The organism is Sphingobium sp. Cam5-1, assembly GCF_015693305.1.
Classification (GTDB): domain Bacteria; phylum Pseudomonadota; class Alphaproteobacteria; order Sphingomonadales; family Sphingomonadaceae; genus Sphingobium.
The window spans coordinates 1,130,066-1,185,714 of the sequence record NZ_CP065138.1 but is presented as its reverse complement, the minus strand read 5'-3'; the positions used below and the strand labels follow the sequence as shown (position 1 = coordinate 1,185,714).

55 protein-coding genes, 5 tRNA genes, 1 other RNA gene and 1 pseudogene (2 of these 62 running past the window's edge) are annotated in these 55,649 nt (G+C 61.1%); 27 read left to right on the top strand and 35 right to left on the bottom strand.

What is annotated here, in order from left to right:
• On the bottom strand, window positions 1–184 hold the 5' end (the start) of the coding sequence (locus tag IZV00_RS06015; RefSeq protein WP_196226226.1) for an RNA polymerase sigma factor. It extends 329 nt beyond the left edge of the window; the window shows 184 of its 513 coding nt (coding positions 1–184); it begins with the start codon at window positions 182–184; its stop codon lies off the left edge, out of view.
• A 145-nt stretch (window positions 185–329) separates the two neighbouring features.
• On the opposite strand from IZV00_RS06015, the gene IZV00_RS06010 reads away from it, so the two are divergent.
• The 3 genes from IZV00_RS06010 (at window position 330) to npdG (ending at window position 3,163) form a co-directional block, all read left to right on the top strand.
• Window positions 330–1,529, top strand: a complete 1,200-nt coding sequence (locus tag IZV00_RS06010) for a serine hydrolase domain-containing protein (RefSeq protein WP_196226225.1) — start codon at window positions 330–332, stop codon at window positions 1,527–1,529.
• A gap of 112 nt (window positions 1,530–1,641) precedes the next feature.
• Window positions 1,642–2,376, top strand: coding sequence for a TetR/AcrR family transcriptional regulator (locus tag IZV00_RS06005; RefSeq protein WP_230463316.1), 735 nt, complete (start codon window positions 1,642–1,644; stop codon window positions 2,374–2,376).
• Window positions 2,377–2,497: 121 nt separating this feature from the next.
• Entirely contained in the window at window positions 2,498–3,163 is a 666-nt protein-coding gene (gene npdG, locus IZV00_RS06000; protein ID WP_196226224.1) for an NADPH-dependent F420 reductase, read from the top strand.
• 44 nt (window positions 3,164–3,207) lie between these two features.
• On the opposite strand, the gene IZV00_RS05995 is transcribed toward npdG, so the two are convergent.
• Window positions 3,208–3,283: transfer RNA gene (locus tag IZV00_RS05995), tRNA-Lys, on the bottom strand.
• Between the two features lie 44 nt (window positions 3,284–3,327).
• Window positions 3,328–3,840, bottom strand: a complete 513-nt coding sequence (gene folK, locus IZV00_RS05990; RefSeq protein WP_196226223.1) for a 2-amino-4-hydroxy-6-hydroxymethyldihydropteridine diphosphokinase — start codon at window positions 3,838–3,840, stop codon at window positions 3,328–3,330.
• 23 nt (window positions 3,841–3,863) lie between these two features.
• Here folK and IZV00_RS05985 point away from each other — a divergent pair, with 23 nt between their 5' ends.
• On the top strand, window positions 3,864–4,514 hold the full coding sequence (locus IZV00_RS05985) for a uracil-DNA glycosylase (protein WP_196226222.1): 651 nt from the start codon (window positions 3,864–3,866) through the stop codon (window positions 4,512–4,514).
• A gap of 10 nt (window positions 4,515–4,524) precedes the next feature.
• Here the strand turns inward: IZV00_RS05985 and IZV00_RS05980 are convergent, their stop codons facing one another.
• From IZV00_RS05980 to rpsD, 7 genes are all read right to left on the bottom strand, one after another.
• Window positions 4,525–4,815 carry a putative quinol monooxygenase gene (locus IZV00_RS05980; protein WP_196226221.1) on the bottom strand — a complete coding sequence of 97 codons (291 nt, stop codon included), beginning with the start codon at window positions 4,813–4,815 and terminating at the stop codon, window positions 4,525–4,527.
• Window positions 4,816–4,829: 14 nt separating this feature from the next.
• A complete protein-coding gene (gene aguB, locus IZV00_RS05975) occupies window positions 4,830–5,678 on the bottom strand; it encodes an N-carbamoylputrescine amidase (RefSeq protein WP_196226220.1) in 849 nt (282 codons plus the stop codon).
• A 13-nt stretch (window positions 5,679–5,691) separates the two neighbouring features.
• Window positions 5,692–6,045: a DUF3147 family protein gene (locus tag IZV00_RS05970; RefSeq protein WP_443020065.1), complete on the bottom strand. Its 354-nt coding sequence runs from the start codon at window positions 6,043–6,045 to the stop codon at window positions 5,692–5,694.
• A complete protein-coding gene (locus tag IZV00_RS05965; RefSeq protein ID WP_196226219.1) occupies window positions 6,042–7,028 on the bottom strand; it encodes an agmatine deiminase family protein in 987 nt (328 codons plus the stop codon). Before IZV00_RS05965 ends, IZV00_RS05970 begins: the two co-directional genes overlap by 4 nt.
• Window positions 7,029–7,109: 81 nt before the next feature.
• Complete coding sequence (locus tag IZV00_RS05960; protein WP_196226218.1) at window positions 7,110–7,667, bottom strand: PilZ domain-containing protein; 558 nt, start codon at window positions 7,665–7,667, stop codon at window positions 7,110–7,112.
• Between the two features lie 175 nt (window positions 7,668–7,842).
• Window positions 7,843–9,498, bottom strand: a complete 1,656-nt coding sequence (locus IZV00_RS05955; protein WP_196226217.1) for a M28 family peptidase — start codon at window positions 9,496–9,498, stop codon at window positions 7,843–7,845.
• A 129-nt stretch (window positions 9,499–9,627) separates the two neighbouring features.
• Window positions 9,628–10,242: a 30S ribosomal protein S4 gene (gene rpsD, locus IZV00_RS05950; protein WP_097091626.1), complete on the bottom strand. Its 615-nt coding sequence runs from the start codon at window positions 10,240–10,242 to the stop codon at window positions 9,628–9,630.
• A gap of 231 nt (window positions 10,243–10,473) precedes the next feature.
• Here rpsD and IZV00_RS05945 point away from each other — a divergent pair, with 231 nt between their 5' ends.
• A complete protein-coding gene (locus IZV00_RS05945; RefSeq protein ID WP_196226527.1) occupies window positions 10,474–10,770 on the top strand; it encodes a chorismate mutase in 297 nt (98 codons plus the stop codon).
• Here the strand turns inward: IZV00_RS05945 and IZV00_RS05940 are convergent.
• The 4 genes and pseudogenes from IZV00_RS05940 to rpiB all read right to left on the bottom strand — a co-directional run.
• Window positions 10,767–11,567, bottom strand: a pseudogene (locus IZV00_RS05940) (RNA methyltransferase); the annotation flags it as partial. The gene IZV00_RS05945 and the pseudogene IZV00_RS05940 sit on opposite strands and share 4 nt — an antisense overlap.
• Before the next feature lie 23 nt (window positions 11,568–11,590).
• Window positions 11,591–12,052 (bottom strand): transcriptional regulator NrdR, encoded by a 462-nt coding sequence (gene nrdR / locus IZV00_RS05935; protein WP_196226215.1) that lies wholly within the window; start codon window positions 12,050–12,052, stop codon window positions 11,591–11,593.
• An 88-nt stretch (window positions 12,053–12,140) separates the two neighbouring features.
• Window positions 12,141–13,460, bottom strand: a complete 1,320-nt coding sequence (glyA, locus tag IZV00_RS05930) for a serine hydroxymethyltransferase (RefSeq protein ID WP_196226214.1) — start codon at window positions 13,458–13,460, stop codon at window positions 12,141–12,143.
• A gap of 12 nt (window positions 13,461–13,472) precedes the next feature.
• A complete protein-coding gene (rpiB, locus tag IZV00_RS05925) occupies window positions 13,473–13,910 on the bottom strand; it encodes a ribose 5-phosphate isomerase B (protein WP_196226213.1) in 438 nt (145 codons plus the stop codon).
• A gap of 103 nt (window positions 13,911–14,013) precedes the next feature.
• Here rpiB and IZV00_RS05920 point away from each other — a divergent pair, with 103 nt between their 5' ends.
• Entirely contained in the window at window positions 14,014–14,211 is a 198-nt protein-coding gene (locus IZV00_RS05920) for a hypothetical protein (RefSeq protein ID WP_196226212.1), read from the top strand.
• On the opposite strand, the gene IZV00_RS05915 is transcribed toward IZV00_RS05920, so the two are convergent.
• Together IZV00_RS05915 and IZV00_RS05910 are read right to left on the bottom strand one after the other, a co-directional pair.
• On the bottom strand, window positions 14,212–15,303 hold the full coding sequence (locus tag IZV00_RS05915) for an HPP family protein (protein WP_230463314.1): 1,092 nt from the start codon (window positions 15,301–15,303) through the stop codon (window positions 14,212–14,214).
• Between the two features lie 139 nt (window positions 15,304–15,442).
• On the bottom strand, window positions 15,443–16,099 hold the full coding sequence (locus tag IZV00_RS05910; RefSeq protein ID WP_196226211.1) for an alpha/beta hydrolase: 657 nt from the start codon (window positions 16,097–16,099) through the stop codon (window positions 15,443–15,445).
• Between the two features lie 146 nt (window positions 16,100–16,245).
• Here IZV00_RS05910 and IZV00_RS05905 point away from each other — a divergent pair, with 146 nt between their 5' ends.
• From IZV00_RS05905 to hisI, 11 genes are all read left to right on the top strand, one after another.
• The gene (locus IZV00_RS05905; protein ID WP_196226210.1) at window positions 16,246–17,283 is read left to right on the top strand and encodes a cysteine desulfurase family protein; all 1,038 of its coding nucleotides are present in this window, start codon (window positions 16,246–16,248) and stop codon (window positions 17,281–17,283) included.
• On the top strand, window positions 17,280–18,371 hold the full coding sequence (locus IZV00_RS05900) for a cysteine desulfurase family protein (RefSeq protein ID WP_196226525.1): 1,092 nt from the start codon (window positions 17,280–17,282) through the stop codon (window positions 18,369–18,371). Before IZV00_RS05905 ends, IZV00_RS05900 begins: the two co-directional genes overlap by 4 nt.
• Window positions 18,372–18,388: 17 nt before the next feature.
• The gene (locus IZV00_RS05895) at window positions 18,389–18,724 is read left to right on the top strand and encodes a 2Fe-2S iron-sulfur cluster-binding protein (protein ID WP_196226209.1); all 336 of its coding nucleotides are present in this window, start codon (window positions 18,389–18,391) and stop codon (window positions 18,722–18,724) included.
• 33 nt (window positions 18,725–18,757) lie between these two features.
• A complete protein-coding gene (blaSGM, locus tag IZV00_RS05890) occupies window positions 18,758–19,666 on the top strand; it encodes an SGM family class A beta-lactamase (protein ID WP_230463349.1) in 909 nt (302 codons plus the stop codon).
• 41 nt (window positions 19,667–19,707) lie between these two features.
• Window positions 19,708–19,805: signal recognition particle sRNA small type (gene ffs / locus IZV00_RS05885), an RNA gene on the top strand.
• 51 nt (window positions 19,806–19,856) lie between these two features.
• Window positions 19,857–21,461 (top strand): DNA polymerase III subunit gamma/tau, encoded by a 1,605-nt coding sequence (locus IZV00_RS05880; RefSeq protein ID WP_196226207.1) that lies wholly within the window; start codon window positions 19,857–19,859, stop codon window positions 21,459–21,461.
• Window positions 21,458–21,781, top strand: a complete 324-nt coding sequence (locus tag IZV00_RS05875; RefSeq protein ID WP_196226206.1) for a YbaB/EbfC family nucleoid-associated protein — start codon at window positions 21,458–21,460, stop codon at window positions 21,779–21,781. The genes IZV00_RS05880 and IZV00_RS05875 overlap by 4 nt, the downstream gene beginning before the upstream one ends.
• A gap of 121 nt (window positions 21,782–21,902) precedes the next feature.
• Window positions 21,903–24,299 carry an endopeptidase La gene (gene lon, locus IZV00_RS05870; protein WP_196226205.1) on the top strand — a complete coding sequence of 799 codons (2,397 nt, stop codon included), beginning with the start codon at window positions 21,903–21,905 and terminating at the stop codon, window positions 24,297–24,299.
• A gap of 182 nt (window positions 24,300–24,481) precedes the next feature.
• On the top strand, window positions 24,482–24,754 hold the full coding sequence (locus IZV00_RS05865) for an HU family DNA-binding protein (RefSeq protein ID WP_196226204.1): 273 nt from the start codon (window positions 24,482–24,484) through the stop codon (window positions 24,752–24,754).
• 259 nt (window positions 24,755–25,013) lie between these two features.
• Window positions 25,014–25,090 (top strand) — tRNA-His (locus IZV00_RS05860).
• Window positions 25,091–25,153: 63 nt separating this feature from the next.
• Window positions 25,154–25,525, top strand: a complete 372-nt coding sequence (gene hisI, locus IZV00_RS05855) for a phosphoribosyl-AMP cyclohydrolase (RefSeq protein ID WP_196226524.1) — start codon at window positions 25,154–25,156, stop codon at window positions 25,523–25,525.
• A gap of 523 nt (window positions 25,526–26,048) precedes the next feature.
• Here hisI and IZV00_RS05850 read toward each other — a convergent pair.
• On the bottom strand, window positions 26,049–26,726 hold the full coding sequence (locus IZV00_RS05850) for a L,D-transpeptidase family protein (RefSeq protein ID WP_196226203.1): 678 nt from the start codon (window positions 26,724–26,726) through the stop codon (window positions 26,049–26,051).
• Between the two features lie 30 nt (window positions 26,727–26,756).
• Window positions 26,757–29,024 (bottom strand): NADP-dependent malic enzyme, encoded by a 2,268-nt coding sequence (locus IZV00_RS05845; RefSeq protein WP_196226202.1) that lies wholly within the window; start codon window positions 29,022–29,024, stop codon window positions 26,757–26,759.
• Window positions 29,025–29,176: 152 nt separating this feature from the next.
• Here IZV00_RS05845 and alaS point away from each other — a divergent pair, with 152 nt between their 5' ends.
• Window positions 29,177–31,831, top strand: a complete 2,655-nt coding sequence (alaS, locus tag IZV00_RS05840) for an alanine--tRNA ligase (RefSeq protein ID WP_196226201.1) — start codon at window positions 29,177–29,179, stop codon at window positions 31,829–31,831.
• A 649-nt stretch (window positions 31,832–32,480) separates the two neighbouring features.
• Window positions 32,481–33,476 carry a hypothetical protein gene (locus tag IZV00_RS05835; protein WP_230463313.1) on the top strand — a complete coding sequence of 332 codons (996 nt, stop codon included), beginning with the start codon at window positions 32,481–32,483 and terminating at the stop codon, window positions 33,474–33,476.
• Here the strand turns inward: IZV00_RS05835 and IZV00_RS05830 are convergent.
• The 7 genes from IZV00_RS05830 to aroA form a co-directional block, all read right to left on the bottom strand.
• Entirely contained in the window at window positions 33,463–35,256 is a 1,794-nt protein-coding gene (locus IZV00_RS05830) for a cation:proton antiporter domain-containing protein (RefSeq protein WP_196226200.1), read from the bottom strand. The two genes, IZV00_RS05835 and IZV00_RS05830, sit on opposite strands and share 14 nt — an antisense overlap.
• A 73-nt stretch (window positions 35,257–35,329) precedes the next feature.
• Window positions 35,330–35,415, bottom strand: a tRNA-Leu gene (locus tag IZV00_RS05825).
• 51 nt (window positions 35,416–35,466) lie between these two features.
• On the bottom strand, window positions 35,467–35,754 hold the full coding sequence (locus tag IZV00_RS05820) for an integration host factor subunit beta (protein WP_196226199.1): 288 nt from the start codon (window positions 35,752–35,754) through the stop codon (window positions 35,467–35,469).
• A 161-nt stretch (window positions 35,755–35,915) separates the two neighbouring features.
• Window positions 35,916–37,628: a 30S ribosomal protein S1 gene (gene rpsA / locus IZV00_RS05815; protein WP_196226198.1), complete on the bottom strand. Its 1,713-nt coding sequence runs from the start codon at window positions 37,626–37,628 to the stop codon at window positions 35,916–35,918.
• A 172-nt stretch (window positions 37,629–37,800) separates the two neighbouring features.
• Window positions 37,801–38,436, bottom strand: coding sequence for a (d)CMP kinase (gene cmk / locus IZV00_RS05810; RefSeq protein WP_196226197.1), 636 nt, complete (start codon window positions 38,434–38,436; stop codon window positions 37,801–37,803).
• Window positions 38,433–38,684: a CBU_0592 family membrane protein gene (locus tag IZV00_RS05805; protein ID WP_196226196.1), complete on the bottom strand. Its 252-nt coding sequence runs from the start codon at window positions 38,682–38,684 to the stop codon at window positions 38,433–38,435. The genes cmk and IZV00_RS05805 overlap by 4 nt, the downstream gene beginning before the upstream one ends.
• The gene (gene aroA, locus IZV00_RS05800) at window positions 38,681–40,021 is read right to left on the bottom strand and encodes a 3-phosphoshikimate 1-carboxyvinyltransferase (protein WP_230463312.1); all 1,341 of its coding nucleotides are present in this window, start codon (window positions 40,019–40,021) and stop codon (window positions 38,681–38,683) included. The genes IZV00_RS05805 and aroA overlap by 4 nt, the downstream gene beginning before the upstream one ends.
• Window positions 40,022–40,170: 149 nt before the next feature.
• Here aroA and IZV00_RS05795 point away from each other — a divergent pair, with 149 nt between their 5' ends.
• From IZV00_RS05795 to IZV00_RS05785, 3 genes are all read left to right on the top strand, one after another.
• Window positions 40,171–40,506 (top strand): TIGR02300 family protein, encoded by a 336-nt coding sequence (locus tag IZV00_RS05795; protein ID WP_196226195.1) that lies wholly within the window; start codon window positions 40,171–40,173, stop codon window positions 40,504–40,506.
• Window positions 40,507–40,594: 88 nt separating this feature from the next.
• Window positions 40,595–40,670, top strand: a tRNA-Ala gene (locus tag IZV00_RS05790).
• 136 nt (window positions 40,671–40,806) lie between these two features.
• Window positions 40,807–40,882: transfer RNA gene (locus IZV00_RS05785), tRNA-Ala, on the top strand.
• Window positions 40,883–41,018: 136 nt separating this feature from the next.
• On the opposite strand, the gene IZV00_RS05780 is transcribed toward IZV00_RS05785, so the two are convergent.
• Window positions 41,019–43,295 carry an ATP-dependent helicase gene (locus IZV00_RS05780; RefSeq protein WP_196226194.1) on the bottom strand — a complete coding sequence of 759 codons (2,277 nt, stop codon included), beginning with the start codon at window positions 43,293–43,295 and terminating at the stop codon, window positions 41,019–41,021.
• Window positions 43,296–43,619: 324 nt separating this feature from the next.
• On the opposite strand from IZV00_RS05780, the gene IZV00_RS05775 reads away from it, so the two are divergent.
• A complete protein-coding gene (locus IZV00_RS05775; RefSeq protein WP_196226193.1) occupies window positions 43,620–44,033 on the top strand; it encodes a Fe-S oxidoreductase in 414 nt (137 codons plus the stop codon).
• On the opposite strand, the gene IZV00_RS05770 is transcribed toward IZV00_RS05775, so the two are convergent.
• A complete protein-coding gene (locus IZV00_RS05770; protein ID WP_196226521.1) occupies window positions 43,981–44,469 on the bottom strand; it encodes an Rrf2 family transcriptional regulator in 489 nt (162 codons plus the stop codon). The genes IZV00_RS05775 and IZV00_RS05770 overlap by 53 nt on opposite strands.
• 115 nt (window positions 44,470–44,584) lie before the next feature.
• On the opposite strand from IZV00_RS05770, the gene IZV00_RS05765 reads away from it, so the two are divergent.
• Window positions 44,585–45,034 (top strand): globin domain-containing protein, encoded by a 450-nt coding sequence (locus IZV00_RS05765; protein ID WP_196226192.1) that lies wholly within the window; start codon window positions 44,585–44,587, stop codon window positions 45,032–45,034.
• 52 nt (window positions 45,035–45,086) lie between these two features.
• Here IZV00_RS05765 and rsmD read toward each other — a convergent pair whose 3' ends face one another.
• Together rsmD and IZV00_RS05755 are read right to left on the bottom strand one after the other, a co-directional pair.
• On the bottom strand, window positions 45,087–45,635 hold the full coding sequence (gene rsmD / locus IZV00_RS05760) for a 16S rRNA (guanine(966)-N(2))-methyltransferase RsmD (protein WP_196226191.1): 549 nt from the start codon (window positions 45,633–45,635) through the stop codon (window positions 45,087–45,089).
• 59 nt (window positions 45,636–45,694) lie between these two features.
• Window positions 45,695–46,612 carry a pseudouridine synthase gene (locus IZV00_RS05755; RefSeq protein ID WP_196226190.1) on the bottom strand — a complete coding sequence of 306 codons (918 nt, stop codon included), beginning with the start codon at window positions 46,610–46,612 and terminating at the stop codon, window positions 45,695–45,697.
• A 161-nt stretch (window positions 46,613–46,773) separates the two neighbouring features.
• Here IZV00_RS05755 and IZV00_RS05750 point away from each other — a divergent pair, with 161 nt between their 5' ends.
• The 3 genes from IZV00_RS05750 to IZV00_RS05740 all read left to right on the top strand — a co-directional run bounded on the left by IZV00_RS05750 (window position 46,774) and on the right by IZV00_RS05740 (window position 50,353).
• Complete coding sequence (locus tag IZV00_RS05750) at window positions 46,774–47,232, top strand: response regulator (RefSeq protein WP_196226189.1); 459 nt, start codon at window positions 46,774–46,776, stop codon at window positions 47,230–47,232.
• A 120-nt stretch (window positions 47,233–47,352) separates the two neighbouring features.
• Complete coding sequence (locus IZV00_RS05745) at window positions 47,353–48,663, top strand: hypothetical protein (RefSeq protein WP_196226188.1); 1,311 nt, start codon at window positions 47,353–47,355, stop codon at window positions 48,661–48,663.
• Window positions 48,664–49,027: 364 nt separating this feature from the next.
• Window positions 49,028–50,353, top strand: a complete 1,326-nt coding sequence (locus IZV00_RS05740) for an AmpG family muropeptide MFS transporter (protein ID WP_196226187.1) — start codon at window positions 49,028–49,030, stop codon at window positions 50,351–50,353.
• On the opposite strand, the gene IZV00_RS05735 is transcribed toward IZV00_RS05740, so the two are convergent.
• From IZV00_RS05735 to IZV00_RS05710, 6 genes are all read right to left on the bottom strand, one after another.
• Window positions 50,338–50,778, bottom strand: a complete 441-nt coding sequence (locus IZV00_RS05735) for a DUF6628 family protein (RefSeq protein WP_196226186.1) — start codon at window positions 50,776–50,778, stop codon at window positions 50,338–50,340. The two genes, IZV00_RS05740 and IZV00_RS05735, sit on opposite strands and share 16 nt — an antisense overlap.
• 69 nt (window positions 50,779–50,847) lie before the next feature.
• Window positions 50,848–52,173: a bifunctional folylpolyglutamate synthase/dihydrofolate synthase gene (locus IZV00_RS05730; RefSeq protein WP_196226185.1), complete on the bottom strand. Its 1,326-nt coding sequence runs from the start codon at window positions 52,171–52,173 to the stop codon at window positions 50,848–50,850.
• Window positions 52,174–52,199: 26 nt separating this feature from the next.
• Window positions 52,200–53,051, bottom strand: a complete 852-nt coding sequence (gene accD / locus IZV00_RS05725) for an acetyl-CoA carboxylase, carboxyltransferase subunit beta (protein ID WP_196226184.1) — start codon at window positions 53,049–53,051, stop codon at window positions 52,200–52,202.
• On the bottom strand, window positions 53,048–53,878 hold the full coding sequence (gene trpA / locus IZV00_RS05720; protein ID WP_196226183.1) for a tryptophan synthase subunit alpha: 831 nt from the start codon (window positions 53,876–53,878) through the stop codon (window positions 53,048–53,050). The genes accD and trpA overlap by 4 nt, the downstream gene beginning before the upstream one ends.
• Before the next feature lie 148 nt (window positions 53,879–54,026).
• Complete coding sequence (gene trpB / locus IZV00_RS05715; protein ID WP_196226182.1) at window positions 54,027–55,256, bottom strand: tryptophan synthase subunit beta; 1,230 nt, start codon at window positions 55,254–55,256, stop codon at window positions 54,027–54,029.
• On the bottom strand, window positions 55,253–55,649 hold the 3' portion of the coding sequence (locus IZV00_RS05710) for a phosphoribosylanthranilate isomerase (RefSeq protein ID WP_196226181.1). 248 nt of this gene lie beyond the right edge of the window; 397 of the gene's 645 nt are visible here — the last part of the coding sequence; its start codon lies off the right edge, out of view — the gene reads right to left on this strand; the stop codon is at window positions 55,253–55,255. Before IZV00_RS05710 ends, trpB begins: the two co-directional genes overlap by 4 nt.

Below are 55,649 nucleotides of genomic sequence, written 5' to 3'. Positions count from 1 at the left end.
GATTGTTGGCCGCGCGATACAGATAGGGCAGGGGGTCAGCGACCGGACCAACGTCCCTCGCTTCCAGCTTCATCCACATGTCCTGAAGCAGGTCTTCTGCATCATCCCCCGCGCCACGCGCGCGCAGGAAGCGCAGCAGCGCTGCGCGGTTCGCCAGAAATATCGCAGATAGGCCGCTGGCCATGCCGTTGTGGGTCCAGTGCAGGTGAGGCCGCCCGAAATAGATGGCTCCACAGGTCTTTGGCAATGGACAAGCGAATAGCCCCCGCCGGGATTGTTCTCAAAGCGCCACTGCTCTAGCGCAAATCGGGTAAGTGAGCGGAGGCAGGATGCAGGCGACCACGCAGGTTGACGTAGCGGCAGCGACAGCGACGGGCATGAACCCGAAGAAATTGGAGCTGCTCGCCACATCGCTGCACGAAAAATATGTGGCGACCGGCAAGCTGCCTCATTTGCGTCTGCTTGTCTCGCGCGATGAGCGCGTTTTGCTGTCGCATGTCAGTGGCGTCGCACGCGCCAGCCAGGAATCGCTTGAGAAGGACTCGCTGTTCCGGATCGCGTCGATGACGAAACCGGTCACATCGGTCGCTTTCATGATGCTGGTCGAACAGGGGCTGGTCGGGCTGGGCGATCCCGTGACGGATGTCCTGCCGGAATTTGCCAGTCTCTCCGTTGGAGTGGATCAGGCGCCCTTAAAGCAGCCGATGCGAATGATTGATCTGCTGCGCCATACGTCTGGGCTGACCTATGGCCTCCAGCGGCAGACGGCAATCGACGCGGAGTATCGTCGGCTCGGACTTGACGAGTTTCAGCAGAAGCGCAGCTCTGACGAGTTCATCGCGGCATTGTCCCAACTGCCTCTGGAATTTTCTCCCGGTGAACGCTGGAATTACTCGGTTGCGACCGACGTTCTGGGCGTGGTGGTCGAACGGTTGAGCAGCCTTGATTTGGACAGCTTCTTCACACATCGCATCTTCCGTCCACTCGGGATGACCGACACGTTTTTCGAGCTGCCCGGCGACAAGATAGAGCGGATGACCGACGCGTGGCAGCTGCGTCCCGATGGCGACCTGTCGCTCTACGACCGTGGCGCGCGCAGCGGTTGGCGGCGAAGTTTGAAGCTGCGCTCCGGCGGAGGTGGTCTCATATCGACCGCGAACGACTATCATCGCTTTGCCCGGATGCTTTTGCGGGGCGGTGAACTGGACGGGACGCGCTTGCTCAAACCGCAGACCGTTGCGGCCATGCACGTAAATCATCTTCCGGGCGGGGGTGATCTTGCCCGCCATTCCTTGTCCCTGTTCAGCGAGGCGGATTATGCCGGGGTAGGCTTCGGGCTGGGCTTGGCCGCCGACCTTGTGACCGGCGAATATTTTTGGGGGGGCCTGTTCTCCACCTTCTTCTTCATCGACCCGAGGGAAAAAATCATTGGGTTGCTGATGACGCAGCATCTGCCGTCGAACAACTATCCGATCCGCCGGGAACTGCGCGATGGCGTGCGGGCAGCGATTGCGACAAGCAGGGCCTGAGCAGATGAGACGCGCTTCATCTCGCATCCACGCAAACCGAAATTTGCACCTTCATGCATTCCCGCTATGCTAGGCAGCGGGGGGGATGAAATGCACAGAATGAGGCACGAGATTGACCGCCAAGGGTAAGCCGATGCTGAAGGATGTAGGTGATCGTCCGCAAACCTATTCCAGCCCCGCCATCATCGAACGGCGCAAGCGCATTCTGGACGAAACGCGAAAAGTAATCGCTGAACAGGGCATCGCCGCCTTCAGCATGAACGAGATCGGGCATCGCGCGGGCGTTGCCAAGCGAACACTCTATAATGCGTTTCAGACCCGAGAACGGATGATCGCGGCGGCGATCCAGGAATATTTCGACGAATATGTGAGCAATCTCTCCTATGTCAGCGAGCCGGGCACGATGGAGCATAATATCGAACGCATGATTTCCGTCCTTCGACGTAACGCCAAACTGCGGAATTACGTCAAGGCGGTCATGTCGCTCTATTTCAGCTCCGATGTCGATCACGATATCTGGACCGCCATCCACGCCCCCGCCGTCCATCATAATCGCAGCTGGATCGCAGCGCTGGAAGCTAAGAAGCAGCTTCAGCCATGGGTCGATGTAGATAAGCTTGTCGATGATCTGGTGCGGCTCGAATTCGCGACAATCAACGAATGGGCGCAGGGCCGCATCGCTGACGATGAAGTCATCGTCCGGCTTGTCAGCAGCTATCTGGGCTGCCTCGCAGGCGCACTGAAAGGCAATGCCCGCAAGGATGTAGAGACGCTTCTCAAGGACATCGCTGAACGCGGCGTGGGTGCGATCCCCGTGCCCCATAGCGCAAAGGCGATAGCCGCTTAGACTTCCGCTTCCGCTTCACGGGGCAGAGACGGCCAGACCGGTGAGCCTTGACCAAATCATAAGCCGCAAAAGATCAAATGGCGCCCCAAAACCGCGCCGAGATAATTGGAGAGTGTGTCTCATGCAGAATGAACAACTGGCGACGATCGCCGTGCTGGGCGGAACCGGCAAGGAAGGCGGCGGGCTCGCGCTGCGCTGGGCGCACAAGGGGCACAGGATCATCATCGGCAGCCGCACGGCCGAGCGGGCAATGGAAGCCGCCGCGCAGATGGACGAGGTGCTTGGTTGTAACCGCGTCACCGGCGCCCCCAATGCAGAGGCCGCCGCGCAGGGCGAGATCGTCGTTCTAGCCGTCCCCTATTCCGCGCAGCAGTCCACCGTGCAGGAGGTCGCAACGGCCCTGACAGGCAAGATCCTCATCGACGTCACCGTCCCGCTGATGCCGCCCAAGGTAAGCCGCGTACAGCTTCCCAATGGCGGATCGGCGGTGGAGGCTGTGCAGAAGATGCTGGGCGAGGGTGTTCGCGTCGTGTCCGCCTTCCAGAATATCAGCGCCCACCATCTCACCAAGCTGGACGAGGATGTGGAATGCGATGTCCTGGTATGTGCTGACGACCCCGCCGCCGCTGATCAGGTAGTCGCATTGGCGCAGGAAATCGGCCTGCGCGCCTGGAACGCAGGGCCGCTCTGCAACTCCGTCGTGGCGGAAGGGCTGACCTCCGTCCTCATCGCGCTCAACCGCAAATATAAAGTACCCGGCTCCGGTATCCGGATCACAGGCGTTTAAGGAGAAATCGCGGCTCGCCATGTCAAACCGACGATGGCGAAATATGGTGAGCCCTGCTGGATTCGAACCAGCGACCTACTGATTAAAAGTCAGTTGCTCTACCGACTGAGCTAAGGGCCCTCTCGTGCGAGGTCCGCACGCACTAGAGGCCGTTATGCGACTGGTCAACCTCTAGGACGCAGCAAAACTTGTGCTTTTCGCAACCTTGTCCGCAGCTGCCGGATGGACAGGCCGGAAACCGGATCGCGCCAGCCGGGAACGATCGCGCAAAGCGGTGACAGCACGAAATCGCGCGTGCGGAAAGCGGGGTGCGGAATGTCCAGCGTCCTGCTCTGCCAGCGCCCGCCAGACCACAGGATGATATCGATATCGACGCTGCGCGCGCCCCAGCGGCGATGGCGGCGCCGACCGAGTCCCGCCTCAATCATCTTGAGCGCGCTCAACATTGCCTTCGGTGGCAGATCGCTCTCGATCAACAAAGCGCTGTTCGCATATTCCCGCAACGAAGGCCCGATCGGCGATGACGTCAATATCGGCGCCATCGCAAGCACCCGGCCAACCCGCTGCAAGCGGGTCGCAGCTTCCTTCACCAGCACCTTCGGCGTCCGCTTCCCCGACAGCGGCCGGTTCGACCCCAGTGCAAGCGCGTAAAGATGAAGAGTGCTTGTCTTGACCATCACACTGCGCCTAACCGCTACGCATGACGCTGCAAAGCCCCATAGCTCATGCGGAAGCTCCGCTCGATTGCCCGTTCTGCCCGCGCCTCGTCGCTTTGCGCGAGGAATGCCGGACGCAGCATCCCGACTGGTGGAACGCCCCGGTGCCCGCCTTTGGCGATCCGCTCGCCCGCATCGTCATCGTCGGCCTGGCTCCGGGCAAGCAAGGAGTCAATCGCACCGGCCGGGCCTTCACTGGCGATTTCGCTGGCAACCTTCTCTTCGCGACGCTGCTGAATGTCGGTCTGGCCCAAGGCACCTATGAGGCAAGGCCCGACGACCAGCTCGTCCTGCACGACGCCATCATCCTCAATGCCGTGAAATGCCTACCGCCGCAGAATAAGCCCGTGCCGCAGGAAGCGCATAATTGCCGCATATTCCTGAAGTCTGCCGTGGAAGCACTGCCCAACGCACGGATATTCATCGCGCTAGGCGAAATCGCGCATCAATCGGTCGTGAAGGTGCTGGGCGGCAAGCTTCCAAAAGCCCGCTTCGCCCATATGGCGGAACATCGCATGCCCAGCGGCAAGATCGTGCTCGACAGCTATCACTGTTCCCAAAGAAACATAATGACCGGCCGCCTGACGAATGAGATGTTTGCGGCCGTTTTCGAAAGGGCAGTGACGCTGCTCTGACGCAGACCGCTCAGCTTATCAGATAGTCGAGATAGGCGCCTTCCGGCGGCCCATCCATCGCGTCCATCATTGGCCCGAACAGCCCCTTGTCCAGCATCGGCCCCGCCGCCTTGTGCGCATCGACATCAGCCCAGCACTCGATAAAAACGAAGCGCCGCTCATTCCCCAGGTCGCGCAGCATCTCGACACCCTCGCAACCCGGCAGCGGGCGGACGGCGGCGGCAAGCGCGCGAAGGGCAGTTTCCAGCGCCGCGTCCGACCCTTCCTTTGCGTGCATCACATAATGGCGTGCCACCGTCATGGCGTCATTCTCAATCAGATGTCTTGTGCGATCCGGGAATAAAGCTCCGGTCGCCGGTCGCGGAAGAACCCCATGCCAGCTCGATGCTTGCGCGCCTGGGCCAGATCGATCGTAGCGACCAGAGCGCCATGATCCTTCGCATCGGCTTCCGCCGCGAAATCGCCCCACTCATCGCTGATGAAACTGTGGCCGTAGAATTTCTGGCCTTCCTCGTCGCCAATCCGGTTCGCCGCGATGACCGGCATGCAATTGCTGACGGCATGGCCGATCATGGCCCGGCGCCACATGCGGCTAGTGTCCAGATCCGCATCATAGGGTTCAGATCCGATTGCGGTAGGGTAGAAGAGCAGTTCGGCCCCCATCAACGCCATGACCCGCGCCGCTTCCGGATACCATTGGTCCCAGCAAATGCCGACGCCGATCGTGCCGTAGCGCGTCTCCCACACCTTGAATCCGCTATTGCCGGGACGGAAATAATATTTTTCCTCATAACCCGGCCCGTCCGGAATGTGGCTCTTGCGATAGACGCCCATGATCTCGCCTTCATCGTCGATCATCGCGAGAGAATTATAATGATGCTGGCCGTCGCGTTCGAAAAAACTGGTGGGGATATAGACGCGCTCCGCCTTTGCCACTTTGCGCATCTCGGCCACGGCGGGATGTTCGCCGATCGGCTTGGCATTGGCGAACAGGGCCTCATCCTCGACCTTGCAGAAATAATGCCCTTCGAACAGTTCGGGCGGCAGGATGATCTTCGCGCCCCGTGCCGCTGCCTTCACCACATGGTCCGACACCATGGCGACATTGTCATCCAGATCCTCTGAAAAGGCGAGCTGAAGGGCGGCAACGGTGACTTTGGTCATATCCTCGAAGGTCCTAGAGGCGAATGCCCAACCGGGCGGTGATGGCGACGGTTGCGAGATAGAGCAGGATCGTCATTGCGCAACCGGCGATCAATGCTGGGGGAAAGGAAATGCCCCGCCGCAACAGCGCGGGGATCAGCAGGAACATGGGCAGGGACGGCAGGACATAGTAAAAGGTCGCCTCTGCATGCCGTGCCATATTTTCGACATCGGGCTTGTCATTCCACAGCCATATCATCCCCAGTACCGAAATCAGGGGCAGGGACGCGATCAACGCGCCAAACGCCGGATAGCGCCGGGATACGACAGACACGATGGCGATGATGACGCCCGACAAAAGCGCGCGTATCGCGAGCATTCCGCTCATAACGCCGACGGCATCTGCTGGCTGCAACAATGGAAACTGCCGCCGCCTGACAGGATGGCGTCGCTGCGGAGCCCGATGATCTCGCGATCGGGGAAGAACGGCTTGATCGCGTCCAGCGCCGCCTGATCATTGGGCTGGCCATAGACGGGCACGATGACGGCGGCATTGCCGATATAGAAATTCATGTAACTGGCGGGGATCACTTCGCCATCCACCAGCACGCGGCCGGGGGAGGGGATGGACGCTACCTCGACGCCGAACGCCTCTGCGCGGGCGCGGGCATCAGCATAGATGGCGACGTTGGGATCATCATCCGTGCTTGCTTCCGGGAGCGCCAGCACCCCCGGCGCGACAAAGCGCGCCAGATTATCCACATGGCCGTCCGTATGGTCGTTCAGCAACCCGTCGCCCAGCCACAGCATGTCGGATAGCCCCAGAGATCCCGCCAACAACGTTTCGATCTTGCCGCGATCCAGGTCAGGGTTACGATTGGGATTGAGCAGGCATTGCTCGGTCGTCACGAACAGGCCGGTGCCATCCGTGTCGACGGCGCCGCCTTCGAATATCCAATGCTGCGAGGATGTCGGCAATCCGGTGGTCGCGGCCAGACGCGCACCGACATCTTCATCGCCGGGCATCTGATATTTGCCGCCCCACCCATTGAAGCCGAAATCGACAAGGGCACGCTCGCTTCCGCGCATCACCGCGATCGGCGCCGTGTCCCGCAGCCATACGTCGCCCAGCTTCTGCACGACGATCGTCACATCCGGTCCAGCCAGCGATCGCGCCACTGCCGCGTCGCCCTCATTGGCGCAGACCAGCCGCACTTCTTCGCCCTTGCCATCGACATGAAGCGCCTTGGCAAAGGCAGCGATCTGCACCCGCGCCTCTTCAAACGCGTCCGGCCATTCCTCCGGATAAGTGGGAAAGCCGATCCAGGTCCATTCATGCGGCGCCCATTCGGCAGGCATACGGAATGTCATCGGCTTTCTCCTGCTGAGATGGCGTTGTCCCCTGCGCTCTACAGGATTACGGTCAGTGTGACAGCGCCAAATTCAACGGCGTCAGCCCATTATCTGCGCCGCCCACTGGTCGAGCAACTTGAATCCAAGGGCTACCTCGAAACTCAATCCTGCATATGTATCCTGACACCAACGGACCATGGCATCCCGTTTGCCCAGCCCTTCCACAAAGACTTGCACCTTCATGTTTTCCCGAAGCTGACCTGCCTCGTCGAGGACCTTGATCCCGAACAGCGAAATGTCCTGCATCATACAGGAATGCGTGCCGGTGACTGCACATACGGTAATAGGCATGACGATGTTCAGCCGAACTGCTTCCCGTTCGCTGCGACCCTGTCTCTGTTCCGCGATGATGGTCGAAATGGCGATATGCTCTTCGAACAGCAAAGACACATGATCGCCCATGTTCATGCCGACGACAGCCGAAACGGAAAAACCGTTTCGCAGCCCCAGCGTGACGCTTTCGCCCGCCATCATCGGCAGGCTGGTGCGCACGAGTGCTTCACGCGGCGACAGCGAATGGACGACGCACAGGCATTCCTTGTGCGCCGTCACCAACTTGCCGACATGCAAGATTGTGACTGACTTATTGACTTCCACGACCCATCCCCATTTTCTTATCGTTACGTTTCCGATTCTTCGGACCCTTTGGTCATAGGGATCAAGTTTCCGTAAGGGAAACAATTAACTGGCTGGCCTAATTTGATAATGGGGCGAGCGCGCGCAGATCGATATTCTGCGTCGGATCGGACAGAAAATAGCGCGTCGGTAGCGCTCAATGATGCTGATGGCTGGCTCGACTTTCGTCCCGGATAGCGCGGAATTCGTCCCCTGCCATCCAGTTTGGCCACTCGGTGGTGTTCGCCAGTGCCCTGCCGACCTCGTAATAAAGTTTGAGGTCAGCCTTCACGCCGCTCCAGTCCCATTTTGGATCATATTCGTCCTTTGGGCTGTGGTAACGATGTTCCTCATAATCCTTGGCCGCTGCGGCGCCCGCTTCAATTCCGCCCTTCGCCAAATCCTGCCCGCCTTCGAAATACAGCATCGGCACGCCATGTTTGGCGAAGCTGAAATGGTCGGATCGATAGTAGAATCCTTTTTCGGGCGTGGGCTCCAGGCTGGCTACACGCTTCTGCGCGGCCAGGGCACGATCCAGATAGGCGTCCAACTGCGATTTGCCCTTGCCGATCACCACGACGTTTTTCGCCAGCCCTGCCATGCTGAGAGCGTCCATGTTGACGCCGCCCACTGTCTGCTTCAGCGGAAAGACGGGGTGGTTCCCATAATAGGCTGATCCCAGAAGCCCGGACTCCTCGGCTGTCACCGCCAGGAACACCTGACTACGCGCGCTCGGCCCCGCTTTCACATTCGCCTCTGCCAGCGCAACCAGCGCTGCCGTCCCGGTCGCATTGTCGATGGCGCCGTTGCAGATGTCGTCGCCATCGGGCGCGGCCTCGCAGCGACCAAGATGGTCCCAATGCGCCGCATAGAGCACATATTCATCGGGCCGGGTCTTGCCCGGCAGCAGAGCCACGAGATTCTTGGACATGTGCTTGCGGACGGCATTGTCAAAGGAAACGCTCGCCTTGATGCCCTTCAACGGCACTGCCTTGAACCCGCGCTTCTTCGCCGCCGCGCTCAATCTATTCAGATTAAGACCCGCACTCGCCATCAGCGCCGCAGCCTTGTCTTTCTGCATCCACCCGATAGCTGCCGATTGCTTCGCATTGCCGTCTGCGCTGTCCGCGACATGCTGCGCCCCTGTCCAGCTCGATTGAACGACGTTCCAGCCATAGGCGGCGGGCATAGTGTCATGGACAATGATCGCGGCCGCCGCGCCCTGCCGCGCGGCCTCTTCGAATTTGTAGGTCCAACGACCATAATAGGTCATGGCACGGCCGTTGAACGGCCCGCTCAGGGTTGGGCTCTGATAATCCGGATCGTTGACCAGAATGATGACCGTCTTGCCTCGGACATCGACCCCGGCATAGTCGTTCCACTTCTTTTCAGGCGCTTTGATGCCATATCCGACGAAGACGACCGGGCTATCCTTGACCTCGATATGCGGCGCAGCCGTGCGGTAGGTGGCGATCACCATCTGCGATCCATAATCGGCCGAAACCGGCTCCTTGCCGCCAGTGAAACGCAGTGGCGAAACATTCTTCGCCGCGATCTCGACCAGCGGAACATCCTGAAACCAGCTGCCCTTGTTGCCCGGCTTCAGCCCGATCGCCTCGAACCGCCGCACCAAATAGGAAAGCGTCTTCTCCTCACCCGCAGTCCCCGGCGCCCGCCCTTCATAGGCGTCCGATGAAATTTCTTTCACCACCTCCTTCATGGTTTCGATCGACGGACTTACGTCCGATGGCGCAGCCGCCGCGGCACTGCCAGCAACCAGGGCCATCAGCGAAATTGAAATAAACGAACGCATCGCAACAGCCTTTAAAAGGGAAGGGCCCAACTTTTCTGCCAGCAGCCCTCACATGGGACAAGGCTCGTTGAACAAACAAAAAAGGCGGCCCCGAAGGACCGCCTTTCCGTAAATCATGACCCTGACTGATTAGCGCGAATAGAATTCGACGACCAGATTGGGTTCCATCTTCACCGGGTAGGGCACTTCGTCCAGCGTCGGGACGCGGACATAGGTGACCTTGGCAGCGCCATCGGGCGACACATAATCAGGGATGTCGCGCTCGGGCAGGCTCTGTGCTTCCAGAACCAGCGCCATTTCCTGCGCCTTCTTGCCCAGGGTGATTTCGTCGCCCGGCTTCACCAGACGGCTTGCGATGTTGCACTTCACACCGTTCACATAGACGTGACCGTGCGAAACCAGCTGACGCGCCGACCAGATGGTGGGCGTGAACTTGGCCCGATAAACTACTGCGTCCAAGCGGCGCTCCAGCAGACCGATCAGGTTCTGGCCCGTGTCGCCCTTCATGCGGGCGGCTTCGGTATAGTTCTTCTTGAACTGCTTTTCGGTGATGTCGCCGTAATAGCCCTTCAGCTTCTGCTTTGCTTTGAGCTGGATGCCATAGTCGGACATCTTGCCCTTGCGGCGCTGACCGTGCTGACCGGGACCATATTCACGCTTGTTGACCGGGCTCTTCGGGCGACCCCAGATGTTCTCGCCCATGCGGCGGTCGAGTTTGTACTTCGCGCTGGAACGCTTCGACATGATAATTCCTTACAATCGCTAACAACATTTGCTCACCCTCCTGATCCGAAAACCGGTTCCCACTTTTCGGGGAGGGTGAATTTATTCCCGGTACTCGCCTGCTTGCCATATAGGGGCAGGGCCGCCGCTTCACCGGGGTGCGGGGCCAATCACGAAGGCGCGCCTATGAAGAAGGCAACGTGGCATGTCAACCCTCGACAGCCGCCCTCGGCGCGCCTAGTCAGCGTCGCCATGGACCCCGAAACCTACACCAGCATGGCGCAAGTCCGGACCGGCGTGGATGAAATCGACCGTCAGCTAGTTGCGCTGCTCGCTCGACGCTTCGCCCACATGCGCGCGGCAGCCCGTATCAAGCCAGACAGAAGCGCCGTCCGCGACGAGGCTCGTAAGGCGGAGGTCATCGACAATGTTCGCGCTGAATCTGCTCGTCTAGGCGTCCCCGCTGACATTCTCGCCGCTTTGTGGGACCAGTTGGTTGAAGCTTCGATCGCCTATGAAATGAAGGAATTCGATCGGCTCAAAGCCTAGCGTGAGCGCGGATTGCTCAAGGCGGAAAGCACGCCGCGCAGCGTCCGCACCTCCAGATGGTTCCAGCCGGGCTTCGTCAACAGGTTCCGCAACGTCCGCTTCGTCGCGGGCGCGCGATCGGGCGGGAAGAAATAGCCCGCTCCTTCCAGCAAAGTTTCGAACTGGTTTATCATCCCTTCCAGTTCCGCCTGTGGCGCCGGTTCGCCAAGGTCGACGACCGTCGGCTGTTCCAACTGAGCCTGTTTCGACCATTCATAGGCGCACAGGATGACCGCCTGCGCCAGGTTCAATGATCCGAATTCAGGATTGATCGGCACAGTCAGGATCTTGCGGGCGAGCGCCACATCCTCCGTTTCAAGCCCTGATCGCTCCGGCCCGAAAACATAGGCCGCCCTTCCCGTAGCCTCGTGAATTTCGCGTGCCGCTTCTTCCGGCGTCACCACCGGCTTGGTCACGCCCCGCTTGCGCACCGTTGTCGTATAGACATGCGAACAATCCGCGACGGCGTCGGCGAGGCTTTCAAAAACCTCGGCCTTGTCGAGCACGACATCGGCTCCCGCCGCCGACGGACCAGCATCAGGATTTGGCCACCCATCGCGCGGGCTGACCAAACGCATCTCGGTCAGCCCGAAGTTCAGCATGGCCCGCGCGGCCTTGCCAATATTCTCGCCGAGTTGCGGCCGCACGAGGACGATGACGGGGCGGGGGGCTGAAGGCTCTGACATTATCCCGTTTGCTCTGAAAAATGGCCGAGCTTATCGCCGCTCGGTATCGAAAGATTTTTTGCGAAGTGACGAATGGGCAGTTGGGCTGGCCGCCCTCACTCACTCCCAACCTCCTTCACCGAGCCCGCGAAATCCTCGAAGTCCTGAGCATCGGTGAAGTCCTTATACACGCTGGCGAAGCGAATATAGGCGACACTGTCGAGCCGTTTGAGGCCTTCCATCACCATCTCGCCGATCGCGCGCGCGGGCACTTCGCCGTCGCCGCTGGTTTCCAGCTGCCGTTGGATGCCGGAGATCAGTTTTTCCAGCCTGCTGGGATCGATCTGTCGCTTGCGACAGGCGATGTCGATGGAGCGCGCCAGCTTGTCGCGGTCAAACGCTTCCTTACGACCCTCGCTTTTCACCACCCAGATGTCGCGCAGCTGGATGCGCTCGAACGTGGTGAAGCGCGCGCCACAGGCTTCGCACTGCCGTCTGCGGCGAATGGCGGCGCCATCTTCGGTGGGGCGGCTGTCCTTTACCTGACTGTCGTCGTGAGCACAGAAGGGGCAACGCATTCAGTAATAAGCTCCGTTCGTTCGGATGAGTCGAGACACGAGATGGCACAGCCGCCGCGCCTCGACCACCCCTGACAGAAGGAAGCTATCAGCCTTCGTAGATCGGGAAGCGAGCGCAGAGTGCTGAGACTCGTTCCCGGACATTGGCTTCGACCGCAGCGTCGCCATGCTCGCCATGGTCCCGCAGACCTTCCAGGACGTCCGCAATCATGTCGCCAATCGCCTCGAACTCAGCCACACCAAAGCCGCGTGTGGTACCGGCGGGCGAACCAACGCGGATGCCGCTGGTCTTGGTCGGGGGCAGCGGGTCGCCCGGCACGCCATTCTTGTTGCAGGTGATGAAGCTGCGCTCCAGCGCCTCGTCGGCATCCTTGCCCGAAATGCCGTAGGGACGCAGGTCGATCAGCGCCAGATGCGTGTCCGTACCGCCCGAAACGACGGCAAGGCCGCGCTGCTCCAGCTTGCCCGCCAGCGCCTTGGCATTGGTGACGATCGCATGGGCGTAGCTCTTGAACTCAGGCCGCAGCGCTTCGCCGAATGCCACGGCCTTGGCAGCGATGACATGCATCAGCGGACCACCCTGAAGGCCGGGGAACACCGCGGAATTGATCTTCTTGGCAATGGCTTCGTCATTAGTCAGGATCATGCCGCCGCGTGGACCGCGAAGGGTTTTGTGCGTGGTCGTCGTCACGACGTCGGCGAAACCGAAAGGCGTCGGGTGCGCGCCACCGGCGACGAGGCCTGCAAAGTGCGCCATATCGACCATCAGCAGCGCGCCGACCTTGTCCGCGATCGCACGGAACCGGGCGAAGTCGAGGTGACGCGGATAAGCCGATCCGCCCGCGATGATGAGCGTTGGCTTGGCTTCGATCGCCTGCGCTTCCAGAGCGTCATAGTCGATGACGTGCGTATCCTCGCGCACGCCGTACTGCACGGCGTTATACCATTTGCCCGACAGCGCGGGCTTTGCGCCATGCGTCAGATGGCCGCCAGCGTCGAGCGACAGGCCCATGATTGTGTCGCCCGGCTTGGTCAGCGCCAGCATGACGGCGCCATTCGCCTGCGCGCCCGAATGGGGCTGCACATTGACGAAACCACAGTTGAAGATCTGCTTGGCCCGGTCGATCGCCAGCTGCTCCACCTCATCCGAAGGCGCGCAGCCCTGATAATAGCGCTTGCCCGGATAGCCCTCGGCATATTTGTTGGTGAAGACCGACCCTTGCGCCTCCAGCACCGCCTTCGACACGATATTTTCCGATGCGATCAGCTCGATCTGGTTCTGCTCGCGCTTCAATTCCTTGGTGACGCCAGCGAAGACTGCCGGATCTGCGTCGGCCAGGCTACGCGTGAAATAGCCTTCTGCGCGGATATCGGAGAGGTCGGGCTGGGCGAGGGTGGCGGTGCTCATAGGGCTGGCTCCTTAAAGCGCGGGCTGAGAGAGTTTTTCGACACGGCCATAATGGCGGCCACCGCCGAATTCGGTGGAAAGAAAGGCGGTGACGCAGGCCTTGGCCATGTCCACCCCGGTCAAGCGCGCGCCCAGGGCAAGGACGTTCGCGTCATTATGTTCGCGGGATAGCGCCGCCGACAATGGCTCCGACACTAGCGCACAGCGGCACGCCGGATTGCGGTTGACCGCGATGGAAATGCCGATGCCAGAACCGCACAGCGCTATGCCACGCTCGGCCGCGCCGGATGCGACGGCGCTGGCGAGCTTGTACCCGAAATCGGGATAATCCACGCGGTCGGCGGTAGCGGGACCAAGATCATGAACCTCATGACCTTCATCACGCAGCCAATCGGCGAGTTCGGCCTTCAGATCAACGGCGGCATGATCGGAAGCAAGGGCGATTTTCACGGCGAAATTGTCCTGTCACGCAAAAGGTGATTCGTGTCCCGCGCCTCTTAGGGGCAGAGGCTGCCAATTGCCACAGTCCAGCTGGCCGCTTATGGCCTGCTTCATGGCATCGACAATATTATCCATTCTCATGCTCGCGGGACTGTTTCTCACGGGCGGCGGCATCTACGCGATCGTGAAGAAGGGCGATCGCAAGCGCGGCGTCCTGATGATCATAGCCGGACTGGTCATGTTCGCCAATGTAGCGATTTCCGCTATACCCGGCCCTGATGTGCCTATGCTGGAACGCCAGAACCACTGATCAGGCACGCAACGCCATTGCCGCCAGAAGATCGGTTTGGGTCACCATCCCACGCAGCTGTCCCTCGCCATCCACGACGATGGCTTCGTGCGTCAGCCCGCTCGTCAGCGGCCGGAGCAACTGCGAGACTGGTGTATGTTCCGCCACGAGCAGCGGCTCAGATGCGATGTCGCGGGCCGTCTCACCTTCCCGCGAAAGATCGAGTGGACCGACCAGACCTTGAACGCGCCCAGCGTCATCCAGCACCGGCAGCGATAATAGACGCCGGTCATGCAGCAGTTCGGCCGCCTCGGCCACGGACTGGCTTTCACGAATGGACAGTATGTCGCGCGACATGATCTCGCCGCACGTCAGCCTGGCATGGCTGCGTTCGGCGGCGCGCACCTCTGCATCATGCAGCACGACCTGCAAGTCGGCGGCGTTAACGTCCAGCACATCGCCATAGGCCTGCAACGCTTCCTCCACATCCTGTTCGGACGGCGGCGATCGCAGCAAGGGTGCCGGATCGCTCGTCCCATGCGCGCTGGGAGCTCTGGGGGCGACATGAGGATAGCTGTGCCCCGCGATCCGGTGAAAGATGATCGCTACCGTCACCAACAGAGCGGTGTTCAGCCCCACCGGGATAAAAGCAAACATATAGCTCGGCGCACCATTGGCCGCGCCCAGCACGACCGAAAGCGCAACCGCGCCGCCCGGTGGATGGAGGCAGCGCAGCAGGGACATGCCCCCAATGGCGCAACCTACCGCCAGAGCAGCAGCTATCGTAGGATCAGGGATTAGTCGCGCGACGGTAATCCCGACCAGCGCCGATACGACATTGCCGCCGAAAACGGACCATGGCTGTGCAAGCGGGCTTGCTGGCACAGCGAACAACAGCACCGCCGAAGCGCCCATCGGAGCAACCAGCAACGGATGCGCTATGCCGTTCCCCAGCATCAGGCCGCAAAGCAATCCGGTGATCGCGATGCCGCCTATCGCGCCGCTCGCCGCTTTCAAACGGTCGAAAAATCCCGGCCCGGGAGGCGCAGGTATGAAGGCGCTGTAATAGCGGCTCCATATCAGGCGAACGTCGTTGTTCTTCTCGTCAATCATGGCCCGCCGCCGCTAGTCGCGGTGGCAGCACAGGCCAAGATATATTTTCTTGATAGCTGATTTGGCTAAAAATGTGCCTCAGCCGAAACAAAGAAGGGCCGCGTTGCGGGCGGCCCTTCTTCATAATCAGCGAAGCGTGTCAGCGGATCGGCGAGTCAGGCGACAGGCGCATGTCCAGATAATTGTCGACCGACTTCATCAATTGATCCAGCTCATGTTCGAAAAAGTGGTTCGCGCCACGGATTTCGTCATGGTGAATGGTGATGCCCTTTTGCGTGCGCAACTTGTCGACCAGCTTCTGCACCGCGTTAGCAGTCACGACCTCATCCGCTGTTCCCTGCACGATGATGCCGGACGCAGGGCAGGGGGCTAGGAAGGAGAAGTCATACATGTTCGCGGGCGGCGCGACCGAGATGAAGCCGCGTATTTCCGGACGGCGCATCAGCAGTTGCATGCCGATCCATGCGCCGAACGAAAAGCCTGCGATCCAGGTGGTTTGCGCTTCGGGGTGGAAGCTCTGTACCCAGTCCAGCGCAGCGGCTGCATCGGACAATTCGCCGATGCCGTTGTCGAAAGTACCCTGGCTGCGACCAACACCCCGGAAGTTGAAACGCAACACGGCAAAGCCGCGCTTTACGAACGTCTTGTAGAGCGCCTGCGTGATGCGGTCGTTCATCGTCCCACCGCCCTGCGGATGGGGATGCAGGATCATCGCGACTGGCGCGCGGGGGCGGGGCGGAGGGCTGAAACGGCCTTCGAGACGGCCTTCGGGTCCGGGGAAAATAACGTCGGGCATGGCACCTGTTATGGTTCTGGCCGCCACCCGGATAAAGGAGGCCGGCGGTTGGATGCGGGCGCGCGAAAGCCAGTGCTGGCGTTGCGCGGCAGACCGCCTATATAGAACCCACCGCCATTTCCGCAATCAATGAGTAACATCGCCTCGTGGCCCTTGATCGCCTTTATCTGGACCACGCTGCGACAACCCCCATGCTGCCGCAGGCGAAAGCGGCCATGCGGGAGGCAATGGACCTGTGGGCAAATCCATCCAGCCCGCATGCGGAAGGACGCGCGGCACGCGCCGCGCTGGAGGACGCCCGATCGCGTATCGCTGCCGCCTTGGGATGGAAGGGGCATGTCCTGTTCACATCGGGCGCGAGCGAGGCGATCGTCATTGGCCTGACGCGAGCAAAGGCCGCCCATATTTTCACGTCTCCCGTTGAACATGATTCGGTTCTCCGCGTGACGCCCGAGGCCGAACGGCTGAAAGTCACCGCAGAAGGCGCCGTGGCGCTTGCTTCGACTGCATTTGGCCACGGCACGCTCCTCGCCATCCAGCATGTGAATAATGAAACCGGCGTCATTCAGCAGCTCGAAGCATTGGATCGTCAAGGATCGATCCTCTTTGCCGACTGCGCTCAGAGCGCAGGCAAGCTCCCCCTGCCTGATGCGGACATGATCGCGATCAGTGCCCATAAATTCGGAGGGCCGCCCGGAGTGGGCGCGCTTCTCGTCCGGGATTTGGCGCTCCTGACACCCAGCGGTGGTCAGGAACAGGGCTATCGGCCCGGTACTGAAAACCTCCCCGGCGTTCTTGCCATGGCGGCTACCCTGGAAGATCGCCCGGACTGGTTGCCGGAAGCTGCGCGGCTCCGGGAGCGACTGGACCAAGCCATCGAGGAAAGGGGCGGCGAAATCGTCGCACGTGCCGCGCTGCGCAGCCCTGCGATTGCCAGCTACCGCATGCCCGGTGTTTCAGCCCGCGCTCAGCTCATTCAGTTCGACTTGGCCGGAATTTCCGTTTCGGCGGGCAGCGCTTGCTCAGCCGGATCGCTCAAGACCAGCCATGTCCTGCACGCCATGGGCTGGGACGAAGTTGCGGCGGGGGAAGTCATACGGGTCAGCTTCGGCCCTTCGACCAGCGACGCCAACATCGACCGCTTTCTGGACCAATGGACAAGGATGGCGAGCAGGCGGCCATGACCATCTATCTGGACTATCAGGCCACGACGCCGCTCGCGCCAGAGGCCTTTGACGTCATGGTCCCCCTTCTGCGCGACCAGTTTGCTAACCCCCACAGCGCCCACCGCTTGGGGCGAGCCGCTGCGGCGCAAGTCGAGCTGGCGCGGGAAGAAATCATCAGGCTGTTGCCCGAGGGAGGGCGGCTGATCTTCACATCGGGCGCGACCGAAGCGCTGAACCTCGCCATTCTCGGCGCTCCCGTCGGTGACATCGTGACGCTGGCGACCGAGCATGCGGCCGTTCTTGATACAGTGTCCGGGCTAGGGGCTAAGGGGCGCCGTGTCACGATCCTGCCGGTGGGCAGCGACGGCCTGATCGATCTGGACGCAGCGGAAGCCGCGATCAAGCCCGGCGTGGTACTCGTCGCTGCGATGCTGGTGAACAATGAGATCGGTGTGATCCAGCCCATCGACAAACTCGCCGACCTTGCTCATCGCGCAGGGGCGCTGTTCCTCTGCGATGCGGTGCAAGGCTATGGCCGCGTCCCGATCCCCGACAGCTGTGACATGATCGCCATAAGCGCCCACAAGATCCACGGACCCAAGGGCGTAGGCGCGCTCTGGCTAAGGGATGAGGTGAAGTTGGAGCCCGTCATGTTCGGCGGCGGGCAAGAGGCAGGCCTGCGATCAGGCACATTATCGCCTGCCTTGTGCGCCGGTTTCGGCGTCGCCGCCCGGCTGATGCGGGAGAGGGCGGAGCAGGACCACGCCCATGTAGAGGCGCTATGGCGACAGGCGCGCCAACTGTTCGACACATGGATCCTGAACGGCAGCGTGGACGCGCGCTATCACGGCAATCTCAACCTTCGCCGCGCGGGGATCGATGGCGCCCGGCTATTGTCGGAATGCCGTGAAGTCGCATTTTCGCTGGGAAGTGCTTGCGCGAGCGGCTCCGGGCGGCCAAGCCATGTGTTGCACGCCATCGGATTGTCGGAACGAGAGGCGCGCGGATCGGTGCGGATCGGCTTTGGCCGCTACACGACACCGGCCGAATTGGAGAGCGCCGCAAAGATAATGAACGACGCGGCAGCCGTACAAGCGGCGCCGTAGCCAAGGGAGTCGCAATCATGATCAGGGTCACGTTCGTCAGCGCGGATGGCGAAAATCGTCAGGAGGTTGATGCCGCCGCAGGCTCGGTGCTTCTGGAGGTAGCCCAGGCGGCAGGCCAGCCGCTGGAGGGAACGTGCGAGGGACAGATGGCCTGTTCCACCTGCCATGTGATTGTTGAATCAGAGGATTTTTCCAAACTGCCGCCCGCCAGCGAAGCGGAGGAAGATATGCTGGACCTCGCCGCAGCGGCCACCCGGACCAGCCGCCTGTCCTGCCAGATCATATTGGAAGAGAAGCTCGACGGCCTCACCGTCCGCATCCCCGGCGAATCCTACAACATGCAGGGCATGTAGTTTATGCGCCTTCACATAGGTGTCGTGGCGGGGATGATGTTGTCGCTCTCTGGCCCTGTCATGGCGCAACAGGACGGCGCACGCCAATCCCTCTTGCCGCCCGCGCCTCGTTACATGGTTAGCGAATCGGCGATGAAGTCCGTGCGCAACCCGCGCGAGATCGAAAAGGAGACCGGCGGCCGCCTCGGTGTCGCACTGGTCGATAACAAGGGCGGACTGCTACTCGGCTTCAACCGGGACGAACGCTTCGCCATGTGCTCGACCTTCAAGGCGCCTCTCGCAGCGGCGGTGCTGATGGGCGCCGACGCCGGGCGGTTCGGGTTGGAAGGACAGGTGGCGTTCACTGACGCGGACATTGTCGACTATGCGCCGGTGGTGAAGGCAAACCGCAAACGCGGTCGCCTGTCCATGGCGGAACTGGCCGAGGCGGCGGTGGAGGTTAGCGACAATAGTGCCGCAAACCTGCTTCTACCGATGATCGGCGGCCCCGAAGGCCTGACCGCTTTTGCTCGCGCACATGGCGATACGGTGACGAGGCTGGACAGGACCGAACCGGCGCTGAACGAAAATGTCGAAGGTGATCCCCGTGACACCACCAGTCCCGCCGCCATGGCAAACCTCATGGCTCGTCTGATCTTCCGTGACATGAAGAGCGAGAGCGCCGACCGTCTGAGAACGTGGCTCAACGCCAGCACAACGGGCGATAGGCGGATCAAGGCAGGCCTGCCCAAAGGCTGGACCTCGGGCAGCAAGACAGGAAGCTGCGGCACGGCCTATAATGATGTGGCGTTGGTGAAGGCGCCATCGGGTGAAGAATATGTCCTGGCCGTCTATCTCGATCGGCCGACCACCGATGCCAAGGCGGCCGAAGCAGCCATCGCCGAAGCGGCCGGCGCAGCACTTGATTTCATCGCAAAGGCGCAGCGAACCGGGCTTGAGTAACCCGGCCCTTGCCATCGCCACAGCCTTTCGCCATATGCCGCGCCGGGAGTCGGGCGGACGTGGTCGTCGCCAACCTGGTCAGGTCCTGACGGAAGCAGCCACAACGATTTCGCCGCGGGTCGTTCCGGCTCCCACCTTTATTCGGCTTTCCGGCTTCGACAGCCGCTCCTCAAGCCGCTAGATTGTTACCATGTCCGATTCATCTCAGCCCTATCGCGTTCTTGCGCGCAAATACCGGCCGCGCAGCTTTCGCGAACTGATCGGGCAGGATGCCATGGTCCAGACGCTGGGTAACGCGATCCGTCGCGGCAGGCTGGCCCACGCATTCCTGATGACCGGGGTGCGAGGCGTCGGGAAAACATCGACCGCGCGCCTGATCGCCAAGGCATTGAACTGCGTAGGGCCGGACGGGCAGGGCGGTCCCACGATCGACCCCTGCGGCGTGTGCGAACCCTGCCAGGCAATTGCCGAGGGCCGCCACATCGACGTGGTCGAAATGGACGCCGCCAGCCACACCGGCGTCGATGACGTGCGCGAGATCATTGAGGCGGTGCGCTATGCCGCAGTCTCCGCCCGCTACAAGATCTACATCATCGATGAAGTCCATATGCTGTCGAAGAACGCGTTCAACGCGCTTCTCAAGACGCTCGAAGAGCCGCCAGCGCATGTGAAATTCCTGTTCGCCACAACTGAAGTGAACAAGGTCCCCGTCACCGTCCTTTCCCGTTGCCAGCGCTTCGACCTGCGCCGCATTCCCGCTGAACTGCTCGCGGCCCACTTTGCCCATGTGGTCGAGACGGAGCAGGTTGCCGCCGAAGACGATGCCCTCGCGCTGATCGCCCAGGCAGCAGAAGGTTCCGCTCGTGACGGCCTTTCCATCCTCGACCAGGCGATTGCCCATGCGGAGATGGGGGAGGGCGCCCCGCTCGTCACAGCCGCTCAGGTCCGCGATATGCTCGGCCTTTCGGATCGTGGCGCCGTTCGCCGCCTGCTCGGCCTGCTGCTGGAGGGCGATACCGCCGCGCTGCTGACTGCGGTGCGCGAACAATATGCGCTCGGTGTCGAGCCCCTGTCGCTGGTCAGAGGGCTGCTTGAACTGGTGCATGCCGTGACGCTGGCGAAGGCGGGGCGGGATATCGCCAACCCCGGCCAGTCCGCAGAGGAGCGTGAGGCGCTCGCCAGCTGGGCCTCGCAAATCGGCTTCGCGCCGCTTCATCGTCTCTGGCAGTTGCTGCTCAAGGGCCATGATGAGGTTGCAGGCGCCGCATTCCCCATCGAATCGTGCGAGATGGCGCTGCTACGCGTCATACACGCCGCGACCATGCCCGACCCCGGCGAGATCGCGCGACTCCTGCGCGAAGGCTCCGTTCCGGCTGCGCAGACGGCTTCGGCTCCTGCCTCAGCCGCCGCTCCCACCGCATCGCTGCCTCGTGATGCGAAGGCGCTCGTCGATCTGCTTTGGGAACAAAAGAAAGGGCGGCTCGCTGACTTCCTTCATGATTGCGTGCGCATCGTCCGGTTCGATCCACCCGAATTGGAATTACAACTAATGCAGGAGTGGGCCGACGGCGATTTCTGCCGTACGCTCGCAGTGGAATTGCAGAGGGCGACGGGTTCCTCGTGGCAGATAAGGCGCAGTGAAGGCAGTGCCGTTCCGTCATTGCTGGAGCAGCAGCAGGCAAGTCAGGCGCAAGAGCGCGCCGAAATATTCGATACCCCGGTGGTGAAGGCCGTGCTTGCGGCCTTCCCCGAAGCCGATCTTGATCGGACCGAAGCATGGAGCGCAGAGCGATGAAGGATCTGAACGAAATATTGGGCATGGCCAGCCGCGTGCAGGAAGAGCTGCAACGCGCACAGGACAATCTCGACAAGATCGAGGTTGAGGGAGCCGCAGGCGGCGGTCTGGTAAAGGTCCGCGCTTCGGCCAAGGGGCGTATCGTGGGCGTGTCGATCGACGACAGCCTGCTCGCTCCTAGCGAAAAGCAGATGCTTGAGGATTTGGTAGCCGCAGCTTTCAATGACGCTCGCAAGAAAGCGGACGAAGTAAGTTCTGCGGAAATGTCGAAGATGACGAGCGGCCTCCCGCTTCCGCCGGGGTTCAAGCTGCCTTTCTGATCGGCACTCGGATAACAGTCCATTCAAAAGGACGGCACCAATTGAATGAGGCCCCGACTGTCCCCATAAAGCCATGAACCGCATGGCAGAGGAAATAATCGTGCGGCCCGCCGGAGATTCAATGACTACGCAATATCCCCTCCTTCCGTTGCGCGACATCGTGGTTTTCCCGCAGATGATCGTCCCGCTCTTCGTCGGTCGCGACAAGAGCGTCTCTGCCCTTGAGTCGGCGATGGAAGGAAATAAGGAAATCTTCCTCGTGTCGCAGCTTGACCCTGCGGAGGATGATCCGAACCGTGACTCGCTGTACGACACCGGGGTCGTCGCGATCGTGTTGCAGCTGCTGAAGCTGCCGGACGGCACCGTCCGCGTGTTGGTCGAAGGAAAGCATCGCGCGCAACTGCAGTCGATCAGCTCGGCCGACAACCATCTGATCGCTGAAGTCAATCCAGTCGATGAGGTCGCAGCCGAAGGGCCTGAAGCCGAGGCGTTGATGCGCTCCGTCGCCGAGCAATTTGAAAATTACGCGAAGCTCAACAAGAAGCTGCCTGCCGAAACGCCGGTTCAGCTTCGTGAGATCGAGGATGCAGGTCGCCTGGCCGACGCCGTGGCCGCCAACATCAACGTAAAGGTCGCCGACAAGCAATCGCTGCTGGTGGAGGCTGATCCCGTAAAGCGTCTGGAGATGGTCTTCGCCTTCATGGAAGGCGAGCTTGGCGTCCTTCAGGTCGAAAAGAAGATTCGCGGTCGCGTAAAGCGGCAGATGGAAAAGACCCAGCGCGAATATTATTTGAACGAGCAACTCAAGGCGATCCAGCGTGAACTGGGTAATGGCGAAGGCGAAGAGGGTGATGAACTCGCCGAACTCGCCGACAAGATTGCCAAGACGAAGCTCAGCAAGGAAGCGCGCGCAAAGGCGACGGCCGAGTTCAAGAAACTCAAGGGCATGCAGCCCATGTCGGCTGAAGCCACGGTCGTGCGTAACTATCTCGACGTGCTTCTGGGCTTGCCGTGGGGCAAGAAGGGCAAGGTCAAGACCGATCTGAAGCGTGCGCAAGCGATCCTGGACGAGGATCATTTCGCACTGGAGAAGGTCAAGGACCGGATCATCGAATATCTCGCAGTGCAGGCCCGCACTAACAAGCTGAAGGGGCCGATCCTGTGCCTCGTCGGCCCTCCGGGCGTCGGCAAGACCTCGCTCGGCCGCTCGATCGCCAAGGCGACGGGACGCGAATTCGTGCGCCAGTCACTTGGCGGCGTGCGCGACGAGGCTGAAATCCGTGGCCATCGCCGCACCTATATCGGGTCTCTGCCGGGCAAGATCGTGACCAACCTCAAGAAGGCGGGAACGATGAACCCGCTCTTCCTGCTGGATGAGATCGACAAGCTGGGCCAGGATTTCCGTGGCGATCCGGCCTCCGCGCTGCTGGAGGTGCTGGATCCGGAACAGAACAGCAAGTTCCAGGACCATTATCTGGAAATCGATGTCGATCTTTCGGACGTGATGTTCGTCACGACCGCCAACTCGCTGAACTTGCCGCAGCCACTGCTGGACCGCATGGAGATCATCCGGCTGGAAGGCTATACCGAGGATGAGAAGGTCGAGATTGCGCAGCGCCACTTGCTGCAAAAGCAGATCGACGCTCACGGCCTCAAGGAAGGCGAGGTGGAAGTCACCGAAGCCGCGATCCGTGATCTTATCCGCTACTATACGCGTGAGGCTGGCGTCCGCACGCTTGAACGGGAAGTTGCGCGGATTGCCCGCAAGGCGCTCCGCAAGATTCTGGAAGGCGTTTTCGAGAAGGTCACGATCACGCCGGAAAATCTTGCTGAATATGCCGGGGTGCGGAAGTTCCGCCACGGCGTCGGTGAGGAGGAGAACCAGATCGGCGCCGTCACTGGCCTCGCCTGGACCGAAGTGGGTGGCGAGCTACTGACCATCGAAGCTGTCACCGTTCCTGGAAAGGGCGCCATCCGGACCACCGGCAAGCTTGGCGAGGTGATGAACGAATCCGTGCAGGCGGCCTTTTCCTATGTGAAGGCGCGTTCGCCCGGCTACGGTATTAAGCCCAGCATCTTCACCCGCAAGGACATCCACATCCACCTTCCCGAAGGTGCGGTGCCAAAGGATGGACCGTCCGCAGGTATCGGCATGGTGACGAGCATCGTCTCGACATTGACCGGCATCCCTGTTCACAAGGATGTCGCCATGACGGGCGAGGTGACGCTGCGAGGCCGTGTGCTTCCGATCGGCGGCCTCAAGGAAAAGCTCCTCGCAGCGCTGCGGGGCGGTATCAAGACGGTGCTGATCCCGGCGGAGAATGAAAAGGATTTGGCGGAAATTCCGGCAAATATCAGGGAAGGGCTGGAAATCGTACCCGTTTCCCATGTGGATGAAGTGCTTGCCCGCGCGTTGATTTCAGTGCCTGAAGCGATCGCCTGGACAGAAGAAGATGACCTGGCCGCACAGCCGAGTCCGGCTGCGGGGCGGGATGGCGACGCGACGCTTCGCCACTGATTGCAAGCACAACGGTAATTAGCCGCCACTTTCAGTGAGATTTAAACCTATGGTTGAAAATCTCACTGGAGATGGTGGCTTTGTCGCTTTCCCTTTGACAGCCGATCAAAGCTGGGCCTTATTGCGCCGCCGACGCCGCGATTCCTTAGCTATTCACACAGTTAGAAGGGGGTTCCCAAGGTATGAACAAGCAGGATTTGATCAGCGCTGTTGCCGAAAGCAGCGGTCTTAGCAAAAGCGACGCCAGCAAGGCCGTCGAAGGCGTATTCGATTCCATTTCGTCTGCACTCAAGAAGGGCGACGAAGTGCGGCTCGTGGGCTTCGGCACCTTTTCCGTTTCGCAGCGCAAGGCGTCCACCGGCCGCAATCCACGTACTGGCGAAACGATGACCATCAAGGCGTCGGCCCAGCCTAAGTTCAAGGCGGGCAAGGGTCTGAAGGACTCGGTCAACTAACAAGCGGGACGGCGCCTTGCGGGGCGCCTGATCCAGAAACCAAGATGTTGGGCGTCGCGGCCTGATTGGTTTAGGAGAGTAGCGTCGCCGAAGGTGAGAAAGCCTCGTTGCGACCATGTACTGAACAGAGGGAAGAGGGGCGCGGGCCAATCGGTCGGCGCCCCGTTTCTTTTTCCATCGTGCGCACGCATTTGCCAGCTTGACGACTATCCAATCGCCGCATATGTGCCGCATCTCTCTTGGGCCGAACGGCCCTGTGGCGATCGTAGCTCAGTTGGTTAGAGCGCTGGTTTGTGGTACCAGAGGTCGGGGGTTCGGATCCCCTCGATCGCCCCATTTTCCTCCTTTTTCTGACGCGATGGGCTTCGCATGAGCCCTCCACCGGACTATAGCCCGACTATGGACGATGCGCGTGACAAGGGCCTGACCCTCAATCCCAAATATGATCGTGACGGACTGATCACAGCGGTCGTAACTGATGCTGGCAGCGGTGAAGTGCTGATGGTCGCCCATATGAATGCGGAAGCGCTGGCGCTGACCGTGGAAACCGGATTGGCGCATTTCTGGTCGCGCAGCCGCCAGTCGCTATGGAAAAAGGGCGAGACGTCGGGCCACATGCTGGAGGTGCGCGACATCCGGATCGATTGCGACCAGGACGCGGTTTGGGTGAAAGCGGTTCCGGCAGGTCCGACATGCCACACAGGCGCGCGATCCTGCTTCTTTCGCCGCGTAGGCCCGGAAGGACTGACTGCTGTCGATACGGTGGAATAGCCTCGTCATTCTGCCGCTACTGGTCGGGTGCCAGGGGGACGGCGGGGGCTCCGCGAGTTCGGCAGGCAATACCGCCTCGACGTCCGGGCTGGAACGCGCGGCCATTGAAAGCGGCGTCATCGCAGATACCTCCAGATCGTCTCCCGTCGGACTTTTCCATCGGCGTCATGAGGCGGGCAGCGACAGCCTGTGCATCATCCCCGGCCGATCCGGCGATTTCCGCTTCGGCGCTGAAGCCATTTTCGGCGAGGATCAACGCTGTTGGGGTCGGGGTTCCGCAAAGCGAGCCGGAGACAAGCTGATACTCAGCTTCGATCGGGCCGGGGGTTGCATTATCGTCGCCCCATATGATGGCGATCAGATCGCCTTCCCCGGTGTTCTCGACCTGAAGTGCGCTGATCTTTGCGAAGGACGAGGCTCACTCGAAGGCGTCAGCTTCCCCCGCGCATCGAGCGATGCCAGCGCTGCGCTGCGCGCCACCGGGCACGATGGCAATCCGCTTTGCGAACAGGATTGACGCAGTTCAGCCGGCGTCTCGGACCTGGCTGGTGTCCAGCATTTTGCCCTGCGTGATGATCACCAGGTCCCCCAGCTTCACCGCCGCGAACAGCTTGCGCGCGAAGGCGGTCGGTACGCCGATGCAACCGTGGGTGGCGCTGCCCCATTTGACGTCGCTGCCATGGATCGCCACGCCATCATTCGTCAGTCGCAGCATGTAGGGCATCGGCGCATCATAAAGGTTGGACACATGGTCCGCGTCCTTCTGCGTAATGGGGAAGGCGCCCAAGGGGCTGGGCTTGTCATCGGCGCCATAGAGGATCACCGCCGCACCGATTTCATGGCCAGCGCGAAAAGCTGACAGCGTCTGAGCTTTCAGGTCCACCGTGATGATGACCGGACCCGTCGCAGGCGCTTGGCTCTCATCCCAGACATAGTCGCCATGGCGGAACGGCCCCTCGATCGGCAGCACGCTTTTGACCACCAGTGCATGCGGACTGACGGGCAGTGGCTGTGACCGGCTTCGCTCGATCAGTGCCTTGGCAGGAGCGCTTTCAGGCGAGGCGGCCTTATGCGGCGAGGCCTCAAGATCGCGCCCGCGATCCACATAAACACTCACCAGCAAACCGGCAGCGCCAAGCACGCCGCCTATGATCAGCTTCGGCCCCGCCGCTTTCGCTACATTCCGGATCAATCGCGCCATGCCCATTTTATTGCATGCAAAAGGTTAAGCTCAGCCTTCCCGATCCACCTCGGCCGCCGCGATCGCGGTCAGGTTCAGGACGCCGCGAGCGGTAACGCCTGGCGTCAGCACGTGAATGGGTTGTGCCAGCCCCATCAGCATCGGTCCCACAGTCGGTGAGCTGGATGAGGCGGACAGCGCGGTGAGGGTGATATTCGCCGAATCAAGGTTTGGCATCACCAGCAGATTGGCAGGCCCTTCAAAGCGAGTATCTGGCACCAACCGTTCCCGCAGCGATTGGCTGAGGGCGACATCAGCATGCATTTCACCATCGACGAGCAGATCCGGCGCCTGTGCCTGCACCAGCTGCAACGCCGTCCGCATCTTCCGCGCGCTGGGGCTGTGCGAAGCTCCAAAGTTCGAATGCGAAAGAAGCGCCACGCGCGGCGCAAGGCCGAAATGCCGAAGCTCGGTAGCGCCCGCGATAGCCATCTCAGCCACCTGCTCGGGTGTCGGATCGGGGACCATATGCGTATCGGCGATGAACAGCGCGCCTGCGTCCAGGATCAGTCCCGACAGCGCATAGACGCGACTATGTCCCGGTCGACGCTCGATGATCCTCAGGACATGTTCCACCTGACCCCAATATTCGCTGTTCCCGCCCACCAGCGCCGCATCGACGCGTCCGGTGCGCAGCAGCATCGCCGCCGTGACTGTCGGGCGCCGGTATACGTGACGCAACAACTCGGCTGCTGGGACGCCTTTGCGCGCTGCGATGGCACGATAGGCATCCACCAGCTGCCCGAGCAGTTCGTGATCGGTTTCCGGATCGACCACCTCCACATCGCGGTCCAGTTCGAAACGCAGACCAAGACTTGGCAGTTTATCCTTCAATATCCGCCGCCTGGCGACGATGACGGGGCGAACGATTCCCTCGTCCAGACCGTCCTGGATCGCGCGCAGCACGCGCTCATCCTCGCCTTCGCCATAAGCGATGCGGCGGCAGGTGCCCCGTGCGGCCTCGAACACCGGCAGCATCAGCTGCGCCGATCGTGTGTTCTGTTGGGCAAGCGACCGGCGATAGGCTTCGATATCCAAAGATCGCTTCGCCACGCCGCTGTCCATTGCCGCCTTGGCCACTGCGGGCGCAATCTCCGCTATCAGGCGCGGGTCGAAGGGCGTCGGAATGATATAGTCCGGCCCGAACGCCAACCGCCGCCCACCATAGGCCTGCGCAACGCTGTCATGCGCAGGCAACCGGGCAAGCCCGGCGATCGCTTCCGCCGCTGCGGCCTTCATGGCCTCGTTAATCTCTGTCGCCCGCGCATCCAGTGCCCCCCGGAACATATAGGGGAAGCACAGAACGTTATTGACCTGATTGGGATAGTCGGAGCGCCCGGTCGCAACGATGGCGTCGGGCCGTGCCTCGCGCGCGACCTCGGGCCGGATCTCCGGCTCCGGATTCGCTAAGGCAAAGATCAGCGGATTGGGCGCGAGCAGGGGAAGCCATTCAGGCTTCAACACCCCCGGCGCCGACAGACCCAGGAAAATATTAGCCCCCGGCAGCACTTCGGGCAAAGTCCGCGCATTGGTCTCGCGCGCGTAACGGGCCATGTTGGGCAACATGCCCTCGCGGCCTGAATGGATGACGCCATCCTTGTCGGTCAGCGTCACATGCTCGACTGGCAGGCCCATCGACACCAAAAGGTCGACACAGGCCAGCGCCGCCGCTCCGGCACCGGATGTAACCAGTCGCGCTTCTGCCAATGTCTTGCCCTGCAAGACCAGCGCGTTTCGCACTGCGGCCGCCACGACGATCGCAGTTCCATGTTGATCGTCATGGAAGACCGGAATCTTCATCCGCTTCTTGAGCTCCGCCTCGATGGCGAAACATTCCGGCGCCTTGATATCTTCCAGATTGATGCCGCCGAATGTCGGTTCCAGCAGCGCCACGGCCTCAATGAACTTTTCGGGGTCGGTCGTGTCCACCTCGATGTCAAACACATCGATGTCGGCGAACTTCTTGAAGAGGACAGCCTTGCCCTCCATCACCGGCTTGGAGGCAAGCGCACCGATGGCACCCAGCCCCAGTACGGCCGTGCCGTTGGAGATCACCGCGACCAGATTGCCGCGCGCCGTATAGTCCATCGCCTTGTCGGGGTCTTCGGCGATGTCCAGGCAGGGAGCGGCCACGCCGGGAGAATAGGCCAGCGCCAGGTCGCGCTGGTTCACCATGCGCTTGGTAGGTTCTATCCGTAGCTTCCCCGGCTGCGGAAAGCGGTGATAATCCAAGGCTGCGCGGCGGGTGTTGTCGTCCATGACCCGGCCTTATTATTGATTTGGGATAGGGGCAATGCCGACACGCCCGTAAATGGCCGATTTGCGTGTCTTGTCGGATAAGAGACCCCACTTGACCGCTGCGATGAAAAGCCCCGCTTGTGCGCCGGGGCGCTTCCCACTAAATCGCGCGCATGACATCGACTAACGACATTCGCCGCTCCTTCCTCGACTATTTCGGGGCGAACGGCCACACCATCGTTCCTTCAGCGCCTCTGGTGCCGCATAACGACCCGACGCTGATGTTCGTCAACGCGGGCATGGTGCCGTTCAAGAATGTCTTTACGGGCTTGGAATCACGGCCCTACACGACCGCCACCAGCAGTCAGAAGTCAGTACGTGCAGGCGGTAAGCACAACGACCTCGACAATGTCGGCTATACCGCGCGCCACCATACTTTCTTTGAAATGCTCGGCAATTTCAGCTTCGGCGACTATTTCAAGGAACAGGCGATCACTCATGCCTGGACCCTGTTGACCAAGGAATGGGGCATCCCGGCGGAAAAGCTGACCGCGACCGTCTATCATACCGACGACGAAGCCTTCGACCTGTGGAAGAAGATCGCCGGCCTTCCTGAGCATAAGATCATCCGCATTCCGACCAAGGATAATTTCTGGGCCATGGGCGACAGCGGCCCCTGCGGTCCCTGTTCGGAAATTTTCTACGACCATGGCGATCATATCTGGGGCGGCCCTCCGGGATCGCCGGAAGAGGATGGCGATCGGTTCGTCGAGATCTGGAACCTCGTCTTCATGCAATATGAGCAGGAAGCGAACGAGATCGTATCTGAACTGCCCAAGCCCAGCATCGACACCGGCATGGGGCTGGAACGCGTCGCGGCCGTGCTTCAGGGCGTCCACGACAATTACGACACCGACACTTTCAAGGCGCTGATCGAGGAATCGGGCGCGCTGACCAAGACCGCGACTGATGGCGACTTCAAGGCCAGCCACCGGGTCATCGCGGACCATCTCCGCTCTACCAGCTTCCTGATCGCGGACGGGGTGCTGCCCGCCAACGAAGGCCGTGGCTATGTCCTGCGCCGCATCATGCGCCGCGCCATGCGCCACGCGCATATCATCGGCGCGAAGGAACCGTTGATGCACCGCTTGGTCGGTAGCCTCGTCTCCGAAATGGGCGGCGCCTATCAGGAACTGGTCCGCGCTCAGCCGCTGATCGAGGAAACGCTGCTGCGAGAGGAAACCCGCTTCCGCCAGACGTTGGAAAAGGGCCTCAAGCTGCTCGACGAAGCGACGGTCGACCTTTCCGAAGGCGGCACGTTGCCGGGCGAAACCGCGTTCAAGCTCTACGACACCTTTGGTTTCCCCTATGACCTGACTGAAGATGCGCTGCGTTCACGCGGCTTGGGCGTCGATCGTCAAGGCTTCGACGCCGCGATGGCCGAGCAGAAAGCCGCCGCCCGCGCTGCGTGGAAGGGCTCGGGTGAAAAGGCCTCTGACGAAATCTGGTTCGATATTGCCGAGAAAACGGGCAATACCGAGTTCATCGGCTACAGCTCGACCGAGGGCGAGGGCGAGGTGCTGGCGATCGTCAAGGACGGTGTGAACTTCGACAGCGCATCAGCCGGTGATACGGTCACGGTCATCACAAATCAGACGCCATTCTACGGCGAAAGCGGCGGCCAGATGGGCGACGCTGGCACGATTACGTCGCTGTCTGGTCTGGTGGCTGATGTAGAAGATACCGCAAAGCCACTTGGTCGACTGCACGCGCATCGAGCAAAAATTGGGACGGGCAGCATCAAGGTTGGCGATACGGTGCATCTCACCGTCGACACTGACCGCCGCGATCGCATCCGGGCGAATCATAGCGCTACCCACCTGCTCCATGCCGCGCTCCGGAACACTTTGGGCGCTCATGTGACGCAGAAAGGGAGCCTCGTGGCGCCCGATCGTCTCCGCTTCGACTTCTCGCATCCCGAAGCGCTGACGCACAGTCAAATCGCCTCGATTGAAAGCTTGGTGAACGAACAAGTCCGCCACAATGAGAGCGTCACGACGCGCCTCATGACGCCCGATGATGCTATCGCGGCGGGCGCTATGGCTCTGTTCGGCGAAAAATATGGCGACGAGGTCCGCGTTCTTTCCATGGGCAAGGGCGACGCGAACAGCTATTCGGTCGAGCTGTGCGGCGGCACCCACGTCCGCGCGACGGGCGACATCGCGATTTTCAAAATCATCTCCGAAAGCGCGGTATCTTCAGGAGTTCGCCGCATTGAGGCACTGACTGGAGAGGCGGCCCGCCTGTGGTTGACCGACCGCGAAGATCGCCTGCGCCAATCGGCCGCCGCGCTCAAGACCACACCTGAAGAGGTGCCCGCGCGCATCGCCGCTCTGGTGGAACAGAGCCGTAAGCTCGAACGCGAATTGGCCGAAGCGAAGAAGGCTCTGGCCCTCGGCGGTGGTAGCGGCGCTCAGGCAGTTGGCCCTGAAAAGGTTGGCCAGATCGACTTCATCGGCCAGGTCATCGAAGGGCTTGATCCCAAGGAACTGCGCGGGATCGTTGACCAGAACAAGGCCGCGCTGGGCAGCGGGGTGTCCGCCGTACTCGCCGTGGTGGACGGCCGGGCCAGCATCGCGGTAGGTGTAACGGATGACCTTACCGGCACGATCAGCGCCGTCGATCTTGTCCGTGCGGGCGTGGAAGCGCTAGGCGGGAAGGGCGGCGGCGGCCGTCCGGACATGGCTCAGGGCGGTGGACCGGAGGCAGAAAAGGCGGGCGCCGCGATTGACGCGGTCAAGGCGGCCTTGGCCAGCGTTCCGGCATAAGAACTCCAGGTTTCGAAAACCGCCGACAAGGAGGCGATGCTTAAGCTGCGCTTTCGCCATCTTGTTTCTGCTGTCATCACCGCTAATCTGATGAGAGGCAATGATCGGGGGGATCATGCGGTTTCTTGTTGCTATCTGTTTACTGCTGGTTCCCGCTGCAGCGCGTGCTGAATGGCTGGAAGCTTCGAGCGACCATTTCGTCGTCTATGCCGAAGCTCGGGCAACCGACGCTCGCCTCTTCTCGCAGCAGCTTGAAAGCTACCATGCAGCCATGGCGGCGGTCACGGGAACGCCGAACCTCCGTCCTAGCCCCTCCAATCGACTGACTATCTATGTAGTGAGCAGTGAAGCCCAGGTCCGAAAGCTGTATGGGGCCAATTCGCAATATATAGGCGGATTTTACACACCCCGTGCTGGAGGATCAGTCGCGATCGTTCCCCGGGTCAGAGCGACGCACGGTCAAATCGACACGTCGATGATCACGTTGCTCCATGAATATGCGCATTATTTTCTGATCGGATCGAGCAACTTCCCGATGCCGCGCTGGATGTCGGAAGGTGCGGCGGAGTTCTTTTCGTCAGCCGCTTTTCCCAGTGATGGCGGGGTTGAACTCGGGCGGCCCGCGCAGCATCGCGCCTATGAGCTTTATATGGCGATCGACGTGACCGCGAACGATCTGCTTGATCCCGCCGCCTATGAAAAGCGCCGAGGCAAGGGGTATGATGCGTTCTATGGCAAGAGCTGGCTGCTTTATCATTACCTGACTTTCAGCCCCGACAGGAAAGGCCAGCTTTCGCGCTACTTCACCCTTATTTCCCAGGGTAAGGACCCGCGATCTGCTGCGATCGAAGCGTTTGGAGATTTCGGCCAGCTCGAACACGAGTTAGACCGCTATCTGCTCAAATCCCGCATGACCATGCTTAAGCTGCCAGCCAGCATGATCAAAACCGGCCCCGTTGTCGTGCAAGGGGTAAGTGCGGGAGCAAACGCAATGATGCCGGTCATCATTCGTTCCCGGCGCGGCGTCGACGATGAAGGGGCCAAGGCCGTACTGACGGACGCGCGCGCCATAGCTTCGCGCTTCCCGAAAGATCCAGCCGTCCTATCCGCGTTGGCGGAGGCCGAACACGACGCTGGGAACGACAAGGAAGCGATCGCCGCAGCAGATGCTGCCCTGGCTAACGACCCGAAGCAGGTCAACGCCTATGTCCAGAAGGGGCTTTCCCTTTATCGCATGGCGCCAGATGCCCCGGATCAGGACGAGGGCTATAAGCAAGCGCGCGCCACTTTCATTGCACTCAATCGCATAGAAAATGACCATCCGCTGCCGCTCTTCTATTATTATGACAGCTTTGCCCGGCAGGGTAAAACGCCATCTTCGCTCGCGCTTCAAGGACTGGAGCGCGCGTCGGAACTGGCGCCCTTTGATCTCGGCCTACGTATGACTCTGGCGATGCAGCAATTGCGTATCGGTGACCGCAAGGAGGCGCAACGCAATTTACTGCCCGTGGCCTATAACCCCCATGGCGGTGACCTTGCTGAGACCGCAAGCACAATATTGGAACGGATGGACAAGGAACCGAATTGGGATGGGAGCGGCATGTCCGGCACGGGGCCTGACAATGCTGTAGCTATTGGACCTTAGGCACCTCGTCAGGGCGGAGTCGCCTCAGTTTCGGAGCGGTATCCATCTGCGCCGCATCTTTAATGCCCATGCGCAAGTCCTCACGCGTTTGATGGATCGAGGCAATAACCGGCCCCATCGCCACGCCCAGGTCGACGAGCGCCGTTTCTGCGAGTTGTAATGAGCTTTCAAGCGTCTCGGGAACCGCATCGCTTGCGCCCGCCTGGTAGAGCTGTGCCGCATGATCAGTATCGCGCGCACGGGCGATGATCGGCAAATCGGGCACCCACCCACGCACCCGTTTCGTGACACGCACCGAAAGCACGGGGTCGTCCATGGTAAGGATCAACGCTCGCGCATGGCCCAAACGGAGCTTGTCGAGCATTTCGACCCGCGCCACATCACCGAAGAGGATGGGGTAGCCGCCACGACGCCCCTCCGCAACTACGTCAGGATCCGACTCGACAACGGTGAAACGCTGGTTGTGTAGGCGAAGCAGATCGCACACCATTCGCCCGACGCGCCCGAACCCGATTACGACCGCCGCCGCCTCGGTACTTTCCTGCTGTAGCTCTGGCGCTTCCTCGCCAAGCGCCATTTCCAGCCTGCGTGCAATGTCGTGACCGATACGCGCGAGAAGTGGCGTGATGGTCAGGCCGATGGCCGTGACGATCTGCCAAAAGGCGGCGGTCGACGGGAGGATGAGCTTGGCTGCTGCTGCTGTCGAGAGCACGATGAGGGTCGTTTCAGAAGGACTTGCCATCAGCACGCCAACTTCGAGAGCCACACCCTTTCGCGCGCCCGAAAAATAGAGGAGCGCGGCGGTGACCAATGTTTTGACCAGGACAACCCCAACGACCGCAAGAACAAGGCTAGGCCAGTTCGCCAGGATCACCCGGACGTCCAGGCTCATGCCCACAGTGATAAGGAACACACCAAGCGCCAGCCCTTTGAAAGGCGCTGTCATCACTTCCACCTCACCATGATATTCGGTCTCTGCGATGAGTAGGCCTGCCAGTAGTGCACCGACGATTGGCGAAAGGCCTGCGAGCGAAGTCGCGATGCTCGAAACGATGACAACTAGCAGACTGGCTGCAAGAAACACTTCAGGGCTTTTGGTCCGCGCGGCCTGGCTGAAGATATGTGACAGGAAGATGCGGCCAAGAACGAGCATCACCGCGATCGTGAAGCCGCCTTTTAGCAAGGTATCGGCCAGCTCGCCCCAGGCACCGTCGGGACTGGAGGCTACTGACGGCGCGAGGGCGCCGAGCATGAATATTATGGGGACCAGCGCCAGATCCTCAAACAATAGCATCGCGAAGGCGGCCCGGCCCACAGCGCTTTGCGTGCCGACCATAGGGAGCACCACGGCCGTTGAGGAAAGGGCCAGGGCAAGGCCCAATCCGACAGCCCCTGCGGTTGGTTGCCCCAGAAAGTAGAGGCCCAAAGCAATCAGCGCCGCGCCGCCGATTAGTTCGGCGGCGCCGACCCCGAACACTTGGGCGCGCATTGTCCAGAGGCGGCGAAAGCTGAGCTCAAGTCCGATCGAGAAGAGAAGTAATATGACACCAAGCTCAGCGAATGGTTCAATCGCTCCTCTGTTTGAGATGGTGACATGATAAAGCCACGGATATTCAGCGACCAGCGCGCCAAGGCCCGATGGGCCGACAGCTAGCCCGACCAGAATGAAGCCAATGACGGGACTGATCCTCAAGCGTGCAAAGCCGGGGATCACCAGCCCGGCGGCCCCCAAGATGACGAGGGAATCGCTGAAACTTTGTGGATTGATTGCACCAGCCATACGCCATCATTGCTGTAAGCGCGGCAGAATATCCAGCCTTGCGGCAAATTCACGTGCCTATGCGTGACACCCCTGGTGCGGACGGCGGGACTTGAACCCGCATTCCCAGGGGGAGGCGGATTTTAAGTCCGCTGCGTCTACCGATTTCGCCACGTCCGCGTGGCGCTCCCACTGACCTTTCCGAACGCGCAGGTCAAGATGTGCTGGCGTTCACTGCGCCTTGCTGTTCAGCCGTTCGCGCATTTCCTTGCCAGGTTTGAAGTAGGGCACCCGCTTGGCTGAAACAGGAACTTGCTCGCCGGTGCGCGGATTACGCCCAGTCCGCGCATCTCGCGCACGAGTGGTAAAGGCGCCGAAACCGCGCAATTCTACCCGGCCGCCACCCGACAGGCGGTCAACAATCTCTTTGAAGAAGAGGTCTACAATCCTCTCGACCTCTTGAAGGCCAAGGTCCGGATTTTCCTCTGCCAGAGTCTGAATTAATTCCGAGCGTATCATTGGTCCTCCAGCTCCCCCTTCTGGTTCCCAGTTTAGTCATAGTGAGTCCCTACCCACATGACAATTATCCAATGTCGGTAGTTGTTTTCTCATTTTGGGATAGAAAAAGCCCGCCGGAAGAAGTTCCGACGGGCCTATTACTTTAGTTGTATCCGAAGGGATTAGCCTTCGTTCTTGGCCTTCAGCGCTTCGCCCAAGATGTCGCCGAGCGATGCACCGCTGTCGGACGAGCCATATTGAGCGACTGCCTGCTTCTCTTCTGCAATCTGCAGAGCCTTGATCGAGAAGGTCGGCTTCTTGGCGCGATCGAAGCCCGTAACCAGTGCGTCGAATTTCTGACCGATCTGGAAACGCTCCGAACGCTGCTCGTCGCGGTCGCGGCCAAGGTCGCTGCGCTTGATGAAGCCGGTTGCGCCGTCATCGCCAGCCTGGACTTCCAGACCGCCGTCGCGAACTTCCAGAACCGTGACGGTGACCGTCTGGTTCTTGTTCAGACCAGCTGCAGCGGCGGTGGTGCCGCCAGCGGCCGGGCCGCCACGCTCAAGCTGCTTCATGCCAAGGCTGATGCGCTCCTTCTCGACGTCGATGTCGAGAACGACGGCCTGAACCGACTCACCCTTGCGATGCAGAGCCAGCGCGTCTTCGCCCGAAATGCCCCATGCGATGTCCGACATGTGGACCATGCCATCGACGTCGCCGTCCAGGCCGATGAAAAGGCCGAACTCGGTCGCGTTCTTGACTTCGCCCTCGACGGTCGAACCGATCGGGTGACGTTCGGCAAAGCTGTCCCACGGATTGTTCTGGGCCTGCTTGAGGCCGAGCGAGATACGACGCTTTTCGGGATCGACTTCCAGAACCAGAACTTCGACTTCCTGGCTGGTCGAAACGATTTTGCCGGGATGGACGTTCTTCTTGGTCCACGACATTTCCGAAACGTGGACCAGACCTTCGATGCCCGGCTCCAGTTCGACGAACGCACCATATTCGGTGATGTTCGTGACGCGGCCCGACAGCTTGGCGCCGATCGGATACTTGGCAGCGGCGCCCTCCCACGGATCGCTTTCCAACTGCTTCATGCCAAGGCTGATGCGCTGGGTGTCGCGGTTGATGCGGATGATCTGAACGCGGACGGTGTCGCCGATGTTGATCATCTCGTTCGGGTGGTTGATGCGCTTATAGCTGAGGTCGGTGACGTGCAGCAGGCCGTCGATGCCCCCCAGGTCAACGAACGCACCATAGTCGGTGATGTTCTTGACGACGCCTTCGATGATCTGACCTTCGGCCAGCGTCTGTATGAGGCCGCTGCGCTGTTCGGCGCGCGTTTCTTCCAGAATGGCGCGGCGCGACACGACGATGTTGCCGCGGCGGCGATCCATCTTCAGGATCTGGAAGGGCTGCGGAATGTCCATCAGCGGGGTGACGTCGCGCACTGGGCGGATATCGACCTGTGAGCCGGGGAGGAACGCCACGGCGCCGTCGAGATCGACGGTGAAGCCGCCTTTGACGCGGCCGAAGATGACGCCTTCGACGCGAGCATTTTCGGTGAACTCGGATTCCAGCTTGTCCCAGGCGGCTTCGCGGCGAGCGCGGTCGCGCGACAGCATGGCTTCGCCATGGGCGTTTTCGACGCGATCGACATAGACTTCGACTTCGTCGCCGACCTTCAGGTCAGCCTTCTGGCCCGGCGCAGCGAATTCGCGCAGCGGCACGCGGCCTTCCGACTTCAGGCCGACGTCGATCAGCGCCATGTCGTTTTCGATGCCGGTAACGGTGCCCTTGACGACGCGACCTTCGAATCCGCCGTCCTCGCCACCGAGAGAATCATTGAGAAGCGCGGCGAAATCGTCGCGCGAGGGGAATGCCGTAGAGGCCATGTTTAAGTCCTTCACTCGTCATTGCTGGCCTACCGGTTGTATCCGGTGGTCTTTGAGGCCAAACCGTCCGCACGGCCGAATGCCCATGCGAACATCCGTTCGGCCATGTCGGGTGAGACGCTCTTTGGATAAGCGAAAAGGGCGCCTGGGAATCCCAAGCGCCGTCATCGCGTCAGGCCTGTTGCCGACGTTCCAACTGGGCGTCCACCAGAGCAATCGCCTGCTGGACGGCGGCGTCTATAGTCAAATTGCTGGTGTCGAGCAAGTCCGCGCCATCAGCCATTCGCAACGGCGCATGATCGCGGCTCATGTCGCGAGTGTCGCGTGCCTGAATATCTGCGATCAGGCTATCCATGTCCGGGTGTCCACCATGGGAAAGCGCATCATCATAGCGACGCTTGGCGCGCACGTGAACGCTCGCGGTAACGAAGATCTTCGCATCCGCATCCGGCGCGATCACCGTCCCGATATCGCGGCCATCAAGTATTGCGCCACCCGGTCGGGTCGCAAAATCGCGCTGTCGCTGGACGAGCGCCTGGCGAACGCTCGGGTGGATGGAAACGCGGGAAGCGAGTGAACCAACGGCCTCGCTCCGCAGCGCAGGGTCACACAGGACTGAATCGTCAAAATCACAAGCGGAAACCGCATCGGCTTCGTGGTCCGGATCGCCCCCGGCTTTTAGCACAGCAAGCCCGACCGCACGATAGAGCAGGCCGGTGTCCAGCACAGGCAACCCGTAATGGCGTCCGAGCGCCTTGGCGATCGTACCTTTGCCGGATGCCGCAGGACCGTCGACGGCGATGATCATTCTGCTTTGCCTTTCCGCAACGTCTTGGCGAGGCCAATGACGGCTATAAAGGCCCAGACTACCTCCAGCGCCATCGATGCGACATTGAAATGAACCGTCAGTGAGAAGATCAGCAGCAACGAACCGATCAGGTTGAGAAAATTGAAGAGCGTGAAGTTCAGCGCCTTCGCCATATTGCTGTAGGCGTAAGCAATAACCATGAGGCCGCTACCAAGAAGGCCAACCACGTTGGGAAAATCGAAATTCACGCTATCGCGCCGAGTGTTTGCAAGAGCGCGGTAAAGCCGGGGAAGCTGGTCGCGACCGGGCGCATGTCATCGATGGTGACGCCGTTTTTGGACACAAGACCGGCCACCGCAAAGCTCATGGCGATACGATGATCCAGCTTCGTCGCGATGGGACCGCCGCCGGGCAGAAGCGTACCTCCGCTTCCCTCAATGACGATGCCGTCCTCCAGTTCCTCCACTCTCACGCCGATGGTGCGGAGGCCCGCCGCCATGGTGGCGATGCGATCAGATTCCTTGACCCGCAATTCTTCAAGGCCTCGGAAGGTGCTGCGTCCTTCGGCGAGTGCGGCCGCGATGAAAGCGACCGGATATTCATCGATCATGGAGGGCGCGCGGGCGGGGTCTGGTTCGACGCCCGTAAGTCGGGAGGCAGTGACGACAATGTCTCCCACCGGCTCCCCGCCGACTTCGCGCGGGTTCTCGATGACGATGTCGCCGCCCATCTCGCGCAGCAGATCAATTAACCCTGCCCGAGTGGTATTCAGGCCGACATTTTCAATAGTAATCTTCGAGCCGGGGACAAGTAGCGCGGCGACCATGGGGAAGGCTGCCGACGAGGGGTCGCCGGGTACGGTGATGGCTTGCGGACGAAGTTCGGCCTCGCCTTTTAATGTGATGATCCGTGATCCATCAGCATCGATTTCTACGTCCAGGTCAGCGCCAAAGCCCTTGAGCATCCGTTCGCTGTGATCGCGAGTCGGAACTGGCTCGACGACGCGCGTGACCCCGGGGGTGTTCAGACCGGCCAGCAAGATCGCGGACTTCACCTGCGCTGATGCGACCGGAAGGCGATAATCCAGCGCCACGGCCGGACAGACGCCCCGCATGGTGAGCGGCAACCGTTGTCCGGGGCTGGTGGTGAAGCTGGCGCCCATATGGGACAGTGGCTCGGTGACGCGCTGCATCGGGCGCTTGCTCAGCGATGCGTCTCCGATGAAAGTCACGGTGATGCCATGACTTGCGACCAGGCCCATGAGGAGGCGGGTCGACGTGCCACTGTTGCCCATGTCCAAAGCTGTTTGGGGTTGCAGCAATCCGCCCACGCCCACGCCCCGGATGTGCCAGATGCCATCATCGTCCCGTTGGATCTGCGCGCCCATCGCACGCATTGCGGCGGCAGTGGCCAGCACATCCTCTCCCTCCAACAGACCTTCGACGCGGCTTTCCCCAACGGCCAGTGCAGAGAGCATGAGTGAACGATGCGAAATGCTTTTGTCTCCCGGCACCCTTACACTGCCCGCAAGCGGAGGAGCGCCGGAGAAGGTCATGGGAACAGGCTGATCGGAAGAAGTGGTCACGGGTCAATCCGTTTGTCAGGAAACTGAAAAATTGCGCCCGGCTTTTGACAGCGCGGTTCCGCTATGGCAAGGCGCGCGTCGCTTCGCGGGCGACATGGTCGCGCCGCGTGATATTCGTTGAAGCACTCGTAAGAAGGACAAGGCCGGACATGGTCAAGGCTGAATGGGGCACGAAGCGTACCTGCCCGAAATGCGCCACGCGCTTCTATGACCTGGGCAAGGACGACCCGGTCACCTGCATCAACTGCAACACCGCTTGGGAACCCGAACCCGTCCTGAAGTCGAAGCAGCCGCTGCCGTACGAGGAAGCGCCAAAGAAGGTTATCGAAACCGCCGACGGGGAGCTGGAGACGGCAGATGACGATCTGGATCTTGATCTGGATGTCGATGATGATGGCGATTCGCCGGACAATGACGTTGACCTGGGCGGTGACGATGACCTCGGCGTGGATGCGGCCGCCGACGACGGCGACGACGACAATTAAGTAATTTTGTGCTTGCCAAGGAAGTTGCTGCCTCCTAATGGCAGCGACCTCCGAAGCGCCGGTCCCAAGCGGCGCTGACACTGGTAACGGGGCCTTAGCTCAGCTGGGAGAGCGCCTGCATGGCATGCAGGAGGTCAGCGGTTCGATCCCGCTAGGCTCCACCAGTTTTCCGGATGGTCCAAGCCTCACCTGTATAGCCCGGAAGCTATCAAGCGGGTGCTTGGCATCCTATATCGGCCGACGGCTCTATGCCGGACATGGCCCAATCCATTGGGATGCGGTATGATGCCGCGCAACGATGGGGCCTTAGCTCAGCTGGGAGAGCGCCTGCATGGCATGCAGGAGGTCAGCGGTTCGATCCCGCTAGGCTCCACCAACTCTCCGGACGTCTATTTATCCTCTGGCCTGTCTTCTCTCAGCAATAAAACTAAGCGTCTGGCAGCAGATTAACGCTGCATGACATTATTGTCAGTGAGGGATCATCAAATTTGACAATGCTAACTGGCGCCCGGTCACGCTGGCTGCACGAAGCTATCCATCACGCGCTTACGGCCAGCCGTTTCAAAATCGATCTCGAGTTTGTTGCCCTCGATCTCCGCAATCGTGCCGTAACCAAATTTCTGATGAAATACGCGCAGCCCCAGATGCATATCATCCCGCCCCTTGTTGCCTAAGTATACCGCCGACGCGCGCGCTTCAACGATCCGCACGGCTTCGCGGGAGAACTGGCCACTTTGTTGCGCTCGCTGCCAGCCTGGGCCGCGCCCGCTGCCTCGTTGCACGTTGGAGAAGGGATCAGCGCGCTCGGACCAGTTGGCACGCCATAGGGATGCGCCGCCCGCCATGCTGCTTTCCTCCTCGACATGTTCCGGAGGTAGCTCGCCTACGAACCGCGACGGGATGGAACTGGTCCACTGGCCATATATTCTCCGGTTCGCCGCATGAAGGATGACGCACAGCTTCCTGGCGCGGGTAATCGCCACATAGGCGAGCCGACGTTCTTCCTCCAGACTGTTGAGACCGCCTTCGTCCAACGCCCGTTGCGAAGGGAAAATACCCTCTTCCCAGCCCGCCAGGAAAACAGTGTCGAATTCGAGCCCTTTGGCCGCATGGATGGTCATGATCGTGACCTTCCGTTCCTCGGCTTGCGCGTCATTGTCCATGACTAGCGACACATGTTCGAGGAACGCGCCCAGCGTTTCATATTCCTCCATCGCGCGGGTAAGTTCATTCAGGTTTTCGAGGCGGCCCGCGCTTTCGGCTGTGCGTTCTGCCTGAAGCATTGCCGTGTAGCCGCTTTCATCCAGTATCTGGCGCGCGAGTTCGGCATGGGGAAGCTGCGTCGCACGGTCGCGCCAGCGGGCCAAATCCCCGATAAAGGCGCCAAGGCTGCGGCGCGCTTGCGGAGTCATTTCGTCGGTATCGAGAATTCGTGCAGCAGCGAGCGCCAAGGGTATGGCCTCGGCCCGAGCAAGGCGGTGAAGTTTCTCCACGGCTTTTTCACCTAAACCGCGTTTAGGAACATTGACGATCCGCTCAAATGCCAGGTCGTCGGCAGGTTGGTTGACGAGGCGAAGATAGGCAAGCGCGTCGCGGATCTCAGCCCGCTCGTAAAACCGAAAGCCGCCTACAATCCTATATGCGAGACCGATCTGAATGAATCGATCTTCAAATTCGCGGGTCTGGTGCTGCGCACGGACAAGGATAGCTACCTCTTCCAACGATCGACCTGAGCGCTCGATCGCCTCGATTTCGTCGCCGACGCGGCGAGCCTCTTCTGGCCCGTCCCATACGCCGATGACGCGGACTTTTTCCCCGATGTCGATGTCGGTCCACAACGTCTTGCCCAGCCTGTTGCCGTTTTCGGCGATCACACCGGACGCGGCGCCCAGGATATGAGGCGTGGATCGGTAATTCTGCTCCAGGCGGACAATCTTGGCGCCCGGGAAGTCCTTTTCAAATCGCAGGATGTTGGCGACTTCCGCGCCGCGCCACGAATAGATGGACTGATCGTCATCACCCACGCAGCAGATATTCTTGCGCTGCTGAGCCAGCAGGCGGAGCCAGAGATACTGGCTGCTGTTGGTGTCCTGATATTCGTCCACCATGATGTAGCGGAACCGCTGTTGATAGCTTTCGAGCACATCCCGGTGGCGCTTCAATATGGTGAGTATATGGAGCAGCAAGTCGCCGAAGTCGCAGGCATTTACATCGCGAAGGCGGGCTTGATAGGCAGCGTATAATTTCTGCCCACGCCCATTCCCGTAAGATTCGCTATCTCCGGCGCTGATTTCGTCAGGAGTCAGACCCTTATTCTTCCACTGATCGATCAAGCCACCCAGCTGCCGCGCGGGCCAGCGCTTTTCATCAATCCCTTCAGCCTGGATCAGCTGCTTCATCAGCCGAAGCTGATCGTCTGTATCAAGAATGGTGAAGTTGGATTGCAGGCCGACCAATTCGGCATGTCTGCGAAGCATTTTGGCAGCGATGGCATGAAATGTTCCAAGCCATGGCATGCCTTCCACTGCCGGACCGATCATACGTCCGACACGCTCGCGCATTTCGCGCGCGGCCTTGTTGGTGAAGGTGACCGCCAGGATTTCCGACGGATAGGCGCGGCGCGTAGCTATAAGATGCGCCAGCCGTGCGGTCAGCGCAGCCGTCTTGCCCGTTCCGGCGCCCGCCAGAACAAGAACCGGACCCTCGACAGTGAGGACAGCTTCCCGTTGGGGCTCATTGAGGCCCTGAAGATAGGGCGGATCATCAGGCGTTGGAGCAGGGAGGGTCATGGTCAACAACTAGGGAGCATGGATAGAGGGAGCAAGGGCTTGGCCACGTGCGATTGATGGCAATCTATGAGAACAAAAGAGGAATCATGCAAGGGGGAAGGCCGCTGTGTTGACATTAACGGTACCCCCTCGGCCTCTCGTCATGTCGTTAGGTCAAGGCCGAACGGTTTCAATGAGAGAGCGGCGCTTTGCTGAAAGACCGTGATCATTCGCCTGGTAGCAGCATAGCCACCGTTCGTCGCCGATATCGGAACGCGTGCGCACTGATCTGGTTCTCTACCCGCCAAGAGGCAGAACGGGGTGATGAACAGGAAAGGATTACCCATGAAATCGATCATGCTTGCGGGTGCCGCCATGCTGGCTTTTACCACCGGCGCTACTGGCATTGCGATCGCTCAGGGTGTGCCGGACAGTACGGCCCAACCCCCAGCCACTGATAGCATGCCGACGGATCCGGCTACGCCTGCGAGCCCTGCAACAGCGACAGATCCCAATGCTGGTCAGCCGACTGGAGAGGTTCCAGCCGACACCGGCATGATGCCCGCAACGCCGGGTATGCCCAAGGACCCTGCCGCGCCTGTGGGCAGTTCGGCCAATCCGGTGACCGTTGGCGGTAACATGACCCCTCCGCCTGCGGGCGGTAAAGATTATCCGCTATGCAGTCGCACGGTACAGGATAGCTGCATCAATCCAGGCGAGGCACCGCGTTCGAAGAAGATGGCGCGCAGGCATCGCTGACCGGGGAGACAGCGCCGGGCAGGGCAGCAATGAGTGCTGCCAGCCCGGTTCTGTCCTTGGCGGCGTCCGCCAGGCTATGCTGGTCGAGCACTGCTAGAAAAGCGGTAGTTGCGGCCTTCAAAATGCCCGATAGGCCACAAGCGGCGCGAAGGCTGCAGTTTGCGCAGTCTGCAAGGTTCATGTCCGTTTCGGTGTGGCGGATTACATCACCCAGTTTGATTGCTTCAGGATCGCGGGCCAGGGTGAAGCCGCCGCCTCTGCCGCGCTGGGTCAGGATGAACCCGCCTTGGCCGAGGTGGTGGACGACTTTCATCAAATGATTGCGCGAAAGAGCGTAGGCGTCGGCGACCTCGGGGATGGTTGCACGACCTGTTGGCGTGACGGCCAAATGGATGAGGACGCGCAGGGCGTAGTCGGTGTGGCGGGTCAATTGCATGAGGGAATGCGTTAATTGAACCGGGTTTGCAGATAAAACATGCAGCTTGTTTACATGTTTAAAGATGTACCGTAAAGGCATCTTTACCGAGTCTCTAGTTCAATGGGGTGCATATATGAGCCAGCTCAGCGCTGAAACCATCGCGATCGTCAAGGCAACCGCTCCCGCGCTGCGGAGCCATGGGGTGGAAATCACGACCGCCATGTATGCGCGCCTGTTCCAGGATGCGTCGATCAAGGACATGTTCGATCAGGCGGCACAGGACAGCGGTGAGCAGCCCAAGCGTCTGGCCGCGGCTATCCTTGGCTATGCCGAGAATATCGACAAGCTGCAGGCGCTCACCGGCGCGGTCGAGCGTATGGTGCAGCGGCACGTCGAAACCGGCGTGAAGGCTGAACATTATCCCAAGGTTGCCGAAGCGCTGCTGCCCGCGATCCGCGATGTCCTGGGCGCGGATGTTGCCACGGATGCTGTGTTGGAAGCGTGGGGCAAGGCCTATTGGTTCCTCGCCGAGATATTGATTGGCAAGGAAGCGCAGGCTTATGAGGATGCTGAAGCGGCTTGATTGATGGGTGGGGATGCCTCCTGGGGTGTTCCCCTCTCCCTAACCCTCTCCCCTAAAGGGGAGAGGGAATCGCTCTTAAGAGGGTCAGGCGTGCCTTGCCGACGTCGCGGGTTGCCTCCACGACAAAGCCCTTGACCTCCACATCTTCGCGGCGATCGGTTTCGATGCTGATCCAGGTAGCGGGGCCGGTCCAGCCCAGACGGCTTAACTTATCGAGAGCGACGACGCCTGCGCCGCTATTATAAGGCGGGTCTATGAAAATCAGGTCCAGCGGGTTCGACGCAGGCCCCAAGGAGAGCACGCTGCTCTGCCGAATGTCGGGCCGGATGCCGAGCTTGTCGCCATTGGCGCGGATCACATTGAGAGCCGCCTGATCCTGTTCAACGAAGAGGCAGCTAGCCGCGCCACGGGACAGGGCTTCAAAGCCCAAGGCGCCCGATCCTGCAAAGAAATCGCCGACGGCCAACCCTTCAAATGATCCGATGCGGCTCACCAGCATCGAAAAGAGCGTTTCGCGCGTACGGTCGGCCGTGGGGCGGGTGGCGTCGCCTTTGGGAGCTGCCAGCGGGCGGCCGCGCCATTGGCCTGCGATGATTCTCATGATTGGCGTCCGTGCAGAAGGAAAGCCCTGAGACAAGCGCAGGGCGAACGGGTTTAGCTTCAGGATTTGGGCGTCTTCAAGCTCTTGCGGAAGACGATGAGGTCGTGCTGGCGCACTTCCTGCACCGCGCCCGACGCGAGTTCGCCAAGATGGAAGGGGCCATAGCTGGTGCGGATGAGGCGGCTTACCTGTAGACCCAGATGCTCCAGAACACGCCGCACTTCGCGGTTCTTGCCCTCCGTCAGGGTCATTTCGATCCACTGGTTACGGCCGGTGCGGCGTTCCAGATTGGCCTCGATCTGGCCATAGCGGATGCCGTCAATCTCTATGCCCATGAACAAATCTTCAAGCTGGGCCTGACTGACCTCACCAAAGGCGCGGGCGCGATAGGTGCGCGGCACGCCGGTCGCGGGCAATTCCATCTGCCGTTTGAATTCGCCATCGGTGGTGAGGAGCAGAAGCCCCTCCGTGGTCATGTCCAGACGGCCGATCGGCATGAGGCGGGGAAGGTCGGCGGGCAAGCGGTCGTAGATGGTAGGGCGGCCGCGCGGGTCGCGCTCGGTCGTCAAATAGCCCGAAGGCTTGTGAAACAGGAAGAGACGGGCGGGAGCGGGTTGCGCCACCGGGTTGCCATCCACCGACACGCCATTGAGCGAGGTCAGCAGGGTCGCGGGGGTCGAGATCAGTTGACCATCGAGAGTGACCCGGCCTTCCTCGATCATCCGTTCCACTTCCCGGCGCGAGGCGACCCCGGCGCGAGCGAGCAGCTTTGCGATGCGTTGCGGTTCGTTCGTGCCGCTGGCGGCAGCGGCCACGCGCGCCGGATGGGGATTGGCTGGCTTGACGGGAGCAGCGCTTCTTTTCTTGAAAGGCGGGCGAGCAGGGCGCGACGAACCGGCGGGTTTGCCGTCGGTGGGGCGCCGGGGGCCGCCCGGTCCTGCCCTGCGCGGCGGTGCTGATTTTTTCGGCGGCTCCACGCTCGGTTCCTTTTAACGAAGCGGCGGCATTCCCATATCGGAGATGCCGGGAAAATGACGAATAGTGCCGCCCTGTCGCCGAGTGCGCAGGGGCGGCCGCAACTCCCTTAAGGGGTCGCGCGTTTGATCGGGTGCATGGCGCATATGGGGCGGATCGGCAAATGTTTTTCGGGCTAGTCAAAGGGGACTCGAAGCCGCGGCAGCAGGCACAGGCCATCATCAGCGTGCTGGTGGTGGAAGATGAGCCTTTGGTCGCCTTCGACAACGAGCATGTGCTGGAGCAGGCTGGCTACCGCGTGGCCGCGACGGTCGAGGATTATGACCATGCGATCAGCGTCATTGAGCAGGATGAGGTCGATTTGGTGATCGCCGATATTACCCTGCATGGCGACAAGACGGGCATTGATGTGGCGCGTCATGCCTATGCGAAGGGGCTGGCGGTGCTGTTCGTCAGCGGTGCCTGTCCGATTGATGCGCATGAGATGGCGGTAGGGTGTCTGGCGAAACCTTATTTGCCGCGCGATCTGCTGGCTTCGATCGGGGTGATTGAGGCGGTGCTGCGTGGTGGGGAGCTGCCGCGGGTGCCGCGTGGATTGCATTTGTTTGATCGGGTGGGGTGATGTTGGTTCAGGCTGGTCGTGGCCTGCGGAGGATGGCGGCTAGCGACCAGTTGTGGACATCAGCAGATCCATGGCCATTTCCTGATAGCGGCCACCATATTTTCCTGACACACATCCTCTATGACGTTCAAAACCAGTCTTAAAGGAAATCGCCGCACCTTGATGATCGCAGGGTTCGCGGGTCTCTCGATGCCATCTTACGCGTCGCCGCCGATGCCGGTGGAAACCATTGAAACCATCAAAGCTGCATTGCCTCAATGCACTGGAGGCTGGATTGAATCGGGGAAACGAGGGCGGGTATTTCCGGTAGACCTTGCACCCCGGCTTGCCTTGCTTTCACGACCTTCGGTCCAGATGGATCAAGATGCGGGACAGGATCTGTACCAGATTGCCAAAGGGCTTCTTGCTCCAGCTATCGGAACACACGAACGCATGATGGATGGCGATGCCAGCCTGAAGTGCCCTGCGCATCCTAAAGAGGCCGTGGCTCTGATGGAATATCTCATCGGTGCGACTCCAGATGAGCGGCGAGGTGCCAGTAACGCCTTAGATTGGCTCGGCCTCGCCTACAAAACAGGAGCGTCAGGGGTCAAGGATCCAGCAGAAGCACGCCGCTACTACCTACGCTTTCGGATGCACGTTGGAGTGTCACCAGAGGCTCAGTGGTCTGATGGCATCGACAATAGTCTTTTGGGCAATGTTGAGCGGGCAGGTTTGAGGCCTTATCTCGAGGCGCTCGCAGAAAGCAGCAAAGGCGGCGGCGCAGCCCGGATAGCATTGGCCGAAGCTGCCTTGCCGACCAACCCTGTGGCTGCACGTCAATTACTCCGATATCTTGATGATCGTCCACTGAACCGACTCCTGGAACTGGAAGATCTAAATCGGATTCCCGTTGCGGCCGATGACCAGGAAGTCGCCTTCTGGGCTGAAGCAACTCGCACTCTTTTTGGATACCGCAAATATGCAGCGCGCATGATGAAGGCGGTCAAAGATGTGAATGGAGGCGACATCCCAACCTCTCCATCGCGACCCTCCATTGATTTGCTACGTGCCCATCTCGACATGGCGGCTGCTGCTGACGCCGATGCAACTCGCGATCCTATCCCGGTTCGCGCTCTTGTGAATCCGCAAGGCCATCCGATCTACGTTGAAGCATGTAGCGCCCGTCCCGCACAGCCAATGCCGCTCCGGAATTTTAATGTGCAACTCGACGTGGCAAGGCTCTACAATGTGAGAAACGTCGATAAATTGCCAAAGCTTCCAATTGTGAAGTTCAATGGCCTTCCGGCATATGGGTGGGTTATATTACCGGCCGTTCATTTTCGCCGAGTAGAAGGCAACAGCCTGAAGGTCGATTTTGCCGACTTGCCGCAAGAGCAATGCGTTTACTCGGCCGTTGCCCAAGCGCCCTTCTTAACGATTGCGCGCTAAGGCAATTGGGCTTCTGGCTTGTCGGCTTTCGCTAGCTAACGGCATCAAAGCCGCCAGTCCGCTCACCACCCATCCAAGACATTCCCCTCCCGCAGGCGGGAGGGGTTAGGGGTGGGCGCGAGCGTAGCGAGCCTTGCGTGAGCCCATTTGATGAGGCCTGTGTTGCGCTAGCCCACCCCCGACCCCTCCCGCCTGCGGGAGGGGAGATGATAGGAAGGCTCCCGAAGCGCCATTTCGGGAAAAGTTGGTGGCTTGTGGGTTGTATGGCCTGACGCGGCCATATGTCCGGGGCGAGTTCTGCTTGTTTCTCCGGGGATTGGCCATATGGTGGCGCGATAAAGCATTTTGGGGGCGCGCCTTTTTCATGAATGACATTGCCGTGGGCACCCGAGGCTGGCTGGATGCGGTGAAGCCCTATGTAGAGAAGGCGCCGCTCGCCGCGCTGTTCCTCGGTATCTCGTCGGGCTTTCCCTTTGCGATGATCGGCGCGAACCTGGCGTCGCGGCTGGCGCAGGACGGGATCGACAAGAAGAGCGTCACGGCGTTCAGCCTGGTGCTGCTTGCCTATAATCTCAAATGGCTGTGGGCCTGGGTGATTGAGGGGGTGAAGTTACCCCTGCTGCATCGGTTGGGGCAACGCGTGTCGTGGATGCTGGTGGCGGGGCTGCTGGTGATGGCAGCCGTGGTCAATCTGGCCGTGGTCGATCCGGCAACCGACCTTATGGGCACGGTGCGGGCGGCGATCCTGCTGGGGATAGCGGGGGCGACGTTCGACATCATCATCGATGGCTATCGGATCGAGATATTGCGGCCCGAGCAATTGGGTATTGGCGCGGGCATGTCGCAATATGGCTGGCGCATCGGTGCGGCGGCGGCGGGCGCTCTGGCGCTGGTGGTGGCGCAATATTGGGACTGGACGCTGGCCTATCTGGTCTGTTCGCTGTTTGCGCTGCCCGCGATGCTGGCGGCGTTGATCGTTGGCGAGCCGGAGCGGCATCGCGAGATTGCTTCCCGGAAGACGGGCGGGGAATTGGCGCAGGCGATCATTGGGCCGTTCGTTGATTTCTTCAAGCGCAAGGGCGCGCTGCTCGTCCTGCTGTTCATCATCGTCCACAAGATCGGCGACACGCTGGCCAACCTGACATTCCGGCTGCTGTTCAACGATCTGGGGTACAGCAATGAGGAGATCGCGATCTACGATGTGGGCGTGGGTTTCTGGGCATTGCTGGCCGGGATTTTCGTGGGCGGGGTGTTGTATGCGCGGTTGGGGTTGAAGCGGTCGGTGTTTATCAGCCTGGTGCTGATGGCGGTGTCGAACTTCAGCTTTGCCATGCTGGCGGCGACCGGAAAGAGCAATGTGGGCATGGCGGGTGCCATTGGGTTCGAGAATTTCGCTAGCGGGATCGGCGGCGTTGCCGTGGTCGCCTATTTCTCCGCGCTGTGCGATTTGCGCTTCACCGCCGCGCAATATGCGATGATTTCGGCGGCGGCGAGCATTGTCGGGCGGTTTCTGACGGGGACGTCGGCGGGCGCGTTGATCGAGCGGTTCGGCTATGTCGATTTCTACCTGCTGACGACCGTGCTGGCGCTGCCGGGCATTATCCTGTTCTGGCTGATGATGCGCAGCGGGCTGGTGGATGCGAGTGTCGGCAGCGCCGCTACGGATGACGGGGGTCAGGCTCCGGCGTAAAGGTCCAGCGGGCGGCCTAGGTCGCTATGGGCTTGAGAGACGGCTTGCAGGCAGGTGAGGGCGCCTAGCACATCTTCCGTGCCGAGCAGCGAGGCGAGTTGCTCATAGGATGCGGGCGGGTCCTGTAGCGCTGTGCTGATCGAATGCATGAGCGATGCTTCGTCGGCGGTCATACGGGCGCAGCAGCAAGGCGCGACGAGTATCCGGCGGGTAGCGCAGCGGGCAAGTTCGAGCATCATGGCGCGCATGAGGACAAGAGGGCGGCGGTAGCTGCGCCCGAACGCGCCGAGCATGGCGTTGGCGGCGTGGGCATCATCGACCCCCGCGCTGGCCATGCGGCGCATCGCATAGAGGAACAGGCGGTTGCCGTAGCCGGGAGGCATTGCGCCTGGCAGGTCGAGGGGCGTGATCTCTCCATGGGGCATATGAGCACCTTTTTATCCGTTGCGTTACGGAGAGCAAGGTACGCTATTGCGAGTCAATCGCAAGTATATTCAGTCGGGATATTGCTCGTTCAGGCGCAAAATTTCGCCTGCGAGGTAGAGGGACCCGGCGATGAGCAGGAGGGGGGCTTCTATTTGGGATGACGCCGCAACTGCGTTGATGGCGGCGGCGGGGTTGGCATGCGCTGTGCATTCGATGCCCCAGCGCTCCGCGATGGCGGCGAAGCGGTTGGCGGAATGGTGCTCGTGGCCGGGGACGGGCAGCGCGTGGATGTGGGCTATGCGTCCGGCGAAGGGGGAGAGGAAGGCATCCACTTCCTTGTTGGCGAGCATGCCGATCATGAGGTGAAGTTTGCGGTCGGCGAGACGATCTGCGGTGAAGAAGGCGCTGATGGCTTCTCCGGCTCCGGCATTGTGGCCGCCGTCTAGCCAGGCTTCGCTTTCCGGGGGGAGGGGGGCTAGCAGCGGGCCGTGGTCCAGGCGTTGGAGCCGGGCGGGCCAGTGCGCCCAGAGGGGGGCGGCTTTGAGCGCGGCTTCGCTGACGGGCAGGGCGGTTTGATGGCGCAACATGGCGAAGGCGAGGGCGGCGTTCTGCACCTGATGCGCGCCGGGAAGGCGGGGGAGCGGGGTTTCGATGCGGCCTTGTTCGTCGCGATAGTGCAGGCGGTCACGGTAGCTGGCGGCGTCCCAGCTTTGGCCCATGGGGAGCCAGTCGGTGCGGGCGCGGCTCGCGGCTTCGCGCATCGCGGGGGCCAGTGATTCGGGGTAGCGCTGAGTTACCAAGGCGGCGCCGGGCTTGGCGATGCCCGCCTTCTCCGCCGCGATGTCGCGCAGCGTGTTGCCGAGGAACGCCTGATGGTCGATCCCGAGCTGGGCGATGCCGCAGACGGCGGGATTTTCGATGATGTTGGTAGCGTCCAGGCGGCCGCCCAGCCCCACTTCGAGGATACAGGCGTCGGCTGGATGCTCGGCGAAGGCGAGGAAGGCGGCGGCGGTGGTGACTTCGAAGAAACTGGCGCCGATGCCTTCGGCCACGTCCAGGACGCGGGAGAGATAGCGGGCGAGCGCTTCGTCACTGATCAGCTGGCCGTTGATGCGGATGCGTTCGTTGAAGCGGACGAGATGAGGCGAGGTGAAGACGTGGACGCTGCGGCCGTCGGCTTCGAGCGCGGCGCGCAAGAATGCGCAAGTCGAGCCTTTGCCGTTGGTGCCTGCGACGTGGAAGATGGGCGGCAACTCGCGGTGCGGATTGCCGAGCCGGTCAAGCAGGCTGGTAATGCGTTCGAGACCCAATATGTCCGCGCCCGGCGACAGCGTGGCAAGGCGGTCCAGCTGCGATTGGACCGCCGGGTCGTCCGAAAAGGCGTGGTCGGGCATGGCCCTATGTTCCTCGCGCGATCGCGTCAGGCGGCTGCGCGAGGGGCTAGATAGCCGATCACACGGGCCAGCGTGTCGCGTAATTCGCTGCGGTGGACGACCATGTCGAGCATGCCATGTTCCAGCAGATATTCGGCACGCTGGAAACCATCGGGCAGCTTTTCGCGGATCGTGCTTTCGATGACCCGCTGGCCTGCGAAGCCGATGAGAGCATTCGGCTCGGCGATCTGGACGTCGCCCAGCATGGCGTAGCTCGCCGTGACGCCGCCGGTCGTCGGATCGGTGAGGACGACGATATAGGGCAGGCCCGCCGCGTGCAGCTTCTGGATGGCGACAGTCGAGCGCGGCATTTGCATGAGGGACAATATGCCCTCCTGCATGCGTGCGCCGCCTGCTGCGGTGAAGATGACATAGGGGCATTTGTGGCCGATGGCTTCGTTGACGCCCTGGATGAAGGCCGCGCCGACGCCCATGCCCATGGAGCCGCCCATGAAGGCGAAATTCTGCACGCCCATGACCAGCGGCACATCGTCGATCGCGCCGCGCGCGTTGATGAGGGCGTCCTGATCGCCTGTCGACGCGCGGGCGGCCTTGATGCGGTCGGGATAGCGCTTGGAATCGCGGAATTTGAGCGGGTCTTCCTGCACCGGTGGGGTGGGGAGCAGGATGAAGCCCGCGTCGAGGATTTGCTCGAACCGTTCAGACGGGCCGATGCGGCCGTGATGGTCGCAGCGCGGGCAGACGGAGAGATTATCCTCCCACTCCTTGATGAAGATCATCTCAGTGCAGGACGGGCATTTGTGCCACAGCGTCTCGGCGGTGGTTTCCTTCTTTGCGAGGAAGGGAACGGCGTTGCGGACGCGGTTGATCCAGCTCATGCGGCGGTCTCCCGGAAATGAGGGCTGTTGGCTTTGAGGGCGCCGCTCAATGTGGCGACGAACTCCTGAACGAAGGGCGCGGCGGCATCGCCGTGCGAGCCGACTATATCGACAATGGCTGACCCGACGACGACGCCGTCAGCAACGCGGCCGATGGCGGCTGCCTGCTCGGCGGAGCGGACGCCGAAACCGACTGCGATGGGGAGGTCGGTTGCGGCCTTGAGCTTCTCCACCGCCTGCTCAACAGCGGCCTGCGCAGCCTGCTGCTTGCCGGTCACGCCCGCGACGGCGACATGGTAGAGGAAGCCGCTGGCGCCATCGAGGACGGCGGGCAGGCGGGCGGCGTCGGTGGTCGGCGTGGCAAGGCGGATCAGGTGAACGCCTGCCGCACGCAGGGCCGGACCGATCTCCGCGTCCTCCTCAGGCGGGACATCGACGCAGATCACGCCATCCACGCCAGCTTCGCGGCACTGCTGCGCAAACCATTCGGAGCCGCGGATCAGCATAGGATTGGCATAGCCCATGAGGATCAGCGGGATATGCGGGTGGCGGGCGCGGAAGGTGGTGGCGAGGTGGAAAATGTCTTTGGTCTTCGTGCCTGAGCCAAGGCTGCGTAGGTTGGCCAGTTCGATCGCGGGGCCGTCCGCCATCGGATCAGTGAAGGGCATGCCGAGTTCGATGATGTCAGCGCCGCCGGCGACGAGCGCGTCGAGGATCGCGGGGGTGGCGGCTACGGTCGGGTCGCCTGCGGTCACGAAGGTGATGAGGGCGGCACGGCCTGCTTCCTTGCAGGCGGTGAAGCGGGTGGCGAGGCGGTCAGCGGTCACAGTGAAATTCCAATATCCGTTCGCCCTGTCTGAACGAGCCACTTGTCTCGTTTAGATGTCGAAGGGCTTTTCTTTCTTTGAGAGAAGTGAAGGGCTTCGACAAGCTCAGCCCGAACGGGGGAGGGGGTGGCTGGCTGTGAAGGGTTATTCACATCTCCACTCCCAGCGCGTCGGCGACGGTGAAGATGTCCTTGTCGCCCCGTCCTGAGAGGTTGACGATGATGATCTGGTCCGCGTCCATCGTGGGCGCAACCTTTTCCGCGCTGGCGATGGCGTGGGCGGACTCGAGCGCCGGGATGATGCCTTCGAGAGCGGCGAGCTTCTGGAAGCTGGCGAGCGCTTCGTCATCGGTGATCGGCATGTATTCTACGCGGCCGATCTCGTGCAGCCAGCTATGTTCAGGGCCGATTCCCGGATAGTCGAGGCCCGCCGAAATGCTGTGCGCTTCGGTGATCTGGCCGTCTTCGTCCTGGAGCAAATAGGTGCGATTGCCGTGCAGGATGCCCGACGCGCCGCCTGCGAGGGAGGCGGCATGTTTGCCGGTGAGACCCTCGCCTGCGGCTTCCACGCCGATCATCTTGACCTCAACATCATCGAGGAAGGGATGGAAGAGGCCGATCGCGTTGGAGCCGCCGCCGACCGGGGCGATAAGCATGTCGGGCAAACGGCCTTCAATTTCGAGGATCTGCTCGCGCGCTTCGCGGCCGATCACCGACTGGAAGTCGCGGACCAGTTCCGGATAAGGGTGCGGGCCTGCCGCCGTGCCGATGATATAGAAGGTGTCGTGGACGTTCGAGACCCAGTGGCGCAGGGCGTCGTTCATCGCGTCCTTCAGCGTCTGGGAACCGGAAACGACCGGTATCACTTCAGCACCGAGGAGCTTCATGCGGAAGACGTTGGGCTTCTGCCGCTCGACGTCCTTGGCGCCCATGAAGATCTTGCATTCCATGCCGAACAGGGCGGCTACGGTGGCGGTGGCGACGCCGTGCTGGCCCGCGCCGGTTTCGGCAATCACCTTCTTCTTGCCCATGCGACGGGCGAGCAGCGCCTGGCCGATGCAATTGTTGATCTTGTGCGCGCCGGTGTGGTTCAGTTCCTCGCGCTTCAGGTAGATTTTTGCGCCTTTACCCTCGGGTGCATCGGCGCGGAGCGCTTCGGTCAGGCGGCTGGCATAGTAGAGCGGGTTGGGACGGCCGACATAGTTGCGCAGCAGTTCCTCAAACTCTTCTTCGAAAGCGGGGTCCTGCCTTGCTTCCTTATAGACCTTCTCCAGCTCCAGGATGAGCGGCATGAGCGTTTCCGCGACATAGCGGCCGCCGAAGGAGCCGAAATGGCCGGAGGCATCCGGTTGCGAGCGAAGGGAATTGTTGATGGTCATGATTGCTGTGCCGCTTTGCAGAAGGCCATGATCTTGTCCACACTCTTGATGCCCGGCGCGCTTTCCACGCCGGAAGAAACGTCAATCATCGGGGCGCCGGTAATGCGGATCGCTTCGGCGACATTGTCGATGCCGAGGCCTCCTGAAAGACCCCAGGGCATGGATATGGGGACGCCGCGCAGGAGCGTCCAGTCGAAGCGTAGGCCCATGCCGCCGGGCAGCGCCGCGCCATCCGGCGTTTTGGCATCGAAGAGGAGGAGGTCGGCCGCGCCGGTATAGGCTTTGGCGGCGTCGATGTCGGCGCGGGTTTTTACGGAAATGGCTTTCCAGACGGGGAGACTGAAGCGCTTAGCGATGGCAGCAGTGCGTTCCGGGCTTTCCTTGCCGTGGAGT

Excerpts from the sequence above, each read along its gene's own strand:
- IZV00_RS06010 (WP_196226225.1), top strand. The coding sequence starts at position 330 with ATGCAGGCGACCACGCAGGTTGACGTAGCGGCAGCGACAGCGACGGGC.
- npdG (WP_196226224.1), top strand. The coding sequence starts at position 2,498 with ATGCAGAATGAACAACTGGCGACGATCGCCGTGCTGGGCGGAACCGGC.
- folK (WP_196226223.1), bottom strand. The coding sequence starts at position 3,840 with ATGGTCAAGACAAGCACTCTTCATCTTTACGCGCTTGCACTGGGGTCG.
- IZV00_RS05985 (WP_196226222.1), top strand. The coding sequence starts at position 3,864 with ATGACGCTGCAAAGCCCCATAGCTCATGCGGAAGCTCCGCTCGATTGC.
- IZV00_RS05980 (WP_196226221.1), bottom strand. The coding sequence starts at position 4,815 with ATGACGGTGGCACGCCATTATGTGATGCACGCAAAGGAAGGGTCGGAC.
- aguB (WP_196226220.1), bottom strand. The coding sequence starts at position 5,678 with ATGACCAAAGTCACCGTTGCCGCCCTTCAGCTCGCCTTTTCAGAGGAT.
- IZV00_RS05970 (WP_443020065.1), bottom strand. The coding sequence starts at position 6,045 with ATGAGCGGAATGCTCGCGATACGCGCGCTTTTGTCGGGCGTCATCATC.
- IZV00_RS05965 (WP_196226219.1), bottom strand. The coding sequence starts at position 7,028 with ATGACATTCCGTATGCCTGCCGAATGGGCGCCGCATGAATGGACCTGG.
- IZV00_RS05955 (WP_196226217.1), bottom strand. The coding sequence starts at position 9,498 with ATGCGTTCGTTTATTTCAATTTCGCTGATGGCCCTGGTTGCTGGCAGT.
- rpsD (WP_097091626.1), bottom strand. The coding sequence starts at position 10,242 with ATGTCGAAGCGTTCCAGCGCGAAGTACAAACTCGACCGCCGCATGGGC.
- IZV00_RS05945 (WP_196226527.1), top strand. The coding sequence starts at position 10,474 with ATGGACCCCGAAACCTACACCAGCATGGCGCAAGTCCGGACCGGCGTG.
- nrdR (WP_196226215.1), bottom strand. The coding sequence starts at position 12,052 with ATGCGTTGCCCCTTCTGTGCTCACGACGACAGTCAGGTAAAGGACAGC.
- glyA (WP_196226214.1), bottom strand. The coding sequence starts at position 13,460 with ATGAGCACCGCCACCCTCGCCCAGCCCGACCTCTCCGATATCCGCGCA.
- IZV00_RS05920 (WP_196226212.1), top strand. The coding sequence starts at position 14,014 with ATGGCATCGACAATATTATCCATTCTCATGCTCGCGGGACTGTTTCTC.
- IZV00_RS05915 (WP_230463314.1), bottom strand. The coding sequence starts at position 15,303 with ATGATTGACGAGAAGAACAACGACGTTCGCCTGATATGGAGCCGCTAT.
- IZV00_RS05910 (WP_196226211.1), bottom strand. The coding sequence starts at position 16,099 with ATGCCCGACGTTATTTTCCCCGGACCCGAAGGCCGTCTCGAAGGCCGT.
- IZV00_RS05900 (WP_196226525.1), top strand. The coding sequence starts at position 17,280 with ATGACCATCTATCTGGACTATCAGGCCACGACGCCGCTCGCGCCAGAG.
- IZV00_RS05895 (WP_196226209.1), top strand. The coding sequence starts at position 18,389 with ATGATCAGGGTCACGTTCGTCAGCGCGGATGGCGAAAATCGTCAGGAG.
- blaSGM (WP_230463349.1), top strand. The coding sequence starts at position 18,758 with ATGATGTTGTCGCTCTCTGGCCCTGTCATGGCGCAACAGGACGGCGCA.
- IZV00_RS05880 (WP_196226207.1), top strand. The coding sequence starts at position 19,857 with ATGTCCGATTCATCTCAGCCCTATCGCGTTCTTGCGCGCAAATACCGG.
- IZV00_RS05875 (WP_196226206.1), top strand. The coding sequence starts at position 21,458 with ATGAAGGATCTGAACGAAATATTGGGCATGGCCAGCCGCGTGCAGGAA.
- lon (WP_196226205.1), top strand. The coding sequence starts at position 21,903 with ATGACTACGCAATATCCCCTCCTTCCGTTGCGCGACATCGTGGTTTTC.
- IZV00_RS05865 (WP_196226204.1), top strand. The coding sequence starts at position 24,482 with ATGAACAAGCAGGATTTGATCAGCGCTGTTGCCGAAAGCAGCGGTCTT.
- hisI (WP_196226524.1), top strand. The coding sequence starts at position 25,154 with ATGGACGATGCGCGTGACAAGGGCCTGACCCTCAATCCCAAATATGAT.
- IZV00_RS05850 (WP_196226203.1), bottom strand. The coding sequence starts at position 26,726 with ATGGCGCGATTGATCCGGAATGTAGCGAAAGCGGCGGGGCCGAAGCTG.
- IZV00_RS05845 (WP_196226202.1), bottom strand. The coding sequence starts at position 29,024 with ATGGACGACAACACCCGCCGCGCAGCCTTGGATTATCACCGCTTTCCG.
- alaS (WP_196226201.1), top strand. The coding sequence starts at position 29,177 with ATGACATCGACTAACGACATTCGCCGCTCCTTCCTCGACTATTTCGGG.
- IZV00_RS05835 (WP_230463313.1), top strand. The coding sequence starts at position 32,481 with ATGGCGATCGACGTGACCGCGAACGATCTGCTTGATCCCGCCGCCTAT.
- IZV00_RS05830 (WP_196226200.1), bottom strand. The coding sequence starts at position 35,256 with ATGGCTGGTGCAATCAATCCACAAAGTTTCAGCGATTCCCTCGTCATC.
- IZV00_RS05820 (WP_196226199.1), bottom strand. The coding sequence starts at position 35,754 with ATGATACGCTCGGAATTAATTCAGACTCTGGCAGAGGAAAATCCGGAC.
- rpsA (WP_196226198.1), bottom strand. The coding sequence starts at position 37,628 with ATGGCCTCTACGGCATTCCCCTCGCGCGACGATTTCGCCGCGCTTCTC.
- cmk (WP_196226197.1), bottom strand. The coding sequence starts at position 38,436 with ATGATCATCGCCGTCGACGGTCCTGCGGCATCCGGCAAAGGTACGATC.
- IZV00_RS05795 (WP_196226195.1), top strand. The coding sequence starts at position 40,171 with ATGGTCAAGGCTGAATGGGGCACGAAGCGTACCTGCCCGAAATGCGCC.
- IZV00_RS05780 (WP_196226194.1), bottom strand. The coding sequence starts at position 43,295 with ATGACCCTCCCTGCTCCAACGCCTGATGATCCGCCCTATCTTCAGGGC.
- IZV00_RS05775 (WP_196226193.1), top strand. The coding sequence starts at position 43,620 with ATGAAATCGATCATGCTTGCGGGTGCCGCCATGCTGGCTTTTACCACC.
- IZV00_RS05770 (WP_196226521.1), bottom strand. The coding sequence starts at position 44,469 with ATGCAATTGACCCGCCACACCGACTACGCCCTGCGCGTCCTCATCCAT.
- IZV00_RS05765 (WP_196226192.1), top strand. The coding sequence starts at position 44,585 with ATGAGCCAGCTCAGCGCTGAAACCATCGCGATCGTCAAGGCAACCGCT.
- rsmD (WP_196226191.1), bottom strand. The coding sequence starts at position 45,635 with ATGAGAATCATCGCAGGCCAATGGCGCGGCCGCCCGCTGGCAGCTCCC.
- IZV00_RS05750 (WP_196226189.1), top strand. The coding sequence starts at position 46,774 with ATGTTTTTCGGGCTAGTCAAAGGGGACTCGAAGCCGCGGCAGCAGGCA.
- IZV00_RS05745 (WP_196226188.1), top strand. The coding sequence starts at position 47,353 with ATGACGTTCAAAACCAGTCTTAAAGGAAATCGCCGCACCTTGATGATC.
- IZV00_RS05740 (WP_196226187.1), top strand. The coding sequence starts at position 49,028 with ATGAATGACATTGCCGTGGGCACCCGAGGCTGGCTGGATGCGGTGAAG.
- IZV00_RS05735 (WP_196226186.1), bottom strand. The coding sequence starts at position 50,778 with ATGCCCCATGGAGAGATCACGCCCCTCGACCTGCCAGGCGCAATGCCT.
- IZV00_RS05730 (WP_196226185.1), bottom strand. The coding sequence starts at position 52,173 with ATGCCCGACCACGCCTTTTCGGACGACCCGGCGGTCCAATCGCAGCTG.
- accD (WP_196226184.1), bottom strand. The coding sequence starts at position 53,051 with ATGAGCTGGATCAACCGCGTCCGCAACGCCGTTCCCTTCCTCGCAAAG.
- trpB (WP_196226182.1), bottom strand. The coding sequence starts at position 55,256 with ATGACCATCAACAATTCCCTTCGCTCGCAACCGGATGCCTCCGGCCAT.